The sequence below is a fragment of the Nocardia nepalensis genome, assembly GCF_048910785.1.
Lineage (GTDB): Bacteria > Actinomycetota > Actinomycetes > Mycobacteriales > Mycobacteriaceae > Nocardia > Nocardia nepalensis.
In genome coordinates, this window is record NZ_JBKBET010000018.1 from 57,672 (window position 1) to 99,914 (window position 42,243).

Genomic DNA, 42,243 nt, shown 5'->3' on the forward strand with positions numbered 1-42,243 from the left:
GCCACCCACCCCATCGGGGAGATCCGCTAGGTCCCCGGGTGAAGCCACGTTGCTCATATATCAACGGTAATGGCGCCGATCGCGCTCGGCAATGATTGTGTCTCGGACAGTTACATTCAGTGAGGTCGCGGCAATCCCCGGGCTTCGCTATGTGCTCTCGAGTATCACGAAGGAGTGGCCCGGTATCTCCGTCGCGGAAACGCCTTCGGTCGCAGGCTCCCACGACAGCACGGAAACACCGGCAATAGGCACTGTGACCTGCTCTTCGGATAGATTGCACAGCAATGTCAACGGGCCGCGTCGCACCGCGATCCAGCCAGCATTCTCGTCATAGTCGACGCCGAGACGGGTGAGCCAAGGGTCGGCGATTTCGGCACGTGCGCGCCGCAAACCGATCAGTCTTCGATAGCAGGAAAGTAGCCGACTGTGTCGATCCTGCTCGAGTTCGGACCAATCGAGCTTCGAGCGCAGGAAGGTTTCGGGGTCCTGCGGATCCGGCACCTCGTCGGCATCCCAGCCGTGTTCGGCGAATTCGGTCTTGCGTCCGGACGCCGTGGCGGCCCCGATCACCGGATCGGTATGCGCGGTGAAGAACTGGAACGGGGTGCGCGCGCCCCACTCCTCCCCCATGAACAGCATGGGCGTGTACGCCGAGAACAGCACCAGGGCGGCCTTGATCGCCAACTGCCCGTCGGTCAGATACGCGCTGGGCCGGTCCCCGATCGCCCGATTGCCGATCTGATCATGGGTGCAGGTGTAGGCCAGTAACGCGCTTGCCGGGATCAGCCGCGTATCCATGGGCCGGCCGTGGATACGGCCACGGAAGCTGGAGTATGTTCCGGCGTGGAAGAATCCGTGTGTCAGTGTGTGTACCAGACAGCGCAACGAGCCGAAATCGGCGTAATAGCCCTGACGTTCACCGGACACCGCAGTATGCACGGCGTGGTGCAGATCGTCGTTCCACTGGCCGGTCAGGCCGTATCCGCCCGCCGCACGCGGGGTGATGAGCCGCGGATCATTGAGGTCGCTCTCCGCGATCAGCGACAGCGGCCGACGCACATGTGCGGCAAGGCTTTCGGCCTCGGCGGCCAGTTCGGCGAGTAGGTGGGTGGCGGTGCGGTCGACCAGGGCGTGCACGGCATCCAGCCGCAGTGCGTCGATGTGGAAGTCGCGCAGCCAGCGCAGTGCGTTGTCGATGATGAAGCGGCGCACGGGATCCGAGGCTGGTCCGTCCAGATTGAGGCTCTGACCCCAGGTGTTGCGGCCATCGGTCAGATACGGCGCGAAGCGGGGCAGGTAGTTACCCGAGGGGCCGAGATGGTTGTAGACGACATCGAGCGCGACCGCCAAACCCCTTGCGTGGCAGGCGTTCACGAAGCGCTGCAGCCCGTCGGGGCCGCCGTAGGGCTCGTGGACCGCATACCACAGCACGCCGTCATAGCCCCAGTTGTGGGTGCCGTCGAAGGCGTTGACCGGCATCAGCTCGACCATGGTGACGCCGAGTCCGACGAGGTGGTCGAGGCGTTCAATGGCGGCGTCGAAGGTGCCCTCGGGAGTAAACGTGCCCAGGTGCAGTTCGTACAGGATCGCGCCCGCCAGCGGCCGGCCGGTCCAGCCCGCATCGGTCCACCCGGCCGGGTCGAGGGCGTGCAGTGCCGAGCGGCCGTGCACGCCGTCGGGCTGTCTGGCCGAGCGCGGATCGGGCAGGACGGTCGGATCATCGTCGAGCAGGTAGCCGTAGCGCGTGCCGGGCGCGGCGGGCACCTCGGCTCGCCACCAACCGTCGGCGGACCTGGTCATCGGGTGCGTAGTGCCGTCCACCTCGACCCGCACCCGGTCCGGCCGCGGGGCCCACACCTCGAACAAGGTCACCGAGCCAGCATCGCATGTCACGCACCGGGCGGCCTGTCGGCATCCCGTGGGTAACCTTCGTCTTACTGACCATTGCCCACGACACGATCACCCTGACACAGTGGGGGTGTGGGAATCTACGGCGATCAGGTCGTGCCGCGGCTGGTCAATCTGGCCTGCGGGGCCAAGTTCAACAATCCGCAGCGCAAGCGTGCCTGCGCCGAGCTGCACGGACGTGTCGTGGAGATCGGCTTCGGCTCCGGGCTGAACATCCCCTTCTATCCGGCCGCCGTCGACTCCGTCAGCGCGGTCGAACCCGCCGACCTCGGGTGGCGGCTGGCGGGCAAACGGCTGGCCGAGGCCACCGTGCCGGTCGAACGCGCCGGACTCGACGGCCAATCGCTGCCCTTCGCCGATAACAGCTTCGATTCCGCCCTCTCGACCTGGACGATGTGCACCATTCCGGACATCGCGTCCGCGCTGGCCGAGGTGCGCCGGGTGCTCGTCCCGGGCGGCACCCTGCACTTCGTCGAACACGGGCTGGCACCGGATCCCGGCGTCCAGACCTGGCAGCACCGCCTGAATCCGATCGAGAAGGCCATCGCGGGCGGCTGCAATCTCGACCGGGATATCCGCGGGATCATCGAGGCCGCCGGATTCGAGATCCGCGAGCTCGACGAGTTCTACGCCGACGGACCCAAGTTCATTGCCGCACTGTCGTTGGGTGTCGCGGTCTCGCCATAGCCGTACCGGCCGTCTACATCCAGCACTAACCCGCGAGGCAGCCGGGGCCGAGCAGGGCCTTGAGGTCGCCCATCAGGGCCGAGGACGGTGAAACCCGCAGGCTGTCATCCAGCTTCCACAGTGACGTATTGTCGCGCGCGCCCACATGGCGGACGTGGACGTCGGCGGTACCCGGATGTCTGGACAGGATGCGCTTGAGTTCGCCGATCTTGTCGGGCGTGCACAGGCGCGTCGGCATGACGACCGCCAGCGGCTTGGCCACTCCGATCGAGGAGAGGTCGGGGACGGCGAGATCGTTGGCGATCAACGAGATTCGGTCGTCACGCACCGACACCCTGGCCTTCACCAGCACGACCGCGTCCTCCACCACATCCGCGCCGTACACCGAGTAGGCCTGCGGGAAGAACAGCACCTCGATACCACCGGTCAGATCCTCGATCTGGGCGGAGGCCCAGGCGAGTCCGTTCTTATTGATGCGGCGGTTGACCGAGGCGAGGATGCCGCCGATGGTCACCTGGGCGCCGTCCTTGATATCGCCCTCGAGAATGGCCGGAATGGCCGTATCCGCCTGTGCGGCGAGCACGTGTTCGACGCCGTTGAGCGGATGCCCGGATACGTACAGGCCGAGCATTTCCCGCTCGAGCGCCAGCTTGTGCTTGGTCTCCCACTCCTCCTCGGGCACCTTCACGTTGAAGACCGAGGCCACCGAATCGTCGCCGTCGTCCAGCCCGCCGAACAGGTCGAACTGACCGATCGCCTCGGCCTTCTTGGTGGACATCACCGCGTCGATGGCATCGGAGTGGATCAGCAGAAGACCCTTGCGCGGATGTCCGAGCGAGTCGAATCCGCCTGCCTTGATGAGGGATTCGGTGACCTTCTTGGTGCAGGCGATGGCGTCGATCTTGTTCAGGTAGTCGGAGAAATCGGTGAACTTCGACTTCTCCTTGCGCGCCTGGATGATCGAGGTGACGACATTGGCGCCGACATTGCGCACCGCGCCGAGGCCGAACCGGATGTCCTTGCCCACCGAGGCGAAGTTCAGCTCCGATTCGTTGACATCCGGCGGCAGCACGGTGATGCCGAGGCGGCGGCAATCCGACAGGTAGACCGCGGCCTTGTCCTTATCGTCGCCGACGGAGGTGAGCAGGGCGGCCATGTATTCGGCGGGATAGTTCGCCTTGAGATAGGCAGTCCAGTAGGAGATCAGGCCGTAGGCGGCGGCGTGCGATTTGTTGAACGCGTAACCGGCGAACGGAAGGATGGTGTCCCACAGCGCCTTGATGGCCGCCTTGGAATACCCGTTGGCCTGCATGCCCTCCTCGAAGCCCTCGAACTCCGCGGCCAGCACCTCGGCCTTCTTCTTACCCATCGCGCGGCGCAGAATATCTGCTCGACCGAGCGAGTACCCGGCCACTTTCTGCGCGACGTGCATGATCTGCTCTTGATAGACGATCAAGCCGTAAGTCTCGCCGAGGATGTCCTTCAGCGGCTCCTCCAGCTCCGGATGGATCGGCTTGACCTCTTGCCGGTCGTTCTTGCGGTCGGCGTAGTCGTTGTGCGCGTTCATGCCCATCGGGCCGGGGCGGTACAGCGCGCCGACGGCCACGATGTCCTCGAACGCGGTCGGCTGCATGCGGCGCAGCAGATCGCGCATGGGCCCACCATCGAGCTGGAATACGCCGAGAGTGTCACCGCGCGAGAGCAATTCGTAGGTACGCGGATCGTCCAGTGGCAACCGGTCCATATCCAGGTCGACGCCGCGGTTGGCCTGGATGTTCTCCAGCGCGTCGCCGATCACCGTCAGGTTGCGCAGGCCAAGGAAGTCCATCTTCAGCAGGCCGATGGCCTCGCACGACGGATAGTCCCAGCCGGTGATGAGCGCACCGTCCTGGGGCCGCTTCCAGACCGGGATCGCGTCGGTGAGCGGATCACAGGACATGATGACCGCGCAGGCGTGCACACCCGCGTTGCGGATCAGGCCCTCGAGGCCGCGCGCGGTTTCGTAGATCTTGGCGACATCGGGATTGCTGGCGATGAGTTCGCGAACCTCGGCGGCCTCCTTGTACCGCTCGTGCTCCGGATCGGTGATGCCGGACACCGAGATGTCCTTGGCCATGATCGGCGGCGGCAGCGCCTTGGTGATCTGGTCGGCGATGGCGAAACCGGGCTGGCCGAACAGCACTCGCGCCGAGTCCTTGATGGCGGCCTTGGTCTTGATGGTGCCGAAGGTGATGACCTGGGCGACGCGATCGGAGCCCCACTTCTCACTCGCGTAGCGGACCATCTCACCGCGGCGGCGATCGTCGAAGTCGATATCGATATCGGGCATCGACACGCGCTCGGGATTGAGGAAGCGCTCGAAGAGCAGACCGTGCGGGATCGGATCGATATTGGTGATGCCGAGCGCGTAGGCGACCAGCGAACCGGCCGCGGAACCACGGCCGGGACCGACCCGGATGCCGACCTCGCGGGCGTGGTTGATCAGGTCGCCGACGACGAGGAAGTAGGCCGGGAAGCCCATCTCCAGGATGACGCCGATCTCGTACTGCGCGCGGTCCAGATACTCCTGGGGCGCGCCGTCCGGGAAGCGGCGCGCCAGCCCGAGGTCGACCTCGCGGCGCAGCCAGCTGGCCTGGTCGTGGCCCTCGGGCACCGGGAAGATCGGCATCCGGTCGCGGTGCTGCCACACCTCGTCGTAGGACTGCACCCGCTCGGCGATCAACAGCGTGGAATCGCAGGCGCCGGGCACCTCCATATCCCAGATCGCCCGCATCTCCTCCGCGGACTTCAGGTAGTAGCCGTCGCCGTCGAACTTGAAACGTGTTGGGTCGCTGAGGGTTTTACCGGTCTGGATGCACAGCAGCGCCTCGTGATTGGTCGAGGCGTCCTTGGTGACGTAATGGCAGTCGTTGGTGGCCAGCGGCCGGATCCCGAGCTTTTTGCCGATCTCGAGCAGCCCCTCGCGGACCCGGCGCTCGATGGACAGGCCGTGGTCCATGATCTCCAGGAAGAAATTGTCCGGTCCGAAGATCTCCTGCCATTTGGCCGCCGCCTCCAGGGCCTCGCGGTCGTGACCGAGACGCAGGCGGGTCTGTACCTCGCCCGACGGGCAGCCGGTGGTGGCGATGATGCCCGCGGCGTGCTCGGCGATGATCTCCTCGTCCATGCGCGCCCACTTGCCGAGCTGACCCTCCAGCGAGGCGAGCGAGGACAGCTTGAACAGGTTGTGCAGGCCGGTCGCGTTCTCCGCGACCATGGTCATATGCGTGTAGGCGCCGGAGCCGGAGACGTCGTCGCCCTTCTGGCTGGGATCACCCCACTGCACGCGCTTGGTGTCGAACCGGGAACCCGGCGCGATGTAGGCCTCGATGCCGATGATCGGCTTGATATCGGCCTTCTTGGCGGAGTTGTAGAACTCCGAGGCCCCGTACATATTGCCGTGGTCGGTCATGCCGACCGCGGTCATACCCAGCCGTTTTGCCTCGGCGAAGAGCGGAGATATCTTGGCGGCACCGTCGAGCATGGAGTACTCGGTGTGGTTGTGCAGGTGAACGAACGATCCGGACGAGGCGGCCAAGACGGTCCTTCCTCCCAAGGTCTCGACGGGGGTTGGTGTAGCGATTCTAGGGGTCCCCACCGACGAGTTCGGCTTCCCGCGCCGCGCTGACGCAGGTGCTCGGCGTGTCGGTGGTGAAGATCACCGGCGCGTCTCGCGACTCACTATTGCGGCTGTCCGATTTCCGCGACAGTGGGGTGGTCCGCGGATCGCTCGACCCTACGCGAGCCCTCGATCAAGCGCGCTTGCGCCAGACGAATTTCGAACCGGACCAATCGTTGTCGAGCGCGGCCACCCCCGACGATCGGCCGAACGGCCTGAGCCGGAGGCTTCTGACGGTTCCCGTCGGTTCGATCCGCGCTGATTCTGCTGGTGCCCTCGCCCGATCGGCGCTGTCGCATTCGGTGGTCCGCCGCGATAATCGGGCGATGAGGTGGCTGAGGCGTTCGGGGCGGGCGCGGTGACGACCGCCGTTGTCGCGGTCGTCGCGGGCGCGGTCTTGATCGTCGGCGCGCTGCTGGTGTGGTCGCGGACGCGGCGGGTGGTGACCACTCCGGCCGAGCGGGCGGTGTACAGCGCACTGCATACGGCGTCGCTGGCCGCACGGCCATTGCGGCAGGGTTTGAACGATCGGTCCGCCCAGGAGGCCGCACCGCATCTGCGGGCGCTCACCGGGGCCGATGCGTTGGGCGTGGCCGATCCGGACGGCACGCTGCTGGCCTGGGACGGGCCGCATTCGGATCTGGCCGAGCCGTTCACCGACGCGGCCCGGCGGGCGATGGCGACCGAACGACCGGTGCTGGTGTCGGGGCCCGGCCGGGGCGAACACGCCGGGCGCACGCTGATCGCGCAGCCGCTGCTCATCGAAAATGCCGGGGTGGCAGGGGCTTTGGGGGTGGTGACCACCGCTAAGCCGGAGCCGGGGCGGCTGGGGGCGGTCGCCGAGGTGGCGCGATATGCCTGCGGGCAGCTGGAGTTGGCGGAGTTGGACGCGTCGCGGGCCCGGCTCGATCGGGCCGAGGTGCGGGCGTTGCGGGCGCAGATCAGCCCGCATTTCATCTATAACGCGCTCAATACCGTTGCGTCGTTTGTGCGTACCGATCCGGATCGGGCGCGCGAGTTGATCCTGGAGTTCGCGGACTTCACCCGGTATTCGTTCCGCGCCGCGGGTGAATTCACGGTCCTGTCCGACGAACTGCGCAATATCGAGCGGTATCTGGCGCTGGAGCGGGCCCGCTTCGGTGACGCGCTGGAGGTGCGGTTGCAGATCGCGCCCGAGGTACTGGGGGTCGCGCTGCCGTTCCTCGCGCTACAGCCGTTGGTGGAGAACGCGGTTCGACACGGTTTGGCCGGGGCGGCGCGTGGCGGCACCGTGACCATTGTCGCGGCCGATGCGGGCACCGACTGCGTGATCAGCGTCGAGGACGACGGGATCGGGATGGATCCGGATCTGCTGCGCTCCGGAGCGCTCGATGCCATCGAAACCGGCACCGGCCCTGCGGGTTCCGGTGAATCCGCGCATGTGGGTCTGGCCAATGTCGACGACCGGCTGCGCGCCGCGTTCGGCAACGACTACGGGTTGATCGTGGAAACCGCGCCGGGTGCGGGCACCAAGGTGAGCCTGCGCGTGCCCAAGTTCCGCGCGGGTATACAGGCCTGACCACCCAAGCCGCGTCGCGGCACACGCCTGTTGGTCACAGCACTTGCGCATCGCACGAGCGTCGCGACGAACACGCACGTGAAGTGCGCCCCGGCTCCGGGTGCGCTGCCGATCGACCCTGGTGTAGACATCCGGACCGCCGCTCGAGACGCGGCGTTTACCATGGAACGACTGTGACCCGGACCACCGACCAGTCCGCGGCCGCGCTGCGTGTGCTCGCTGTGGATGATGAGAAGCCCGCTCTGGACGAGCTGGTCTATTTGTTGCGCGCACAACCGGGCGTCGGGGAGATCCACCACGCCAGTGATGCGACCAGCGCGCTGCGGCTGATGCGGGCCCATCCGATCGATGCGGTGTTCCTCGATATCAATATGCCCGGGTTGGACGGGATGGAGTTGGCGGGGATTCTGTCGGAGTTCGCCAATCCGCCCGCCGTGGTCTTCGTGACCGCACACGACGACCGGGCCATCGCGGCATTCGATCTCGGAGCGGTGGATTATCTGTTGAAGCCGCTGCGCGAGGCACGACTGGTGGAGGCGGTGCGACGGATCGCCGGGGCGCGCATTGCCGCCCCGGCCGTTGCGCTGCCGCAGGCCGATCCCAGCGAGGTCATTCCGGTGGAGTTGGGCGGGGTCACCACTTTGGTGCACCGGTCGAGCGTGAGCTGGGTGGAGGCGGATGGCGATTACGCCAGGCTGCATACCAACGCGGGCTCGCATCTGGTGCGGATTCCCTTGTCGGCGTTGGAATCCCGCTGGGAGAACGCCGGATTCCTGCGGGTGCACCGGTCGTATCTGGTGGCGCTGCGGCTGGTGACCGGGTTGCGCACGGTGGGCAACGGGACGGTGGTCCGGCTGCGCGCCGACGGCAATGCCGTGGCGGTGGAACTGCCGGTCAGCCGTCGGCAGGTGCGGGAGCTGAAGCAGCGGCTCGTGCACGGGCCGCGTCAGCAGTGGACGAATCCGTGACCACACCGCAGCGCCCGACCCGCCAGCGCGTTGTACTCGCCGAACGCCGCGGTGCGCGCCGGGTGCGGACCCGCACGGAGGTGGTCGAGCAGACCGAGATCGGTGCGGCGTTGATCGGTGGGCTGATCCGGGCCCAGCTCGGGCTGGCGCTGCGGGTGGGGTTGGTCATGGTTCTCGTATTGTGTTCGCTCCCGGTGCTTTTCCGGCTCGGCTCGGCCGGTTCGTTCGTCGTGCTCGGGGTCCGGCTGCCGTGGTTGCTGCTCGGTGTCGCCGTGTATCCGGTGCTGTACGGCGTCGGGCGACTGTATGTGCGCCTGGCCGAACGCAACGAACAGGACTTCCTGGAATTGGCCGAGGACTGACTGGATGTCGCGTGCCGCAATACCGCTGGCCAACCGTCGCCCTGCGGAGAATCCACGAGCCATTCCAACCCGAACCCATCGGCCCTATCGCACGCTGACCGAACTCGGCGTCGAACACGACAGCGGCGGACGCATCCGGCTCGAGGCGATCCTGGCCCGCGTCCAGCAGAGCCCCAGCAGCACCCCGGTCTCGGTCGGCGGACCATATCGAGGCATGCCATGAGCGCCGCGACGGCCCCAGCGCTCACGGTGCTCGCGCTGCTGTTCGCGGCGCTCGCCACGGTCGCCATCGGCGTCTACGGTGTTCGGTTGGCGCGCACCACCTCCGACTTCCTGGTCGCCTCGCGCAGTGTCGGACCGCGCTGGAATGCGGCGGCGATATCCGGTGAATACCTTTCGGCCGCTTCATTTCTCGGCGTAGCGGGGCTGATCGCGAAGTACGGTGCGGACGCGCTGTGGTATCCGGTCGGGTTCACCGCCGGATATCTCGGGCTGCTGTTGTTCGTCGCGGCTCCGCTGCGGCGGTCCGGGGCGTATACGGTTCCGGACTTCGCGGAATTCCGGCTCGAGTCGCTGCGGTTGCGCCGGCTGGCGGCGGTCGTGGTGGTGCTGGTCTGCGGGGTCTACCTGATTCCGCAGTTCCAGGGCGCGGGGCTGACATTGCACATTCTGCTGAATGTGCCGAAATGGGTCGGCGCGGTGGCGGTGGGCGCGATCATCATCGCGAATGTGGCCGGCGGCGGCATGCGGTCGATCACGCTGGTGCAGGCCTTCCAGTACTGGCTGAAGCTGACCGCGGTGGCGATTCCGGCGCTGGTGCTGCTCGGACATTTCCTGGCCGAGGATCGCGAGCTCGGCACGCCCGCTCCCCCGGTGGTCACCGAGCGCACCACGGTGGATGTCAGCACCGGCGTGGTGGTGCGGGTCGGTGCGCCGCAACAGGTTTCGATCACCGGGACGCTCGACGATCGGGCGGTGGACGGTCCGGTCCTGCTGACGCCGGGTGCGCACGAACTGGCGGCGGGCACCGAGCTGACCCTGGAGGCCGGGTCCGCCGTGCCGGTGGTGGCCGGAGCACCGACCAACGGCGCGGCCTGGCTGACGCCCGGCGGCGGATTCGGCGGCACCCATCCCACCTACCAGGTCTATTCGCTGATCATCGCCACTTTTCTGGGCACCATGGGACTTCCGCATGTGCTGGTGCGGTTCTATACGAATCCGGATGGCCGCGCGGCGCGCACGACCGCGCTCGCGGTGATAGGCCTGGTCGGATTGTTCTACCTCTTCCCCATTCTGCTCGGGGTATTCGCGCGACTGTATGTGCCGCAGCTGCTGATCACCGGCACCTCCGACGCGGCGGTGGTGCTGCTGCCCGGATCGGTGCTCGCGGGGCTGCCCGGTCAGCTGCTGGCGGCGCTGGCGGCCGCGGGTGCGATCGCGGCATTCCTGTCCACCTCGTCCGGACTGCTGGTCAGCATCGCGGGCGTGCTCAGTACCGATATGCTGCGCGGGCGGATTCGCGATTTCCGGGCCGCCGCATTGTTCGCCGGTGCTGTGCCCCTTGGTCTTTCGCTCACGGTGGTGTCGCTGGATCTGTCCCGGACTGTCGCACTGGCCTTCTCGGTGGCCGCTTCGACGCTGTGCCCGCTGCTGGTGCTGGGCATCTGGTGGCGCGGTCTGACGGCGAAGGGTGCGGCGACCGGACTGATCGTCGGCGGTCTGGCCGCGGGTGGCGCGACGGCGGTATCGGTGACCGGCGGCATCTCCGATCGGCCCGCGGGCGGCTGGCTCGCCGCCGTACTCGGCTATCCCGCGGCGATCAGCGTGCCACTGGCATTCGCGGCGATGATCCTGGTCAGCATGCTGACGCGGGGGCAGAGCGCGCGCCGGGTCGGGCGGATCTTCGTCCGCATGCACGCACCCGAGCGGCTCGGCATGGGCGCCGACCGTGAGCGGGTGCTGCGGTCGAGCTGACCGCCGACCGTTCGTCGCGGCCAGCCGACCGTTCACCGCACAATCGAGGGCCTTCACAGAGTGACCCACAACACATCATGATTCGCTCACGAAGGTCCCCTTATGGTCAGCGAGTAGTAAGCCACGTCACACGCTAGGACCCTGCGATGACCAGTATCGACCTCGACAAAGATGGCACGCCACCACGGCGCACGCCGACGGCGGAAGATTTCGCCGCCGTCCAGTCGAGTCCCCAATTCCAGGAATTGCGAAGTCGGTTGCGCCGCTTCGTCTTTCCGATGACCGCGCTGTTCCTGGTCTGGTACCTGAGCTACGTGCTGCTCGGCGCCTACGCGCACGATTTCATGGCCACCAAGGTCATCGGCACCATCAACCTCGGCCTGCTGCTCGGCCTCGGTCAGTTCGTATCGACATTCGTGATCACTTGGCTCTACGTCCGGTTCGCCAATAAGGAACTCGATCCGCGCGCCGCGTCGATCCGCGACTACCTCGAGGGAGGCCAGGCGTGAACCAGCAATACCTCGCCGCCGCGACGGTCGGCAATCCCGCCGCGAATATCGCCATCTTCGGCCTCTTCGTGGCGATCACGATGGTCGTGGTGATCCGGGCCAGTCGCAATAACCGCACCGCCGCCGACTACTTCACCGGCGGCCGCGGCTTCACCGGACCGCAGAACGGCATCGCCATCGCGGGCGACTACCTGTCGGCCGCAAGCTTTCTCGGCATCGCCGGCGCCATCGCGGTATACGGCTACGACGGATTCCTGTACTCCATCGGATTCCTGGTGGCCTGGTTGGTCGCATTGCTGCTGGTCGCCGAAATGCTCAGGAACACGGGAAAATTCACGATGGCGGACGTGCTCAGCTTCCGCTTGCAGGAAGGTCCGGTCCGCACCGCGGCCGCGCTGACCACTCTCGCGGTCTCGCTGTTCTATCTGCTGGCGCAGATGGCGGGTGCGGGTGGTCTGGTCGCGCTGCTGCTCGATATCTCCGATAAGACCGGGCAGAGCATCGTCATCGCCGTGGTCGGCGTGCTGATGATCGTGTACGTGCTGGTCGGCGGCATGAAGGGCACCACATGGGTGCAGATCATCAAGGCGGTGCTGCTGATCACCGGCGCGGCGCTGATGACCGTCATGGTGTTCGCCAAATTCGGCTTCAACTTCTCCGACATCCTCGGCTCGGCCCAGGACGCGGTGCACGGGTCCAAGTCCAAGGGCGTTTCCGCCCGTGACGTGCTCGCCCCCGGCGCCCAGTACGGTGGCAGCGCGACCTCCAAGCTGAACTTCGTCTCCCTCGGCCTGGCGCTGGTGCTCGGTACCGCGGGTCTGCCGCATGTGCTGATGCGCTTCTACACCGTGCCGACCGCGAAAGAGGCACGCCGCTCGGTGGTTTGGGCCATCGGCCTGATCGGCGCGTTCTACCTGTTCACCCTGGTGCTGGGCTACGGCGCGGCCGCCATCGTCGGACCGGACCGCATCCTCGCCTCGGCGGGCGGTCAGAATTCGGCGGCGCCGCTGCTGGCGTTCGAACTCGGCGGTGTGGTCCTGCTCGGCATCATCTCCGCGGTCGCCTTCGCCACCATCCTGGCGGTCGTGGCGGGCCTGACGATTACCGCGTCGGCATCGTTCGCGCACGACATCTACGCCAGCGTGATCAAGAAGGGCCGGGTCGACGAGAACAAGCAGGTCAAGGTCTCCCGGATCACCGCCGTGGTGATCGGTGCGCTGGCCATCGGCCTCGGCATCCTGGCCAACGGTCAGAACATCGCGTTCCTGGTGGCGCTGGCCTTCGCGGTCGCGGCGGCGGCGAATCTGCCGACCATTGTGTACTCGCTGTTCTGGAAGCGGTTCAACACCACCGGTGCGCTGTTCAGCATGTACGGCGGCCTGATCTCGACCATTGTGCTGATCGTGTTCTCCCCCGCGGTATCCGGGACCAAGACCGCGATGATCCCGGGTTCGGACTTCGACTGGTTCCCGCTGTCGAATCCCGGAATCGTGTCCATCCCACTGGCTTTCGTGCTCGGCGTGGTCGGCACGTTCCTCGGCGGTCGCAAGCCGGAGGATCCGGCGAAGCAGGCCGAGATGGAGGTTCGCTCGCTCACCGGTGTCGGCGCGGAGAAGGCGGTCGTGCACTGACCGCATGCGACTGAGCCTGCCGCCCTTGCTGTTTCGATAGGAGAAGATCGACGTTGACCAGTGCGACCACCGACCCGACCACCTACCCGCCGGATGCGGCGTTCGCCGCGAGCGCGAACGCGTCCGGTGCGCTGTATGACCTCGCCAGGGCCGATCGGCTGGAGTTCTGGGCCGAGCAGGCTCGGCGGTTGCACTGGCATCAGCCATGGACGCAGGTACTCGACTGGAGCGACGCTCCGGTCGCGCAATGGTTCGTCGGCGGCAAGCTCAATGTCGCTTACAACTGCGTGGACCGCCACGTAGTGGACGGGTACGGCGACCAGGTCGCCATCCATTGGGAAGGCGAACCCGGCGACTCCCGTGATATCACCTACAGCGAGCTGCTGGCCGAAGTATCCAGGGCGGCAAATTATTTCACCGAGCTCGGGCTGCGGACCGGCGATCGCGTCGCCATCTATATGCCGATGGTGCCGGAGGCGATCGTCTCGATGCTGGCCTGCGCCCGGCTCGGGCTCACGCATTCGGTGGTGTTCGCCGGGTTCTCGCCGACGGCGCTGCGCCAACGGGTCGACGATGCCGGTGCGCGCCTGGTGATCACCACCGACGGGCAGTGGCGGCGTGGTACGGCCGCACCACTCAAGGCAGCGGTCGACGAGGCGCTGGCCGACGGCGAGCACACCGTCGAACACGTACTCGTGGTGCGCCGCACCAATATCGAGGTGCCGTGGACCGGGGGACGCGATCTGTGGTGGCACGACACCGTCACCGACGCGTCGCCCGATCACCAGGTGCAGGCATTCGACGCAGAACACCCGCTGTTCATCCTGTACACCTCCGGCACCACCGGAAAGCCCAAGGGCATCCTGCACACCACCGGCGGTTACCTGACCCAGGCCGCCTACACCCATCACAATGTCTTCGATCACCGAGCGGGACAAGACGTCTACTGGTGCACCGCCGATATCGGCTGGGTCACCGGACACAGCTATATCGTCTACGGACCGCTCGCCAACCGCGCCACCCAGGTCGTCTACGAGGGCACGCCCAACTCCCCCGATGAGCACCGGCACTTCGACATCATCGAAAAGTACGGCGTCACCATCTATTACACCGCCCCCACGCTGGTGCGGACCTTCATGAAGTGGGGCCGTCAGATTCCGGACGCGCACGATCTGTCCTCGCTGCGACTGCTCGGCAGCGTCGGCGAACCGATCAATCCGGAGGCCTGGCGCTGGTACCGAGAGGTGTTGGGCGGCAACCGGACTCCGATTGTGGACACCTGGTGGCAGACCGAGACGGGCGCCATCATGATCTCCCCACTGCCCGGCGTCACGGCGGCCAAACCGGGTGCGGCCATGACCGCGCTGCCCGGCATCTCCGCGAAGATCGTCGATGACGACGGCGTCGAACTCGAGCGCGGCCGGTCCGGACTGCTGGTGCTGGACCAGCCGTGGCCGTCGATGCTGCGTGGCATCTGGGGCGATATGGATCGGTTCCGCGCGACCTACTGGGATCGATTCGCCGACCGCGGTTGGTATTTCGCCGGTGACGGCGCCAAGCTCGACGACGACGGCGACCTCTGGGTGCTGGGCCGGGTCGACGATGTCATGAACGTCTCCGGGCACCGGATCTCCACCGCCGAGGTGGAATCCGCGCTCGTCGGGCATGCGTCGGTCGCGGAGGCCGCGGTGGTCGGTGCGAACGACGCCACCACCGGCCAGGCGATCGTGGCGTTCGTCATTCTCACCGCAGGCGCGAACTATTCGGGCGACGCGCTGATCGGCGAGCTGAAAGCCGCGGTCTCCCAGGAGATCAGCCCCATCGCCCGCCCCAGGGAAATCCACATTGTCCCGGAACTCCCGAAAACCCGCAGCGGCAAGATCATGCGCCGCCTACTCCGCGATGTCGCAGAGGGTCGCGAACTCGGCGATACGTCGACCCTCGTCGATCCGAAGGTCTTCGAGGCCATCGCCCGCGGTTAGGCGACGCCCCTGGCGGCGGACCCGGCCAACACCGATGAGGGGGATCGGGTCCGCCGCTACCGCTAGGGCACGAACGGTGCGGTGGCGCGGGCGTGGCGCAGTGCCATTGCCCACCAGGAGAGTTGGTCGAGGGCGGCGATGACGGCCTCATCGAGTTCGGCGTCGCGGCGGGGCCAGGTGCCGTCGGGGGCGAAGCGCTGCCAGGACTTGGCGATCGGGACGGTCCGGCGGATGGGGACGGCATTGAGTTCGGCGAATATCTGGCGCAGCTGGGCGGTGGCGCGAGTGCCGTCGGAGTCGCGGGCGTAGCTGACGATGGTGACCGGTTTGGCGGCCCATTCGCTGTCGAACCAGTCGATGGCGTTCTTCAGTGCGGCCGGGAAGCTGCTGTTGTATTCGGGGGTGATCACGACGAAGGCGTCGGCGGCGGCCAGGCGCTCCCCCAACTCCCGCACGGTCTCGGGTGTCGGTTCGTCGCGGTCGCCGAGTCGGTCGGGCAGGGTGGCGGTCGCGAGATCGATGGTGTCGAGGTACAGGTCGCGGCGGCGGTGGACGCGGCCCGCGAACCAGTTGGCGACGGTCGGGCCGAAGCGGCCGCTCCGGGTGCTGCCGATGATCATCGCAATGCGCAGGCGCTGCTGCGCTACCCCGAACTGCGCCCGAGGTAGCGCGTCGATGGCTCGCTCGTTCACTGTGCGGCCTTGATCGGCGCGTCGAGGAATGCCGGAATGATCGACAGCAGCAGTTCCGGCCGGTGCACCAGGGTGACGTGCGAGGTGCCGGGCAGGATGGCCAGTTGTGCGTTGGGCAGGCCCGCCGGGGTGTCGCCCATCGCGCCGCCGCCGAAGATGCGGAACATCTCGACGGCGTGCTCGGGCCGGATGATGTCGGCGTCACCGACCATCGTCAAGGTCGGCGACGTGATCTGCCGCACCGCCTCGACCGGGAAGGTGGGGGTCGCGTTCCTGTCCTGTTCGCTGACCTTGGCGACCAGCCGCGGGAAGTCCTCGGGGCGGGGCGCATTCGCGAGGTAGTCGTTGTAGAACGGTGTGCCGTGCAGCATTTCGGGCTGGATTTCGGCAAATCCTTCCATCAGACCGGGTTTCATGCCGTTCACGTCGAGGCTGGCCGCGGCGATGATCTGCTTGCGCACCAGATCCGGGTGGGTGAGCGCGATCCGCAGGGCGACGCCGCCGCCCATGCTGTAGCCGAAGATATCGGCGCGCCGGACACCGATGCTGTGCAGCAGGGCCACGGTGTCCTCGGCCATCTGCTCGTAGCGCAGCGGGCGGTCGATATCGGCGGTGCGGCCGTGCGCCTGCTGTTCGATGGCGATGACGCGGCGGGTCTTGGACAGTTCCGGAATCAGCTGGCCGAAGTCGGTGTCGATGCCCGAGAGGGCGCCGTGCAGCAGGACGAGCGGGGGCTGGTCGGTCGCAGGACCGTGCACCTCGTAGTACATGTGCAGGCCGTTGACCTCGGCGTAGGCGCCGGGTGTCTGCACGTTGTCGGAGCCGCAGCCGGTGAGCAGTGCGGTCACGGTGGCTGCGATGGTGGTGGCGATCGCGGTGGTGAGTTTCATATCGGGCTCCTCGGGTCGGTGTCGCTGCGTTGTGACCAACTCTGGGCGCGGCCCCTTCCGGTTTGTTTACGGTCCGATTCCGGTCGGCAGCCCCGCTAAGCTGCGCACATGCGTTTCGGTGTGCTCGGTCCGCTGACGGTATGGACCGATACCGGCACCGTGGTGCCGATTCCCGGTGCGAAGGTGCGCGCGCTGCTGGCGGATCTGCTGGTCGCCGCGGGTCAGCCGGTGTCGGCGGATCGGCTCGTCAACGACATCTGGGCCGAGGATCCGCCGGGCAATCCGGCGGGCACGCTGGCCGCGAAGGCGTCGCAGTTGCGCAGGGCGCTGGAGGACGCGGAACCCGGCGGACGTGATCTGGTGGTGTCGCCGCCGCCCGGGTACCGGCTGGCCAGTGCCGAGGTGGACGCGCTGCGGTTCCGCTCGCTGATCGCCGCCGCGCGCGCCGCCGGCGATACGACCGCCCGCGTCGCGGCGCTCAGCGAGGCGCTCGGGTTGTGGCGTGGACCCGCGTTCGCCGATTTCCGCGATGCCGAATTCGCCAGGCCCGTCATCGCGCAACTCGAGGAGCAGCGTCTGGTCGCGGTCGAGGAGTTGGCCGAGGCGCGGCTGTCGCTGGGTGAATATCGGGAGGTCGCGGGCGATCTCGCTGTCTTCGTGCGCGAATATCCACTGCGCGAACGACTTCGAGCGGCATTGATGCGTGCGCTATACGGTGCCGGACGGCAAGCCGAGGCGCTGGCGAGCTATGCGGATCTACGCCGACACCTCGACGAAGAACTCGGTCTGGATCCGAGTCCGGAACTCGTCGCGCTGCACCGCTCGATCCTCGGCCAAGAGCTCGAGGTCGCCGGTCCGCGACCGGAGACCGTACTTCGTCGACGCAGTTCCAATATTCCGGCTCAGCGCACCGCACTGATCGGGCGCGACGAGGACGTGGCGCTGCTGCGGGCCACCGTATCCGAGACCAGGCTGGTGACACTCACCGGACCGGGCGGCGTCGGCAAGACCCGCTTGGCGCTGGCGACCGCGGCCGAACTGAACGAGCGCTTCCCGCAAGGCATTTGGCTGGTCGAACTCGCACCATTGCAGCCGAGCGCGACCGACGCCGCCTCGTGGCTGGCGGAGGCGGTCTCGCAGGTGCTCGGCATCCGTGCCACCGATGGCACCGATCCGACCGACCTGCTGTGCGAAGTGCTGGCCGACCAGGAACTGCTGCTGGTCCTCGACAATTGCGAACACGTCGTCGAACACGCGGCCGACCTGGCCGAACTCCTGCTCGGCGCGGCGCCCAACCTGCATATCCTGGCGACCAGCCGCGAACAGTTGCGGCTGCCCGGCGAAGATATCGTCGCGGTCGAACCCCTGGCCGTGCCGCCACCGGCCATCGACCTCGCCGAACTCGAACAGTCCAGTGCCGTACAGCTTTTCGTAACCCGCGCCCGCGCGAGCGACCGCGACTTCACCCTCGACGCCGACACCGCCGAACCCGTCGCCACCCTCTGCCGCCGCCTCGACGGCATCCCACTCGCCCTCGAACTGGCCGCAACCCGAGTACGCGCCCTCGGCGTACACGAAATGGTCGCCCGCCTCGACGACCGCTTCCGCCTGCTGGCCACCGGCCACCGCGGCGCCCCACCCCGACAGCAAACCCTCACCGCGATGATCGACTGGAGCTGGGACCTACTCGACGACACCGAACGCACAGTCCTGCGCAGACTCGCCGTACACGCAGGCGGCTGCACCCTCGAAGCCGCCGAAACCGTATGCGCCACAACCGTCATCGATGACGCCGCAGTCGACGCCCTCTCCCCACGCGGCCTCAGCACACAGATGCCCCGCAGCGAGCCCGCCTCGGACAACGCCGGTTTCGGTCAGAACCACCCCAGGAACGGCGGCGGCCTCGGCGCTGGGCTCACCCCCACTGAGCCACACGGCAATCGGACCGGTAACACCGGACCTACCGCGCGCCACACGACCGGGCCCGACGCAACCGCAGGTGACGCCGGTCTCGGTCAGGACCGCCCCGTGAACGGCGGCAGCATCGGCGCTGGACTCACCTCTACTGCGCCGCACGGCAATCGCGCGCATGGCACCGCGCCCACTACACGCCACACGACCGGGCTTGACACGGCCGCAGGTGACGCTGATCTCGGTCAGAAGCACCCCAGGAACGGCGGCAGCAGCGGCGCTGGACTCACCCCCACCGAGCCACACGGCAATCGGACCGGTGACACCGCGCCCACCGCACGCCACACGACCGGGCCCGACACGGCCGCCGATGGGCGCACTGCATTCGCAGCGGTCCGGCTCGATCGATCAATGGTCGCTGATGTGGTTGCGCGGCTGGTGGATCGGTCGCTGGTGCACACCGCCGGGCGGCGGTATCGCCTGCTGGAATCGGTGGCCGCGTTCAGCGTGGACCGGCTGGTGGAGGCGGGTGAACTCGAGGCTGTGTACCGCGCTCACCACCTGTACTACCTACGGCTCGCCGAGCAGGCCGAACCCGAGCTCTATGGTGCGGATCAGCAGCGCTGGTTGCGCCGACTCGACAGTGAGAGCGCGAATCTGCGTGCCGCACTGGATGGATTCGTGCGCGCGGGCGACGCGGAACACTCTTTGCGGCTGGTCAACGCACTGGCTTGGTACTGGCTGCTGCGCGGCCGCTTCGGTGAGGCGCGGCGCTGGCTCGCGGCCGCACTGGCGTTGAGCGGTTCCGAGCAGAGCAGGTCGCCCCAGGACAGTTCGGCCGGGCGCGACTGGGCTGACGAGGACTCAGGCCCGCACGATTCAACCCCGCACGATTCAGGCTCGCGCGATTCAACCCCGAGCGATTCAGGCTCGCGCGATTCAGCACCGCGCGATATGCGCCAGAGCGATACGCGCCAGGGCGATTCACGCCTGGGCAGTTCGGCGGAGTTGCGCGCGCGGGCGCTGGCGTGGGATCTCGGGTTCGCGTTCCAGCAGGGGGAATTCACTGATGGGGCGGCGCGGCGGGCCGAGGTGCTCGCTGCCTTCGACACCGTCGACAATCCGGTGGGGCGGGGGCGGGCGGTGTTGTTTCTTGCCTTCTCCGCCTTGGAATCCGGTGACCTCCCGGAACTGGAGGCCGTGATCGAACAGGCTCTCCCGGTCGGTGAACAACTCGGCGACCGTTGGGCCGTCGCGACCGCGCACGTGGCGCTGGCCAAGGCGGCGCACAGTCGGGTCGACCTGCCCGCGTTAGAGCATCATGCCCGCACCGCCGCTCGGATCTTCGCCGAAATCGACGATCGTTGGGGGCGCTTGCAAGCGGCCGAATGGTTGGGCGGGTTGGCCGAATTGACCGGTGATCTGACCGGCGCGATGGAAATCCATACCGAGGCATTGGGTTTGGCTCAGGAGCTGGAGCTGTGGGGTCAGGTCTGCACCCACCTCTGCTGGCTCGGGTGGATCCGCATGCAGCACACCGAATTCGACCACGCGGCCGCCCTAGCCGATCAGGCACTGCGCATTGCCACCGAACACGGCTACGCACCCGGCCGCCTATTCGCCTCCATCGTCGCGGCCTTCACCGCCCGCCGCGACGGCAATCCGGAAGTCGCCGAACGCATCCTGCGCGAATTGCTGGAGCTGACTCCGGCCGACGGCGAGGAAACGCCTCTGTTCCTCCCCATGCTCCAGGTCGAACTCGGCTATATCCTCGAACACCGCGACCCGACCGCCGCCCTCGCCCTGCACCTATCCGCCCTCGATGGCGCCCAGCGCATCGCCGCTCCCCGCGACACCACCTTCGCCATCGCCGCCCTCGCCGCCACTGCCACCGAACTGGGCGAATATGAAATCGCCGCAACCCTTTTGGGCACCGCCGAAGCCATCCGCGCCACCAACGACATCCCCCTCTTGCCCGCCGAACGCCCCGACATCGACCGCCCCACCGCCAAGGCCCGTGCCGCCCTGGGCGATTCCGCCTTCGCCACCGCCCACGCCACGGGCGCCGGCCTAACCCCGGCGCAAGCCAGAGACCTCGCCGCCTCGATCACCAACGAACTCAGCCCAGCTCAATCGGCTCCAGGGTATTGACGATCATTTCGAAGAACCGGTAGTGCCCGACCAACACACACAACTCCAAAACCTGCGCGACAGTGAGATAGCGGAGCAGTTCGACCCAGGTGTCATCGGAGAGGAAGTATTCGCTGTCGAGCTCATCGACAGCGCGGCACAGCACACGACACCGCGCACCGGCCTCCTCGTGGTCCCCGCTCGTGAAATCCCGCGTTTGCGGCCGACCAGCCCGTCTGCTGAGCGCGGTGGCGAGTTCACTCGAATCCACTGTGGCCCAATTGGCCGCAGCACGACCGAACATCCACAGGGCCACCCGCAAGAATCGATGCTCACCCAACAGGTGCCCCGCGCCCGGCCAGCACGGCCGCCGCGGATCCAGCCCGGTATCGAATCTCCGAGCCGGACGCCGTCGACGTCGCGGAATCGGCCCGGGCCCCGGGTTCGGCGTCGGCACAAAGAATTCCGCTGGCATTCCGGCACTTTCGAACAGCATTCCGAGCATTTCGTAATGCGCTGTAATGAAACAGATTTCGGTCAGCTCCGCATCCCGATAGCCGAATCCGACCAGCGCGTCCAGCGTGTCCGGGCCGATCGCGAGATCGTCGTGCAGCTCGTCGACGGCCCGCAGCAGCGCCGAACCTCGCGCATCCCAAAAGGGATCGGCCGGACCCACCCGGACCGCATCCAGGAATTCCCGCCCCTCCCTGATCCGACCCCACAACGCGTGCAGCGACCAGTGTGTGTAATGACCGGCATTCCAATTGGCCCGCAGCACAACGAGTTCCACGTCACGGTGACTCAGCCGCGCGAACACCCACTGCCCGAACTCCGCCGGGGCCTCCAACGCGTACAAGCTGGCCAGTAGCCGCGGATGCCGCGTACCGACCCAGAGTATTTGCGGCAGAAACGGGACCACCCGCAACCAGTGCCCCCGTGGCCGCACCCGCGGCACACCAGGGTTCGGCCAGCCCAATCCTGTACTACCCATCGGCCCGGCCTCCTCACATCCACGCTACGACCGCCGACGCCGGTACCCGTTAACCGTCGCGGTCAGGGGATGGGCAGATTCCGCCAACGTCGCGTGGCGGGCGCTTCGCCCTGGTAGAAGCCTTGCCTCACTGACTGTTCGGTAAGAACCGACACACGTTCTGTGACACGCCGCTCGACGGTCCCCGCGCATGCCGGTTTGAACCGCTGGCCGGGTCTGCCACGTGGACAATGCGAACAGCCCCACGGGCGGCCACACATCGAGGAGACCTATGAAACGACTGGGACCGTGGCTCACCCTGGCGGCAGTGGCCTTACTCGGCCTCGTCCTATTGGCCATCAATATGTCCAAGGACACCGAACCGTCGACGGCGAATACCAATACGGTTGCCACGACGCAGGCACCGCCGACCACCACCGCGCCGGCGGCAGTGCCCTTCCCGGGAAAGGCCGATTACGTAGGCAAGATTCCGCTCGCCTCCGGCGGCACCACGACCCTCGAGATCACCGTCGCGGGCGATAAGGCCATCGCCTATGCCTGTGACGGCAAGACGATCGAGTCCTGGTTGCGTGGCAGCGCGACGAACGGATCCTTGCAGCTCACCGGCAAGGACGACGCCCGACTGACCGGCGCTTACGACGGCAAGACGGTGCAGGGCACCCTCTGGATCGGCGGTAAGCAGTGGAACTACACCGCCGCTCCGGTGCAACCGCCCGCCGGACTCTATATCTACAGCGCGGCCGGGACCCGCCAGAGCTGGATCGTCGACGCGAACGGCGGGGTCACCGGCGTCCAGCGCAATCCGGACGGCTCGACCGCACCAGCGGTCACGCTCGCACCCGATGCGACGGCCGTAGTCGATGGCAAGAAGGTCACGGCGAACAAGGTAAGTGGTGGTGACAGTGTCGGCTGAGCGAGAAGCACCGACGGTCCAGGGGAATCCGAGCCGGGCATCGGCAGCGGCCATCGTCATCGCGCTGCTCGTCGGCGCGGCGGTCTCGGTATTGCTCGGTGTGTACGCGAAACAGCATGAGCCACGGTTCTTTTCGATCAATGTGGCCGGCTTCTCCAGCCCGTACGCGGTGAAGACCTGGCTGGCCACCCTCGCCACCGCGCTTGCGCTGTGCCAATTCCTTTCGGCGCTGGCCATGTACGGCAGACTCGACGCGCTTTTCGGGAAGGCTCCGCCGTGGATCGCCACCGTCCACGTGTGGTCGGGCCGTCTGGCCGTACTCGTCACCGTCCCGGTTGCGGTGCACTGCCTGTACGCGCTGGGTTTTCAGGACTACGAGAACCGCGTGCTCATCCATTCCCTGCTCGGCTGCTTCTTCTACGGGGCATTCGTCGCCAAGATGCTGCTGCTGACCCGAAAGGGCCTGCCCGGCTGGATCATTCCGGTCGCGGGCGGTCTGGTGCTGGCCGGGCTGACCGGCCTGTGGCTCACCTCGGCCCTGTGGTTCTTCCAGCACAACGGCATCACCTTCTGAACCTTCTGATCGGAGTCCGCCATGACCAACAATGATCTCGTCCTCAACCGCCGCACCGTCGTGATCGCGGGTGCGGGTGCGGCGGCCGCCGCGGCCGCGCTGACCGGGTGCAGCACCTACGGCAAGGACGACGCCCCCAAGGCCGACCCACCCAAGCCCGCCGCGGGCTCGCCCGGACCGAATGCCGGTGCCGGGCAACCGAATCCGAATGCCATCGCCACGACCGCCGAGGTGCCGGTCGGCGGCGGTGTCATCAAGGGCGATGTGGTGGTGACCCAGCCGAATGCCGGTTCGTTCGTCGGCCTGTCCTCGACCTGCACGCATGCGGGCTGCAAGGTTGCCACGGTGTCCGGCGGCACCATCAACTGCGCCTGCCACGGCAGCAAATTCGGCCTCGACGGCTCGGTGGTCAACGGCCCGGCCACCCAGCGGCTCGCCTCGAAAGCCGTGCACGTCGACGGCGATTCGATCGTGCTGGGTTGACCGGGCACAGCGCACTGCCGCGCGGTACGTCGACCGCGCGGCCTACCCCACCTCCAACGACTCAGGCGCCGCCGAACAGTTCGGCCATCCGCCGGTCCATCTCGTCCGGCGGGACGTCCTCGACGTGCGTGGCCACGGTCCATCGGTGGCCCCACGGGTCCTCGAACGCACCACTGCGGTCACCGTAGAACTGGGTCGTCATGGGGGTGAGTTCCTTGGCGCCCGCGGCGAGGGCGGCGGTGAAGGCGGCGTCGGCATCCTCGACATAGACGTACAGATTGACGGGGGTGCCGCCGACCGTCTTCGGGTCCAGGAAATCCATATCGGGGGCCGGATCGCCGACCATGACGAGGGAGTTGCCGAACATCAGTTCGCAGTGCGCGATCTTGCCTTCCGGTCCCGGCATGCGCATCCGCTCCGATGCGCCGAAGATGTGCTTGTAGAAGTCGATGGCGGCGGCCGCGCCAGCAATCGCCAACCCGGGCGAGACCACCGGATAGCCCTCAGGGATCGGTTTGACATCGGACATGGAATACCTCCGATCGAGGCGTTTGTCGGACAGGTGCGAGCCTATTCCTCGCATCCGGCGAAAAGGCCCGGATCGGCGCTTTGATCTAGCGAGCACGGCCTGAGTGTGGACCGGCGTCCGCCCTCATTCGTTCCAGATGACCTGCGTATTGATCGTCTGCTGGAGCATGCTCGCGCTGCGCGGATCGCGGTAGGCCTGATGCCCGCCGACGGTGATGGATCCGGCCACCGGCAGCGGCAATCCGAGGTCGACGGTGATCGTGCCCGCGCCCTGCATGACGTAATCCTTGATGTCGAGGGTGCCCGCGTTATTGGGCAGCGTCCACACCGGCGACTTCGGCTTCTGGGTCACCTCGAGTTCGATGGTCAGCCGGTCGCCGTCGCGCTTGGTCAGCGTCGCGGTGGTCACCTGGTCGAGCGGGACACCGCCGTCGACCTCCTGGCGCACCGTCCACACCGCACCCTCGCCGACGGGCTGGTCGGGGAAGGTGATCGAACGGTAGACCGCCTGATAGAAGGCCTGTTCCAGGGCCGCGCGGGCGGAATTGGAGGTGTCCGGTGAGGGGGCCAGGCGCAGCGCGGTGATCGCGCCGAGATCGCTCATATCGAATCCGGCATGCGAACCACCAGCGGCGGTGAGCGCCTTGGCCAGCGACGGATCCGGGGTGGAGACGGCGCCGAGGGTCAGCTCGACACCGTCGGCATCGGTCTGTGCGGTCATCGGAATCGTCAGCGCTGGCGTGGAGAAGTCGCTGGGCGGTTGATCATTGATCTGCTGCTCGATGTGGTGATCGGTACGCAGCGTCACCTGCTGCACCGTGCCCGCCGGATAGCCGGGACGCAGCAGCGACCGCGGCTCCTCACCCGCCGAGACGACGGTGGTGACCGCGGCCGAGATCGGCACGGTCACTTCCTTACCGATGCCCACCGGCTCGGTGCTGTCGGCTTCGACACGCGCGTCGGAGCCGTCGCTACAGCCGACGCCGAAGGCGGACAACCCGACCGCAAGCACCATCAGCAGCACACCCGAGCGCGCCATCCGGGGCATGTGGGGAGAAGACAACACCGTCACGAGCATCAGAGTACGACCGCTTCCTGAGTGTCAGCTGGGACATGCAGGTGACCGCGGGCGCAGGGCATGTCGTCACTCGAGAGATGATTGTCGACGTGAGTGACGACCGGCCGCCCGAGGACAGCACCGCCGATAAGGCAGCGCCGCCCAGCGACGACGCAGAAACACCGACGCCAACCGCCGATTCCGGGAAGTCGGCCGCCCCGCTGCGGCTACGCACCCTACTGATCATCGCCGCGGTGTTGCTCGGCCTGGACCTGCTCACCAAGACCATCGTCGTCGCGCAGCTGACCCCGGGCGATCCGGTGCCGATCATCGGCGATTTCGCACGGTTGTCGCTGGTCCGCAACCCGGGCGCGGCATTCTCGATGGCGACCGGCATGACCTGGCTGCTGACGCTCGTCGCCGCCGCCGTGGTGATCGGGGTCATCCGCATCGGCCGAACGCTGCGCTCGCTGTGGTGGGCCATCGGGCTCGGCATGGTGCTCGGCGGCGCGCTCGGCAATCTGGTCGACCGGCTGTTCCGTGCGCCCGGACCGCTGCAGGGACATGTGGTGGACTTCATCGCGGTCGGCTGGTGGCCGGTGTTCAACCTGGCCGACTCCTCGATCGTCTGCGGCGCCATCCTGCTGGTGGTGCTGACGGTGTTCGGTTTCGAGCCCGACGGCACTCGCACCGGACGCGACGGCTCCGACGAGACCGCGATCGGCACCACCGCGGACGAACCATCGCATAACGGCACCAACGGTGCGGCCGGCAGCAACAGCAAGGGGAATGTGGCATGAGCGAGCGCAGCGAGCGAATCATGTCACAGCGAGCATCGCTCATGCCGGAACCGAGCGCCAGCGAGGTGCAGGCATGAGAGAGACACGCACCATGCCCGTACCCGACGGACTCGACGGCATGCGGGTCGACGCCGGCCTGTCCCGGCTGCTCGGCCTGTCCCGCACCACCGTGGCCGCGCTGGCCGAGGAGGGTTCGGTACAGCTCGACGGCGTCACCGCGGGGAAATCGGATCGGCTCGTCGGCGGGGCCTGGCTCGAGGTCGAGTTCCCGGAACCGAAACGCGAACTCACCATCGTGCCCGAGCCGGTGGAGGCCATGAAGATCCTCTACGCCGACGACGACATCGTCGCGGTGGACAAACCCGTGGGCGTCGCGGCGCATACCGGCGTCGGCTGGACCGGGCCAACGGTGATCGGCGGACTGGCCGCGGCGGGCTACCGCATCTCGACCTCGGGTGCGCACGAACGGCAGGGCATCGTGCACCGCCTCGATGTCGGCACCTCCGGAGTAATGGTGGTCGCGCAGTCCGAGCACGCCTACACGGTGCTCAAGCGGGCATTCAAGCAGCGCACCGTCGATAAGCGGTATCACGCACTGGTGCAGGGACATCCGGATCCGAGCAGCGGCACCATCGATGCGCCGATCGGCCGGGCCCGCGGTGACGCCTGGAAGTTCGCGGTCACCGCGGACGGGCGACCGAGTATCACCCACTACGACACCGTCGAGGCGTTCCAGGCGGCGAGCCTGCTCGATATTCACCTGGAAACCGGTCGCACCCACCAGATCCGGGTGCACTTCTCCGCGATCCGGCACCCGTGCTGTGGTGACCTCACCTATGGCGCGGATCCGCGACTGGCGGAGCGGCTCGGGCTGGAACGTCAATGGCTGCATGCGCGTTCGCTCGGGTTCAACCATCCGAGCGACGGCCGGTATCTCGAGATCACCAGCGAGTACCCGGACGATTTGCAGAACGCCCTCGACGTGCTGCGCAATGGCTGACTCGATCCCTTTGCGCCGCATCGGCATCGCCGTTGCGGCCCTCGGGTTCGCGGTACTCGTCGTGGTACTCGGCGTGCTGATTCCGCCACGTCCGTCCGGCATCTCCACCGACCGGCTCGGCCCCGAACGGGGCGAGCCGGTCGCGGATTATCTTGTGCGGGCGCGGGATTCGCTGTCGGGCTCGGATGCCAGCGAGCACTGGGCTCTGGTGTCCTTCACCGAACCGCTTACCCCCGATCAGATTCCGGCGCACAGCGGCGGTCTGCGCATCGCCGCGGCCAGCCACCATGTGTCGATCCCCCGCGTGCACACCCCGATCGTCACCGTCCAACTCCCCGCGGGCAATGCCGTCGCCATCGCCTCCGCCGATAACGCCGCCTGGCAACTGCTGGCCCAACATCCCACCGACGATCGCACCAACCGCGTCACCACGGTGTCGGTGGCCCGCCTGCGCGCCGGATGCGCCTGCACCGTCGGTCTCGTGGTTCGCGGCCGACTCTCCGAACTCCGAAATCTGGCCGCCCAGAACGGGGTCCGCGCGGTCCAGGCTCTCCCCGCCGACGCGGTCGCGACCAGCTTCGCCATCGTCCCGCTACTGCCGGAGTACCAGGACATCGCCCTACCTGGCCCCGACGACGGCGCGGTTCCGGATCAGTAATCATCCGACGGCCACCAGACTGTGCTGCCCGCGAGCAGCGTGAGAGCGGGGACCAGGACCGAGCGGACGAGCAGCGCGTCGAGGAGAACACCGAACGCGACCGCGAAGCCGATTTGGGCAGTGGCGACCAGGGGCAGCGTGATCAGCACCGCGAAGGTCGCCGCGAGCACGATACCGGCGGAGGTGATCACGCCGCCGGTGACCGCCAGACTGCGCAGCATCCCTGTCCTGGTGCCGGTGCGCTGTGCCTCCTCCCTGGCACGGCTCATCAGGAAGATGTTGTAGTCGACGCCGAGGGCCACCAGGAACAGGAAGGTCAGCACCACCAGGCTGGGCTCCAGACCGTGGAATCCGAAGACGTGCTGGAATGCGAAAATGCTTGCGCCGAGCGCTGATCCGAATGACAGGACCACGGTGAGCACCAAGCCGATCGGCGCCGCCACCGAACGCAGCAGTAGCCCGAGAATAACGGTGACCACCAGCAGTACCAGCGGCAGTACCACCCAGTTGTCATGTGCAGAGGCATCCGCGACATCGAGATTCGCCGCGCTCGCACCGCCGACCACGGTCCCCGCGCCCACCTTCGGCAGTGTCGCGCGCAGTCGCTCGATGGTCGCGATTTCGCCCTTCGAATCGGGTTGATCCACCGGGATCACGACGATCTCGGAGAAGGTCGGGCCGGTGCGGCCGTCCTCGGCGACGCCGACACCGGGATCGGACCGCACCGCGCGCAGCACGTCGGTGTGGAATTCGTTGCGCGCCATGATGATCAGCGGCTGACCGGCGCGCTCCGGGAAGTGTTCGGCGATCAACGTCTGGCCCGCAACCGATTCCGGTGTCTCGATAAACCGATCGGCCTGGGACAGTGCGCTCGTATTTCCGAACCATCCGAGCGTCAGCAAGAGCAAGACCACGATGGCGGCGCTCGACGCCGCGCCCGGGCGGCGAGCGATGGCCGCGCCCAACCGATCCCACACCCCCGCACGTGGCACCAGGGCTTCGGCGTTCGGATGGGGAATCCGCGGCCAGAACACCCAGCGGCCGCACAGCACCAACAGCGCGGGGAAGAACGTCAGCATGACCGCCAGCGTGCACAGGATCGTCGCGGCGCCAACCGGTCCCATACCGGAGGTGCTGCGCATATCGGCGGCGAGCAGGCACAGCAGCGCGACGGAAACCGTTGCCGCCGAGGCGATGATGGCAGGCGCGGCAGCGCGTAGCGCCGCCGCCATAGCCGTCGCCGGTATCGAATGCCGGTGCAGCTCTTCGCGATACCGCGCGACGATCAGCAATGCGTAGTCGGTGCCGACGCCGAATGCGAGCACGGTGAGCAGTCCGGAGGTCTGGTCGTTCACGGCGACATCGAAGAGCTGCACCTGTCCGTAGACCACCGCCATCGAGATGGCGTCGCCGAGCGCCACCGATAGCAGCGGCAACAACCACAGCACCGGACTGCGGTAGATCAACAGCAGCAGAATCGTCACGACGACCACGGTGAACAGCAGCAGGCGCGAATCGACGCCCTCGAACGCGCCCTCGAAATCGGCTTGGGCCGCAGCGGGTCCGGTGACCTGCACGGTCAGCCCATCGGGGTGCTCGCTGACCATCGCGCGCAGATCGTCGATGTATTCGGTGGGTTTGCCGTGGGACTGGCCGACGGCCAGCGAGTACAGCAGGACCGTGCCGTCGGGCGAGGTTTCGCCGGGCGGCATCGCATCCGTGTCGCTGCCGAATCGCCGGTTGAGCGAGGCGAATTGGCGTTCAGCCGCAGCGCGGTCGGTCGGTGTCAGGCCGCCCGGTCTGGAGTACGCCACAGTGAACAGGTTGGTGGTCCCGCCGGGCAGAGTGGCATCGATTTCCGCGACTGTCGTCGACTGTGCCGATGCGGGCAGGTATTCGGTCGCCTCATTGGATTTCACGCCGTTCAGTCGACCCGCCAGCGGCAGCAGGGCCGCCAGCGCGGCGATCCATACGACGATCACCAGCGACGCCCGAGTCCGCGCGCCCATCCACTGTCTCCTCGATCCGGTCATGGGAAGCAGCGTCGCGAGATTTCGGGCGGTGCGCGTCCGCCCGTGGCGGGCTCTTGTGAATACTCCGCACGGAGTACGCATGACCCGGGTCAGCGGCGCACAATGGCTGGAATGGGCACGCGATTGCGGAGGGATGGCGCGATCACGCTGGCCGTGCTGCTGGTGCAGTTCGGCTGGGCGCTGCTCGCACCGGAGAAACATCCGCTCGACGCGCCGGGCGCGCTGCTGCTGGTGCTGGCGACGGCCCCGCTGCTCCTGCTACGCACCGCCTCGCTGCCCGCCTTCCTGCTGCATGTGGCGCTGGCGATTCCGTACCACGCGCTGGACTACCCGCACGAGGCGTTGACACCGGCCACCATGGTCGCGCTGTTCGCGGCCGCCCGCTACGGCAATCGACGACGCACCGCGGTGGTCATGCCCGCGGTCATCGTGGTCGCGCTGCTGTGGACCATCGTGCTGCGGATCGACGATGACACCAGACCGGTCTACGCGGTCGGGGCCACCGGGTGGATCGTGGTGGTCTGCGTCGCGGGTGAAGCGGCCCGGTTGCAGCAGGCGTACCTGGCCGAGGTGATCGACCGTGCCGACCGTGCGGAGAACACCCGCGAAGAGGAGGCGCGTCGTCAGGTCGCCGAGGAGCGGTTGCGGATCGCCCGCGATCTGCACGACCTGCTCGCCCACACGATCACCCTCATCCAGGTCCAGGCCGGGGTCGCCGCGCACCTGATCACCGAGCGCAAGGCCGAACCCGCGACGGTGCTCGGCGCACTCGACACCATCACCGACGCCTGTGCCGACGCCCGCGCCGAACTCACGGCCACCGTGGGGGTATTGCGCGCGCCTCTTGCCGAATCCCGCGCGCCGCTACCCACTCTCGCCCAACTCCGGGGGTTGGCCGAACCGGCCGAAGCCGCAGGCGTCACTGTGGAATTCACCGTGAACGGCGCGGTACGCCCACTCGCGCCCGCCGTCGAAATGGTCGGCTACCGCATCGTCCAGGAAGCGCTCACGAACGTGGCCAAACATTCAGCGGCGAGCCGCGCCCTGGTCGAACTCGACTACCGGACCGACCGCCTGATTATCCGGATCTTGGACAACGGCCGCGCAGGCCCCGCCGCTACAACAGGATTCGGCATTCGCGGCATGCGTGAGCGGGCCGAGGCGATCGGCGGCACACTCGAGACCAGCACCCTTGCAGCCGAATTCGGCACTACTGCATCAAGATCGGCTATCTCGACACCCGAACCCACCGGCACTGCGGCGCCACTCGCCCCCACCACATATCGATCCGCGCCCACCGCACCGGAGCCCGGCGTCACCACCACAGGATCGGGTGGCCCGGCACCCGCATCCACCAGAACCCCAGCGCAATCAGCAAGCACAGCACCCGAACTCGACATCACCACCACAAGATCCGGTGGCCCGGCACCCACATCCACCAGAACCCCAGCGCAATCGGCACTCACGACACCCGAACTCAACATCACTCCAGCAGGATCCGGCGTGCCGGCATCCGAATCCGCCAGTACTCCAGCGCGATCCGCCGTCGCTGCGGCGCGCTTCACTAGTGCCTCTGCGCAATTGGGCAGCGCCGCCGCTGGATTCGCGGTGACGGCGGAACTACCGGTCGCTGCGATAAACGCCGAGCGGATCGGCACGGACCGGGGTGAGGCATCGACGACAGCCGATGCGCACGGGCGGCCCGACCCGGCCGCAGTGCATATCGAGGCGGCTGTAGCCGATTCCGCGGGTGGTGCGGCATGATCCGCGTACTACTCGCCGACGACCAGACCCTGGTGCGCGCGGCATTCGCCATGTTGGTCACCTCGGCCGCCGATATGGAAGTCGTCGGTGCGGCCGCCAGCGGTCGCGAGGCCGTGGCCCTGGCGCGCAGCACCCGCGCCGATGTCGTCGTGATGGATATCCGCATGCCCGATCTCGACGGAATCGAGGCGACCGAGCGGATCGCCGCCGATGAAGACTTGGCCGGTGTGCGCGTGCTGGTACTGACCACCTACGACACCGACGACAATGTGCTGGCCGCGTTGCGTGCCGGGGCAAGCGGATTTCTGATCAAGGACACCAAACCCGCCGCCCTGCTCGATGCCATCCGCACGGTGGCGGCGGGTGAGGCATTGCTCTCGCCCAGCGCGACCGCGGCGGTGATAGCCCGGGTTCGGTCGGTGCCGGATCCCGTGCCGCGGCCCGCGCTTGGCACGCTGACCGAACGCGAACTCGACGTGCTGGTACTGATCGCCCGCGGGCTGAACAACGCCGAGATCGCCGAAACCCTGGTGCTGAGCCCGCTGACGGTCAAGACGCACGTCAGCCGGATCCTGGCGAAAACCCTTGCCAGGGACCGGGTTCAGCTCGTCATCGCGGCCTACGAGGCCGGACTGGTCAATCCGGCAGTGTCACAACACCATCCAGGTATCGGCGGCAGCGGCCGGTGAGCAACACCCGGTCACCCGCGAGCTCGCAACGCAGGCTGCCGCCGCGCTGGGACAGCTGACGTGCGCTGAGTTCGGTGCGGCCGAATTCGCGGCTCCACAGCGGAACCAGTTGTGCGTGTGCCGATCCCGTCACCGGATCCTCGACCACACCGAGATCGGGTCCGAAGACGCGGGAGACGAAGTCGACGGTATCGCCGGGCGCCGTGATCACGGCATCGAACGCCAGCGGCGGGAAGGCCGCGAAGTTCGGCCGCGCCTCGCGCACCTCCCGTTCGGAGCCGAGGACGATCACCTCGTCGAATCCGGTGTACGCGCGCACCGGGCGCACGCCGAGCGCGTCCACCAGCGCGGGATCGGGCGCGATCTCCTTGGATTCCAGGGCGGGCAGGTCGAGTACGTATTCGTCGTCATCGGTGCGGTCGACGTGCAGCCAGCCGCTGCGCGTGAAGAAGCTCACCCGGTCCTCGCCCGGGTGGATGTCCTCGAGGATCTGCGCGGCCGCGGCCATGGTGGCGTGGCCGCACATGTCGACCTCCATCGTCGGGGTGAACCAGCGCAGGTGACAGGCGGGCCACTCCCCCGGCGGTCCGCCCGCCTCGACTGGTAATTGCGAGGTGTAGAAGGCGGTCTCGGCGAGGTTGTTCTCCTCGGCCAGGCGTTGCATCAGCTCGTCCGGCAGCCAGGTGGGCAGCGGCATGACCGCGGCCGGGTTGCCCGAGAACGGTGCGTCGGCGAACGCGTCGATCTGGTGCAGCAATACCTCCATATTCGAAAAGGTACTCCAACACCGAATGATCCCTTCGCACAAGGTATCTCGCGGCGCGGCAAGTCACCCGTCCAGTTCTTCAGGCGCTCCCGCCCGGTGAACTCGGAAGTAGCGTGTGCTTCTCGCCCTGACCGGCGGCGGCGATCCACCAGGCGGCCTCGACGAGCACGATGCCGACGGCCCCGCAGATGAACGCCGCGGTGGTGAGCCCGAGATTCGAGGGGTCGAGTTTGAAGAAGTGCCTGGTGAACGGGATTGTGAACAACAGCACATAGGCGGTGACCGAGGCGCCGATGAGCACCACCTTCCACCACACATACGGCCGGGCGACGATGGCGAGCACCCATACCGCGATCATGATCAATGTGATCAGCGCCGTGGTGCCCGCCTGCTCCTTGTGCTGCTCGGGGGTGGCGTACGAACCGGCGTAGGTGATCAGGTAGGCGACGAAGGTGGCGACGCCGATCACCACACCGGACGGAATCGCCAAACGCATGACGCGCGAGACGAATCCGGAGCGGGCGCGTTCGTTGTTCGGGGCCAGCGAGAGGATGAACGCCGGGATGCCGATGGTGAACCAGGCCGCGATCGTGACATGCCTCGGCAGGAAGGGATAGTCGACCGATTCGTAATCGAAGATCCGCGAGCCGACACCGGCGATGCCGATCAGGAAAGCGAGCACCACCGAGTAAACGGTCTTGGTGAGGAACAGATTCGAGACCCGCTCGATATTGCCGATCACCCGGCGGCCCTCGCCGACCACATACGGCAGAGTGGCGAACTTGTTGTCCAGCAATACGATCTGGGCCACCGCGCGGGTGGCCGGACTGCCCGAGCCCATTGCCACGCCGATATCGGAATCCTTCAGCGCCAGGACATCGTTCACACCGTCGCCGGTCATGGCGACGGTGTGGTCGCGAGACTGCAAGGCGGCCACCATGGCTCGCTTCTGATCCGGGCGCACCCGGCCGAAAGTGGTCTCGTGCTGCAGCACGTCGGCGAGTGCGTCGCGGTCCTCGGGCAGTTCGCGGGCGTCGACCGCGTGCTCGCCGCCCGGCAGATCCAGCGAGGAGGCCACCGCACCGACCGAGACGGCGTTATCGCCGGAGATCACCTTGATCGAAACATTTTGGCTGGCAAAGTAATCGAGGGTTTCGCGGGCATCGGGCCGAACCTTCTGCTCGAGTACGACCAGTGCCGCGGGATCGACAGTGCCGGGCGCGTCGGCGGCGTCGACGGGACGGTCGCTGCGCGCGAGCAGCAGGATGCGCAGACCCGATGAGCCGAGTTCCTCTGCGACGCGGGCATCTTCGGAGCTCGGATCGAGCAGCACATCAGGTGCGCCGAGCAGCCAGTCGCCGTGCTCGCCATAGGAGAAACCGCTCCACTTCTTCGCCGAGGAGAACGGCGCGACCGCGGTGTGCCGCCAATTCGGTTTATCGGTCAGCTCTTCACCGATCGCCTGCACGCTGGCGTTCGGGCGCGGATCGTCGGCGGCCATGGCGGCCAAGGCCTGGCGCACCTCGGCGTCGTCGAATGAGCCCAGCGTCTTGATATCCGACAGGCGCATCCCGTTCTCGGTGAGGGTGCCGGTCTTATCCGCACAGACCACGTCGACCCGGGCCAGGCCCTCGATGGCGGGCAGTTCCTGCACCAGACACTTGCGCCTGCCCAGTCGCACCACGCCGACCGCGAACGCGACCGAGGTCATCAGCACCAGCCCCTCGGGCACCATCGGCACCAGCGCCGCGACCATCCCCGTGACCGCGGGTCGCCAGGTCTCACTATTGCTGGAGAACAGCTGGTTGTAGATGCTGAGCAGACCGGCCGGGATCAGCAGGTAGGTGATGACCTTGAGGATGGTGTCGATACCGCTGCGCAGCTCGGACTTCACCAGCGTGAACTTGCTGGCCTCCTCGGCCAGTTTGGCCGCGTAGGCGTCCTTGCCGACCTTGGTCGCGCGGTAGGCGCCGGATCCGGAAACGACGTAACTGCCCGACATCACCGCCGCGCCGATCGGCTTGTCCACCGGATCGGCCTCACCGGTGAGCAGCGATTCGTCGATCTCGAGCAGCGCCGATTCCTCGACGGCGCCGTCGACGACGATCTGGTCGCCCGGACCGAGCTCGATCAGATCGTCGAGTACGACCTCCTTCGGCGCCACCTCGAGCGACTGGCCGTCGCGGCGTACGGTCGGCTTGGCCTGGCTGACGATGGCCAACTGGTCCAGGGTGCGCTTGGCGCGGACCTCCTGGATGATGCCGACCGCACTGTTGGCGATGATCAGCAGACCGAACATGCCGTCGATGATCGAGCCGGTCGCCAGCACCAGGATGAACAGCACGCCGAGGATGGCATTGATCCTGGTGAAGACATTGGCACGGACGATGTCGCGCACGGATCGGCTCGCCCGGTCCGGCACGTCATTGGTCAGCCCGTCGCGGCGACGTTGCTCGACCTCCGCCGCGGTCAGCCCGGTGACGGCCGTTTGGGGCACGGTAATCGACATGACCGCCAGGCTACCGAGAACTACGGTCGGTAGCGTGCAGCGAAGCAGGACGGTCCCCGGCGTTGTGTTCGGTACGGGCGCATTTCTGATCTGGGGACTGTTCCCCGCGTACTTCGGGTTGCTGGCCTTCGCCAATCCGGCCGAGGTGGTGGCCCAGCGAATTCTGTGGACATTGGTGCTGGTGCTCATCGTGCTGGCGGTATCCGGGCAGCTCGGCGGGCTGCGCGGGATCGCCGCGAGGACCTGGCGGATGGCGGCGGTGGCCATCGCGGCGCTATCGATCAACTGGGGCGTGTACGTCTACGGCGTCACCTCCGGACATGTGGTGGAGTGCGCACTCGGATACTTCATCAATCCGCTGGTGACGGTGGCATTCGGCGTGCTGATCTTTCGTGAGCGGTTGGCCAGGGCGCAGTGGGCCGCACTCGGGCTGGGGGCGCTGGCCGTCGCGGTGCTCACCGTCGACTACGGCAGGCCGCCGCTCATCGCGCTGACACTGGCCTGTTCATTCGCCACCTACGGGCTGGTGAAGAAGGTCATACCGCTGGACGCGCTGCACGGGATCGCGGCCGAGGGTTTGGTCGCCGCACCGTTCGCGTTGGCGTTCGTGATCATGTTCGCGGTGACCGGGCGCAGTGAGTTCGCCAGTGGCATCGCGCATTCCGGGTTGATGATCTCGACCGGTCCGGTCACCCTGTTGCCGCTGTTGCTGTTCGCCGTTGCCGCGCAACGGGTTCCGCTTTCGACCATGGGGCTGCTGCAGTACCTCACTCCTGCGCTCCAGATGGCCTGGGGCGTGGCAGTCGCGCATGAGCCCATGCCCGCGTCGCGGTGGGCCGGTTTCGCGCTCATCTGGGCGGCGCTGGCCATCTTCACCGCCGATGCGCTCGCGCGTGGTCGGCGCGGGCGCCACGCTGCCCGGGCCGCGGCGCCCGAACCGTCGGCGACCGAGCACGGCTGAGCTCTTCCCAGCCCTGGCTTCGTGGTGAGGCCACAGATTTGCGGGCAATCACTTGTCGATACCGACAGGACGGAATTGCCCTGGTCCTCGGGTACATTTGCCGCGATCACCGCAGGAGGCGGAAGGTTTGTTGATGCTGGACGATGCGCAACTGGATCGGGCGGCGGGCGTGCTGCTCGGCACCGCGACGGGCGATGCGCTCGGGGCGGGCTACGAATTCACGTGGCCGGGAACGCATGTCGCGATCGATATGATCGGCGGCGGGCCGTGCCGGTGGGCGCCGGGACAGTGGACCGATGACACCTCCATGGCGATCGCCATCGCGCTGGCGGCCGATAAGGGTCCCGGCATCGACCTCGACGCGGTGGCGGCCGGATTCGTCCGGTGGTTCGATTCCGATCCCCCCGATATCGGCGTCCAGACCCGTGCGGTGCTCGCGGTGCGCCCGCGCTCGGCCCGGGAGATGCAGACGCAGGCCATGTCCTTGCACGGCAAGACCGGCGGCAACGGTTCGCTGATGCGTACCGCACCGGTCGCCCTCGCCTATCTCGGCGACGCCGAGGAATGCGTCCGCATGGCCGGTGCGATCGGCGCGCTCACCCATCACGACCAGCAGGCCATCGAGGCCTGCAAGATCTGGACCTCCGCCATCCGGCACGCGGTGCTCACCGGAACCTTCGACGGTGTCCGCGCGTTCGTCGACGCCTCGCCCAGCGCCGCCTACTGGACCCACCTGCTCGACCAGGCCGAATCCGGTACCCCGCAGGACTTTTCGAATAACGGCTGGGTCGTACACGCCCTGCAGACCGCCTGGTGGGCCATCACCACCGCCGACTCCTCCGGTCCCGGCCACCTGCCGCATGCCCTCGAACTCTGTGTCCGCGCGGGCGGTGACACCGATACCACCGCGGCCATCGCGGGCGGCCTCCTCGGCGCCCGCTGGGGCGCCACCGCCATCCCGCACCGCTGGCGCCAACTCCTGCACGGCTACCCCGGTTTCACCGCCGACGACCTCACCACCCTCGCCACCCGCATAGCCACGAACAGCTTCACCCGGTAATCTCCCGCCACCGACCTCGGGCTGCTGTGGTGAACGTGGTTGCCGCCACGCAGGCGCCCACAGGTGCGCCGACCGCGATCAGTAGGCGGTATTGATGTGCCCGGGAGTCCAGAGGCCGGAGTGGTCATGCTGGGTGATGTCGGGTTTCGCAGCGTCGGCCTTGGGGTCGATGCGGGTCAGTTGTTGCAGTTCGCCCCAGTCTCGGCGCCAATCCTGGTCGAGGTAGGTGGCCAGGGTCCGGGGGCGCAGGAGCATGTTGGACCAGCCGAGGGGGCCGCCGCCGTCGTGGCTTTGCCAGAGGGTGGTGATCTCGGCGCCGGGGCGGTCCGGGAGGATGCGGTAGGCGGGGACTTCGGCGATATTGTCGTGGTGGTCGTAGGGGCGTTGATTGGGGAATTGAAGGCCGACCATCCAGTCGGTGAGAACCGGGACTTGCGAGCCGACAACGTCGTTCAGCGTCCTGGTCTGCGGGACGCGGGGTGGGGTGACGGCGAGCCACTGCTTGGGGTTGCGGTCGCGGTCGATGGCGACGATGCGGATCACGTCCGCGCCGGTGGGGATTTCGGTGAACGGCACGCGCAGATTGCGCCAGGACGGCGCTGGCCCGATATCGATCGGGGAGACCTTGCCCATCGGCTGCGCGGTGGTGGCGGAATCGGTTGCGCCGTATTCGATTTCGAGGGTTTGCCCCTGGGTGACGATGCCATCGGGGTCGACCGATCTGATCCGGCCCGCCGCGGTGAGCGCGATGATGCCGGTGCGATCGCCGGGTTCGGGCAGCCGGTACCAGCCGGTGGTCAGGTCGGCGGGGCCCGCGTCACCGGAACCGTAGCTGCCGAGCACCGGTGTGGTCGCCGGGTTCAACCCGAAAGGCAATGCGGCGGTGGCGGTTCCCGCGGTGTTCTCCGAGGCCGACTTGCTGCTCAACGCGTCGGCGATACTGCCGGTCGGACTCGAATCATCGTCCGGTCGCAGATCGGCGGCCACGCCCGCACCGGTGAATCCGGTCCCGGTGCCCGACAGCGTGCTCACCGCGTCACCGGTCAGCGGCGGCAGCATGCCCGCATTCGGATCGGTTTCGACCAGCACGTGACCGGCCAAACCGGCCGTCTTACCCGTCAGCGCTTCGATATTCGAGCGCGCCAGCGAGAACGCCGGCCCCTGGGCGACGGCCGCCTTGGCGAAGGAGCCGACATCCCAGACGACGAGCAGCGCCAGCGCGATGGTCAGCGGCGGCAACACCGACACTCGCCAGGCGAAGCGGGAAACCTTGTGCGGGGTACCAGGTTCCGGTGAGTGCACATGCCACCAGGCGGCGACGGCGAGCAAGACGGCAGTGGCCAGCAGCAACAGCTTGTTGAGCTCGACCCCGGCGACCACCGGTGGCTTATCCCACCACGGAATGCCGTAAGACGAGACATACCACCACTTATTGGGCCCGGAGAAGACCAGCGCGAGCAGGAACGCGACCGCCGCGGCGAACAGGGCGCGGTAGCGCGGCGCGCGCAGCACCCGTGGCGCGACGGCCATGGCGGTCACCATCGCGACGGCTCCGGCCACACCCGCGTAGACGCCGAAGTGATGGGTCCACTTGGTGGGCGTGACCATGATCAGCAGCAGTGCGCCGAGGGTGACACCGAGGATGCGCCGGGTCGGCCCCGCGGCGGTCAGCGGGATCCGACCGCCCTTGCGCAGCAACACGAGTACGCAAACAATGAGTCCGGCGAACAGCGCGAGCACGCCGATCCGGCGACCGACAGAGCCATCGGTCTCGCCTTGGAACAGGTACTGGTAGCGCAGATAGTCGTTGAACCACTCGACATCCGGGCCGACGATGTGATGGATGCGCTTCATCTCGAACATCGCCGCCAGCGGCTGATCGGCGAACATGATCGCCAGTGCCACGGTACCGGCGGCGAGCAGCGGGGCGAGCAGTGTCAGGTAACCGACGATCCGAGCGCGCCCCCGAGTACCGATGCGCGCCATGATGATTCGCGCGACCGGCCGCAACCCGGCGAGCAGCGCCGCGATACAGATGACACCGGACGGCCCGGCCGTACAGGCGAAGGCCGCGACCAGGATCGCGAATCCGGCGGGCAACAATCGCCTGGTCGCGATGGCACGCTCGACCAGACACCAGGTCAGCAAAAGTCCGAGCGCCACCGGCGGTTCCGGACGCAGCCCGTTGTCATAGGCCAGCCAGATGGTCAGGAAGCCCAGCGCACCGGTCCACATCGCGATGCTGTTGTGCCGCACCGCGACTCCGAGCCGAGGCGCCACCTCACGACTGAGCAGCAGCCACATCAGCACACCACAGAAAAGCGCGGGCAGTCGCACCCACGGGCTGGCGGTGCCGATCTCGGTCATGATCCGGATCAGGTCGTAATACGGTGTGCCGACCGGATTCTCGGGCACTCCGAAGTAGGCGAAGTAGTTGGCCATATAGCCCGCCACACCCGACGCGCGCGCCATACCGAACTGATAGCCGTCATCGGAGGTCGTCGACCCGATGAAATACCAGACCACCATGGTGCCGAGCACCACGCCGTCGAGCAGCGAGAACGTCCACCAACGCTGCGGCAGGAAGCGGCGCACCCGCCGGCCGTCCCGCCGATCGAGCCGGTACAGCGCGATCAGCGAAACAATCGTGCACACCACCGTCAGCCAGATCGCCGCCCGCTTGAGCGGAGTGGGCGTGGACGAGAATCGGGTGTCGAGTTCGGCAGTGACACGCGCTCCGTCCGCCGCCGCCAGATCGCTGAAGACACCGACCATCTGCGGCCGGTAGTCGCCATTGAGCACCACCGGGAATCCGGGCGTCTCGAATCCGACCAAGGTCGCGGTGGCCCTGGTGTTATCGGCGTGCACCGTGAGTTCACAGCCCGGAACCAGTTCCGAGACCGGCACACTGAGCAACGCCTGATTGCGCAGCACCACATCCAGCCGCGCCGGGCTATCCGCCCCCGCCTGCACGCGGGCGAGGAATCCGTATCGCTCGAGATCCGGAGCGCCGTTGGGCCCGGTCGCCGCGAGCGTGCCGCCCTTGGCGCTGAGCTGGTTGATCGCCGTGCACGGCAGGGTGGCGTCGAAAGTCAGTGGCGCATAGGAGATCAGCGGCGCCTCGATACTGCGCGCGGAACCGGCCTGCGGCCAGCTCAGCGTGGCCGCGTCCACGCGCACCGGCAGCAGCGGCACCGCCACCGCGAACAGTGCGCCCAACAGGCCCGCGATCAGCGCGATCGGCCCGGCCCAACCCCCACGTCTGTTCGATTGTGCCGTCCCGGGTTCGGATTCCTCGACGGACGGCTGCCCCGCCCACACCATCGTGTCAGCCACGGGGCCTGATCCTAACGGTTACCATTCCGAACGAAAGTTCTTGCTGGTGTCCAGCTTTGATTCTCAGCAAGCGCACAGCTGTCGCGGCCGACGCCGGACTTGCCCGGGTCGGCCGCGACTGACGTTTTCGAGCGACCTGCAAGCAGTCGCTACGACGCCGGCATCAGCTGCAGGCCACCGACTGCTGGCCGAGGTTGCTCAGCATGGTGCAGGCCCACGCCTTCTGGATCTTCCACTTGCCGTCCTCGGCGACGAACGGCACGTCGACGATGTTCTCCTGGCCGTTGAGCACGACCTTGGCCTTGGCGTTGACGCTATCGCCGAAGCTGGTCACATCGGTGACCGTCATAGTGACGTTGGCGCTCTTGACGGCCTCGGCCAGACGGTTCGGCAGTTCCGGGTCGGCCTGGGCGCCCTGCACGCCGTCCAGCTTCTCCGAATTCGGTACCGACGGGTCGAGCGCGCGCTGGAGCTGAGTGTTCAGCTCCGCGACGGTGGGGACCGGCGGCAGGTTGGTGTTCGCGCTGGCCGAGGCCTTGGCGCTGGTGCTGGTCTTCGCGGCCGGCTTGCTTTCTTTGTCATCGCTGCAGGCGGTCATGCCGAGGGCGGCGACGACGGCCAAAGCGGCGATGGCGATGCGTCCAGTCTTACGAAGCTTCAACTGCTCGTCCTTTGCGTTCGAGTAGGTACATGTCGTTCCACCAACGGCAGCCGTCACCCGAACCGGCAACGCTGCACGAATGACCCAGGCTACCTGTCAGCGGAGACTGCCGAGCGGATCCGCCCGGGACAGACTGATGTCGTCGGCGGCAAAGGTACGCGCCGGACCGGGCCCTGTCGAGCTGGTCTCGAACCGAACGGTAACCACACCGAGCCCGGCCCCCTGCACCCACCCGTGTCCGAATTCAGGATGCTCCACGTCCATCCCTGGATACCACACCATCGCCTTCCGCAACGCCGAATCGCCCTGAGCTGCACCGACGCTCACCCCCGCGACCACAGAAACCCGCTCCCCTCCGGCCGCACCGAATCCCGTCCCATTGTCCTCCGCCCCCGTGCCATGCGCACCGAGCGCCGTCTCGACGCCCGCCCGTCCACGCGAAGGCCCCGGACCGTGGGCCACCCCAACGCCCGCAAGTTCGCCCGGAGCCCCCTCACCGCCTGCGTGTCCACCCGAAGCCCCCGGACCGTGCGCCGCCTCGCCTCCGACCAATCCACTCGAAGCCCCCGCCCCAAGCGCCGCCTCATTGCCCGCCCGTCC

General features: G+C 67.3%; 33 protein-coding genes and 1 pseudogene (1 of these 34 cut by a window edge). 20 read left to right on the forward strand and 14 right to left on the reverse strand.

What is annotated here, in order from left to right; genetic code table 11:
• Both ACHQ4I_RS10740 and treZ read right to left on the reverse strand, forming a co-directional pair.
• Positions 1-57 carry the 5' end (the start) of a serine hydrolase domain-containing protein gene (locus ACHQ4I_RS10740; RefSeq protein WP_420771544.1) on the reverse strand. It extends 1,194 nt beyond the left edge of the window, so the window shows 57 of its 1,251 coding nt (coding positions 1-57); the start codon lies at positions 55-57; its stop codon lies off the left edge, out of view.
• Positions 58-147: 90 nt separating this feature from the next.
• Positions 148-1,872 carry a malto-oligosyltrehalose trehalohydrolase gene (gene treZ, locus ACHQ4I_RS10745; RefSeq protein ID WP_420771545.1) on the reverse strand — a complete coding sequence of 575 codons (1,725 nt, stop codon included), beginning with the start codon at positions 1,870-1,872 and terminating at the stop codon, positions 148-150.
• A gap of 108 nt (positions 1,873-1,980) precedes the next feature.
• Between treZ and ACHQ4I_RS10750 the strand changes: the two genes are divergently transcribed.
• Positions 1,981-2,595, forward strand: a complete 615-nt coding sequence (locus tag ACHQ4I_RS10750) for a class I SAM-dependent methyltransferase (protein ID WP_420771546.1) — start codon at positions 1,981-1,983, stop codon at positions 2,593-2,595.
• 25 nt (positions 2,596-2,620) lie between these two features.
• On the opposite strand, the gene dnaE is transcribed toward ACHQ4I_RS10750, so the two are convergent.
• On the reverse strand, positions 2,621-6,172 hold the full coding sequence (dnaE, locus tag ACHQ4I_RS10755) for a DNA polymerase III subunit alpha (protein ID WP_420771547.1): 3,552 nt from the start codon (positions 6,170-6,172) through the stop codon (positions 2,621-2,623).
• 439 nt (positions 6,173-6,611) lie between these two features.
• Here dnaE and ACHQ4I_RS10760 point away from each other — a divergent pair, with 439 nt between their 5' ends.
• From ACHQ4I_RS10760 to acs, 8 genes are all read left to right on the forward strand, one after another.
• Entirely contained in the window at positions 6,612-7,811 is a 1,200-nt protein-coding gene (locus ACHQ4I_RS10760) for a histidine kinase (protein WP_420771575.1), read from the forward strand.
• A 173-nt stretch (positions 7,812-7,984) separates the two neighbouring features.
• Complete coding sequence (locus ACHQ4I_RS10765) at positions 7,985-8,779, forward strand: LytR/AlgR family response regulator transcription factor (protein WP_420771548.1); 795 nt, start codon at positions 7,985-7,987, stop codon at positions 8,777-8,779.
• Positions 8,776-9,141: a hypothetical protein gene (locus ACHQ4I_RS10770; RefSeq protein ID WP_420771549.1), complete on the forward strand. Its 366-nt coding sequence runs from the start codon at positions 8,776-8,778 to the stop codon at positions 9,139-9,141. Before ACHQ4I_RS10765 ends, ACHQ4I_RS10770 begins: the two co-directional genes overlap by 4 nt.
• Positions 9,142-9,145: 4 nt before the next feature.
• Positions 9,146-9,364, forward strand: coding sequence for a hypothetical protein (locus ACHQ4I_RS10775; protein ID WP_420771550.1), 219 nt, complete (start codon positions 9,146-9,148; stop codon positions 9,362-9,364).
• Entirely contained in the window at positions 9,361-11,115 is a 1,755-nt protein-coding gene (locus ACHQ4I_RS10780) for a sodium/solute symporter (protein ID WP_420771551.1), read from the forward strand. The genes ACHQ4I_RS10775 and ACHQ4I_RS10780 overlap by 4 nt, the downstream gene beginning before the upstream one ends.
• 146 nt (positions 11,116-11,261) lie before the next feature.
• Positions 11,262-11,624, forward strand: coding sequence for a DUF485 domain-containing protein (locus ACHQ4I_RS10785; protein ID WP_420771552.1), 363 nt, complete (start codon positions 11,262-11,264; stop codon positions 11,622-11,624).
• Positions 11,621-13,255, forward strand: coding sequence for a solute symporter family protein (locus ACHQ4I_RS10790; protein WP_420771553.1), 1,635 nt, complete (start codon positions 11,621-11,623; stop codon positions 13,253-13,255). Before ACHQ4I_RS10785 ends, ACHQ4I_RS10790 begins: the two co-directional genes overlap by 4 nt.
• Before the next feature lie 53 nt (positions 13,256-13,308).
• Entirely contained in the window at positions 13,309-15,237 is a 1,929-nt protein-coding gene (acs, locus tag ACHQ4I_RS10795) for an acetate--CoA ligase (RefSeq protein WP_420771554.1), read from the forward strand.
• A gap of 62 nt (positions 15,238-15,299) precedes the next feature.
• Here acs and ACHQ4I_RS10800 read toward each other — a convergent pair whose 3' ends face one another.
• Together ACHQ4I_RS10800 and ACHQ4I_RS10805 are read right to left on the reverse strand one after the other, a co-directional pair.
• Positions 15,300-15,857: an NADPH-dependent FMN reductase gene (locus tag ACHQ4I_RS10800; RefSeq protein ID WP_420771576.1), complete on the reverse strand. Its 558-nt coding sequence runs from the start codon at positions 15,855-15,857 to the stop codon at positions 15,300-15,302.
• 68 nt (positions 15,858-15,925) lie between these two features.
• Positions 15,926-16,819, reverse strand: a complete 894-nt coding sequence (locus ACHQ4I_RS10805; RefSeq protein WP_420771555.1) for an alpha/beta fold hydrolase — start codon at positions 16,817-16,819, stop codon at positions 15,926-15,928.
• A 108-nt stretch (positions 16,820-16,927) separates the two neighbouring features.
• Here ACHQ4I_RS10805 and ACHQ4I_RS10810 point away from each other — a divergent pair, with 108 nt between their 5' ends.
• A complete protein-coding gene (locus tag ACHQ4I_RS10810; RefSeq protein WP_420771556.1) occupies positions 16,928-20,881 on the forward strand; it encodes an AfsR/SARP family transcriptional regulator in 3,954 nt (1,317 codons plus the stop codon).
• Here the strand turns inward: ACHQ4I_RS10810 and ACHQ4I_RS10815 are convergent.
• Positions 20,850-21,851, reverse strand: a complete 1,002-nt coding sequence (locus tag ACHQ4I_RS10815) for a carboxymuconolactone decarboxylase family protein (RefSeq protein WP_420771557.1) — start codon at positions 21,849-21,851, stop codon at positions 20,850-20,852. The genes ACHQ4I_RS10810 and ACHQ4I_RS10815 overlap by 32 nt on opposite strands.
• A 271-nt stretch (positions 21,852-22,122) precedes the next feature.
• Here ACHQ4I_RS10815 and ACHQ4I_RS10820 point away from each other — a divergent pair, with 271 nt between their 5' ends.
• The 3 genes from ACHQ4I_RS10820 to ACHQ4I_RS10830 are packed head-to-tail and all read left to right on the forward strand — an operon-like array spanning position 22,123 to position 23,821.
• Complete coding sequence (locus tag ACHQ4I_RS10820) at positions 22,123-22,764, forward strand: hypothetical protein (RefSeq protein ID WP_420771558.1); 642 nt, start codon at positions 22,123-22,125, stop codon at positions 22,762-22,764.
• A complete protein-coding gene (locus tag ACHQ4I_RS10825) occupies positions 22,754-23,338 on the forward strand; it encodes a DUF6529 family protein (protein WP_420771577.1) in 585 nt (194 codons plus the stop codon). Before ACHQ4I_RS10820 ends, ACHQ4I_RS10825 begins: the two co-directional genes overlap by 11 nt.
• A gap of 21 nt (positions 23,339-23,359) precedes the next feature.
• Positions 23,360-23,821 carry a Rieske (2Fe-2S) protein gene (locus tag ACHQ4I_RS10830; protein ID WP_420771559.1) on the forward strand — a complete coding sequence of 154 codons (462 nt, stop codon included), beginning with the start codon at positions 23,360-23,362 and terminating at the stop codon, positions 23,819-23,821.
• A 61-nt stretch (positions 23,822-23,882) separates the two neighbouring features.
• On the opposite strand, the gene ACHQ4I_RS10835 is transcribed toward ACHQ4I_RS10830, so the two are convergent.
• Both ACHQ4I_RS10835 and ACHQ4I_RS10840 read right to left on the reverse strand, forming a co-directional pair.
• A complete protein-coding gene (locus ACHQ4I_RS10835) occupies positions 23,883-24,350 on the reverse strand; it encodes a VOC family protein (protein WP_420771560.1) in 468 nt (155 codons plus the stop codon).
• Between the two features lie 123 nt (positions 24,351-24,473).
• Complete coding sequence (locus ACHQ4I_RS10840; RefSeq protein WP_420771561.1) at positions 24,474-25,427, reverse strand: hypothetical protein; 954 nt, start codon at positions 25,425-25,427, stop codon at positions 24,474-24,476.
• An 89-nt stretch (positions 25,428-25,516) separates the two neighbouring features.
• On the opposite strand from ACHQ4I_RS10840, the gene lspA reads away from it, so the two are divergent.
• From lspA to ACHQ4I_RS10855, 3 genes are all read left to right on the forward strand, one after another.
• The gene (gene lspA / locus ACHQ4I_RS10845; RefSeq protein ID WP_420771562.1) at positions 25,517-26,206 is read left to right on the forward strand and encodes a signal peptidase II; all 690 of its coding nucleotides are present in this window, start codon (positions 25,517-25,519) and stop codon (positions 26,204-26,206) included.
• A gap of 73 nt (positions 26,207-26,279) precedes the next feature.
• A complete protein-coding gene (locus ACHQ4I_RS10850; protein WP_420771563.1) occupies positions 26,280-27,206 on the forward strand; it encodes an RluA family pseudouridine synthase in 927 nt (308 codons plus the stop codon).
• Positions 27,199-27,864, forward strand: coding sequence for a hypothetical protein (locus ACHQ4I_RS10855; RefSeq protein ID WP_420771564.1), 666 nt, complete (start codon positions 27,199-27,201; stop codon positions 27,862-27,864). The genes ACHQ4I_RS10850 and ACHQ4I_RS10855 overlap by 8 nt, the downstream gene beginning before the upstream one ends.
• Here ACHQ4I_RS10855 and ACHQ4I_RS10860 read toward each other — a convergent pair.
• Positions 27,858-29,873, reverse strand: a complete 2,016-nt coding sequence (locus tag ACHQ4I_RS10860) for an MMPL family transporter (RefSeq protein ID WP_420771565.1) — start codon at positions 29,871-29,873, stop codon at positions 27,858-27,860. The genes ACHQ4I_RS10855 and ACHQ4I_RS10860 overlap by 7 nt on opposite strands.
• Positions 29,874-30,008: 135 nt before the next feature.
• Between ACHQ4I_RS10860 and ACHQ4I_RS10865 the strand changes: the two genes are divergently transcribed.
• Complete coding sequence (locus ACHQ4I_RS10865; protein WP_420771566.1) at positions 30,009-31,661, forward strand: sensor histidine kinase; 1,653 nt, start codon at positions 30,009-30,011, stop codon at positions 31,659-31,661.
• On the forward strand, positions 31,658-32,350 hold the full coding sequence (locus ACHQ4I_RS10870; RefSeq protein WP_420771567.1) for a response regulator: 693 nt from the start codon (positions 31,658-31,660) through the stop codon (positions 32,348-32,350). The genes ACHQ4I_RS10865 and ACHQ4I_RS10870 overlap by 4 nt, the downstream gene beginning before the upstream one ends.
• Here the strand turns inward: ACHQ4I_RS10870 and ACHQ4I_RS10875 are convergent.
• Both ACHQ4I_RS10875 and ACHQ4I_RS10880 read right to left on the reverse strand, forming a co-directional pair.
• On the reverse strand, positions 32,298-33,116 hold the full coding sequence (locus ACHQ4I_RS10875; protein ID WP_420771568.1) for a PhzF family phenazine biosynthesis protein: 819 nt from the start codon (positions 33,114-33,116) through the stop codon (positions 32,298-32,300). The two genes, ACHQ4I_RS10870 and ACHQ4I_RS10875, sit on opposite strands and share 53 nt — an antisense overlap.
• 79 nt (positions 33,117-33,195) lie before the next feature.
• Positions 33,196-35,625: an HAD-IC family P-type ATPase gene (locus tag ACHQ4I_RS10880; protein ID WP_420771569.1), complete on the reverse strand. Its 2,430-nt coding sequence runs from the start codon at positions 35,623-35,625 to the stop codon at positions 33,196-33,198.
• Between ACHQ4I_RS10880 and rarD the strand changes: the two genes are divergently transcribed.
• Positions 35,624-36,586, forward strand: a complete 963-nt coding sequence (rarD, locus tag ACHQ4I_RS10885; RefSeq protein ID WP_420771570.1) for an EamA family transporter RarD — start codon at positions 35,624-35,626, stop codon at positions 36,584-36,586. The two genes, ACHQ4I_RS10880 and rarD, sit on opposite strands and share 2 nt — an antisense overlap.
• Before the next feature lie 130 nt (positions 36,587-36,716).
• Complete coding sequence (locus tag ACHQ4I_RS10890) at positions 36,717-37,646, forward strand: ADP-ribosylglycohydrolase family protein (protein WP_420771578.1); 930 nt, start codon at positions 36,717-36,719, stop codon at positions 37,644-37,646.
• A gap of 78 nt (positions 37,647-37,724) precedes the next feature.
• Here the strand turns inward: ACHQ4I_RS10890 and ACHQ4I_RS10895 are convergent, their stop codons facing one another.
• The 3 genes and pseudogenes from ACHQ4I_RS10895 to ACHQ4I_RS10905 form a co-directional block, all read right to left on the reverse strand.
• A complete protein-coding gene (locus ACHQ4I_RS10895) occupies positions 37,725-40,982 on the reverse strand; it encodes an arabinosyltransferase domain-containing protein (protein WP_420771571.1) in 3,258 nt (1,085 codons plus the stop codon).
• Between the two features lie 163 nt (positions 40,983-41,145).
• A complete protein-coding gene (locus ACHQ4I_RS10900; RefSeq protein ID WP_420771572.1) occupies positions 41,146-41,643 on the reverse strand; it encodes a WKL family lipoprotein in 498 nt (165 codons plus the stop codon).
• Between the two features lie 96 nt (positions 41,644-41,739).
• Positions 41,740-42,243: pseudogene (locus ACHQ4I_RS10905) on the reverse strand (hypothetical protein); the annotation flags it as partial.

Coding starts and splice junctions, on each gene's coding strand:
- ACHQ4I_RS10775 (WP_420771550.1), top strand. CDS start 9,146: ATGTCGCGTGCCGCAATACCGCTGGCCAACCGTCGCCCTGCGGAGAAT.
- ACHQ4I_RS10780 (WP_420771551.1), top strand. CDS start 9,361: ATGAGCGCCGCGACGGCCCCAGCGCTCACGGTGCTCGCGCTGCTGTTC.
- ACHQ4I_RS10785 (WP_420771552.1), top strand. CDS start 11,262: ATGACCAGTATCGACCTCGACAAAGATGGCACGCCACCACGGCGCACG.
- ACHQ4I_RS10800 (WP_420771576.1), bottom strand. CDS start 15,857: ATGATCATCGGCAGCACCCGGAGCGGCCGCTTCGGCCCGACCGTCGCC.
- ACHQ4I_RS10805 (WP_420771555.1), bottom strand. CDS start 16,819: ATGAAACTCACCACCGCGATCGCCACCACCATCGCAGCCACCGTGACC.
- ACHQ4I_RS10810 (WP_420771556.1), top strand. CDS start 16,928: ATGCGTTTCGGTGTGCTCGGTCCGCTGACGGTATGGACCGATACCGGC.
- ACHQ4I_RS10815 (WP_420771557.1), bottom strand. CDS start 21,851: ATGGGTAGTACAGGATTGGGCTGGCCGAACCCTGGTGTGCCGCGGGTG.
- ACHQ4I_RS10820 (WP_420771558.1), top strand. CDS start 22,123: ATGAAACGACTGGGACCGTGGCTCACCCTGGCGGCAGTGGCCTTACTC.
- ACHQ4I_RS10830 (WP_420771559.1), top strand. CDS start 23,360: ATGACCAACAATGATCTCGTCCTCAACCGCCGCACCGTCGTGATCGCG.
- ACHQ4I_RS10835 (WP_420771560.1), bottom strand. CDS start 24,350: ATGTCCGATGTCAAACCGATCCCTGAGGGCTATCCGGTGGTCTCGCCC.
- ACHQ4I_RS10840 (WP_420771561.1), bottom strand. CDS start 25,427: ATGCTCGTGACGGTGTTGTCTTCTCCCCACATGCCCCGGATGGCGCGC.
- ACHQ4I_RS10850 (WP_420771563.1), top strand. CDS start 26,280: ATGAGAGAGACACGCACCATGCCCGTACCCGACGGACTCGACGGCATG.
- ACHQ4I_RS10855 (WP_420771564.1), top strand. CDS start 27,199: ATGGCTGACTCGATCCCTTTGCGCCGCATCGGCATCGCCGTTGCGGCC.
- ACHQ4I_RS10860 (WP_420771565.1), bottom strand. CDS start 29,873: ATGGGCGCGCGGACTCGGGCGTCGCTGGTGATCGTCGTATGGATCGCC.
- ACHQ4I_RS10865 (WP_420771566.1), top strand. CDS start 30,009: ATGGGCACGCGATTGCGGAGGGATGGCGCGATCACGCTGGCCGTGCTG.
- ACHQ4I_RS10870 (WP_420771567.1), top strand. CDS start 31,658: ATGATCCGCGTACTACTCGCCGACGACCAGACCCTGGTGCGCGCGGCA.
- ACHQ4I_RS10875 (WP_420771568.1), bottom strand. CDS start 33,116: ATGGAGGTATTGCTGCACCAGATCGACGCGTTCGCCGACGCACCGTTC.
- rarD (WP_420771570.1), top strand. CDS start 35,624: ATGACCGCCAGGCTACCGAGAACTACGGTCGGTAGCGTGCAGCGAAGC.
- ACHQ4I_RS10880 (WP_420771569.1), bottom strand. CDS start 35,625: ATGTCGATTACCGTGCCCCAAACGGCCGTCACCGGGCTGACCGCGGCG.